Source organism: Microbacterium esteraromaticum (assembly GCF_017303215.1).
GTDB lineage: Bacteria > Actinomycetota > Actinomycetes > Actinomycetales > Microbacteriaceae > Microbacterium > Microbacterium esteraromaticum_C.
On sequence record NZ_JAEMWU010000001.1, the window covers coordinates 457085 to 514002 of the forward strand.

Genomic DNA, 56918 nt, shown 5'->3' on the forward strand with positions numbered 1-56918 from the left:
CGATTGCCGGTTCGGGCATCGAGTTCTCGTCGTCCGTCACCCAGAAGTACAGCGGTTCAGGTACCGGAACCGGCGTCACTCGCGGATCGGTGGCGCTTGACAAGAAGCTCGCCGACACCCCGGGCGCCGCGCTCGTTCCGGCCGACACCACCTTCACCGTGCAGGTGAAGGAGATCGACCCGAAGGGTGTGACCCAGAACGCGTACGACCTCGAGGTTCCGCTCCACGGCGACCCGGTCGGCGGGCTCAACGCCCGCGGTACCGGCTGGACCGTCGAGCTGTCTGAGCCGAGGTTCCCGACCGTTTCCGGTATCACCTGGGGTGCTCCGAAGTTCTTGGCCACCGAGGGGCTCATCCCGAGCGATGACGGCACCACCGCCGTCGCCACGCTCGCCCCGGGCACGAACATCTCGGTGACGCTGCAGAACACCGCACTGCTCGGTAGCGCCACGGTCACCAAGGCCCTCGCCGGACCGGACGCCGCCCGCGAGCTCGTCGACCCGAAGCAGAGCTACCGGGTCACCGCGACGATCGACACGAGCGCGCTCGGCGACAACGTGCCCGCACAGCCGGACCGTGTTCTCGACATCACCGCCGGTGAGACCGTCACGATGGAGAACCTGCCGGTCGGCGCTGTGGTGACGTTCTCTGAGGCGAAGCCCGGCGACGACGATGTGTTGACATGGTCGACGCCGGTGATCTCGCCGAACCCGATCACCATCGAGGCCGGCCACGTCGTCGAACCGGCGGCTGTAACCGTGACGAACACGGTCAACCGCACGGTCGGGACGTTCTCGATCGCCAAGACCGTCACGGGAGAACAGGCCGACAACCCGGCCGTTCCCGACGAGGTGACGGTCACCGCGTCGTGGACCCAGGACGGCGTTGACGCAGAGAAGACGCTGACCCTCCCGACCGACGGCACCCCCGTCGAGCTCGGTGAGAACCTGCTGATCGGCACCGAGGTGACGCTCACCGAGACGCCGCTCGTCGACGGATCCAGCATCGCCTGGGGCGCGCCGGTGTGGAGCGGTACCGGAGTGACTGTTGACGGCGAATCGGCCGTCGTCTCGATCACCCGCGATGCTGAGGCACAGGTGCAGCTGCAGAATCACGCGGCCACCTCGGTCGCCGGCATCAGCCTGATCAAGGGCCTCGCCGGTGACGCGATCGGTGAGGTCGCCCCCGACACCGAGTTCCCCGTCACGGCGACGTGGACCGACGCCGAGGGCGCCGAGCAGTCGACGCAGCTCACCATCAACACCGTCGAGCCGACCCCGCTGGGGGTCGACCTGCCCGCCGGAACCGTTGTGACGATCACCGAGGGTGAGCGCCCCGCGTTCGACACCGTCGTCTGGGAATCGGTCACGATCAGCGGCACGGATGTGACAGACAACGGCGACGGGTCGGCCGAGATCGTCGTCTCGGATCAGCAGAGCGACAGCACCCTGGTGACGGTGGTCAACGAGGCCACCTGGGCGCCGGGAACCTTCACCCTGTCCAAGCAGGTCGACGGCATTCTGCTCGATAACCCGGACGTTCCCGAGGTCGTCACCGTGACCGCCTCGTGGCTCGACGGCGACGAGCCGCGCCAGGCCGAGGTGGCACTGCCCACCGACGGCACCGTCGTTCCGTTCGGCCAGGACCTGCCCCACGGCACCCTCGTCACGCTCGCGGAGTTGCCCAACGACGAAGGCCTCGCCTTCGCCTGGAGCACCCCGCAGTGGGCCGGCGATGACATCGTCGGAAACGAGGACGGCACCGCCGCGCTCACGATCGGAGCGGCGCAGGACGCCCAGGTCGTCGTCACCAATGCCGTGACGTCGAAGCTCGGCAGCCTGATCGTCACGAAGGAGCTCACCGGCAGCGGCGCGAGCCTCGTCGAAGACACCGCCTTCCCGGTGACGGCGACCTGGACCGACCTGCTCGGCGAGCCGCAGCAGCTCGACCTCGAGGTGCGTTCCGGCGAGACGACGGTGATCGCGGATCTGCCGCTGGGCACCGAGGTGACGCTCACCGAGCACTCCACCGAGCTGCCGGTCAACGCGCGCTGGCACGGCGCGACGTGGTCGAGTGGCGACGTGAACGTCGCATTCGACGACGCCGAAGGTGACGAGGTCACGATCATCGTGGTCGGCGACGGCACGGCACCCGCGACGATCACGGTTTCGAACGACATCGAGAAGCTGCCCGACCTCGCCGTGACCGGCGGGCCGGCGATCACGGCATCCGTCGTGGTGCTGGCCGTGCTGCTGATGGGCGTCGGAATCCTGATGCTCGTGCTGCACCGCCGCCGCAGCGCATAGGCGACGCGCTCACGCGCTGACCTCGGGGGTCGGCACGCCGAACGGCGTGTCGACCCCCGCAGCGTTTCGGAACGGGAGCAGCGGGCTCCGCACCAGGCAGGTAGAGCGCGCACCGGGTGCGCAGAGCACGCACCGGCCACGCCGTGATCAGCCGCGGGTGACGTCCGCGAAGCGCTCGCGCAGCGGGTGATCCTGCCCCAACCCGGCGAGGGCCACGCATCCGTCCAGCCCAGATCCCCGAGGCGGCACGAACCGGGCATCCGGTCGCTCGGCGCGCACCGCATCGATGAAGGCGTCGCGGATAGCATCCGATCCGAACACCCCGCCGACCGCGCCCACGGCGGCGTCGGCGGGAGCGTCGACGACACGCAGCGCGGCGGTGGCGGCCAGCGCCAGCTCAGCGGCCGCGTCGCGGCAGATGCGCTGCGCGACGGCATCGCCGGCCGCGGCGGCCTCGGCCACCTGCGCCGCGAACGATGCCACGGTGCGTACGCGATCGTGCGCCGCCTGCAGGTGCACGTAAGCGGTCTCGAGGTCGGGCCAACGCTCCTGCATCGGCGCGGTCAGAGAGGTCGCGGGGCCGCGTCCGTCGTGGGCGCGCATGACGGCATCCAGCGCCTCGCGTCCGATCCAGAAGCCGCTGCCCGCGTCGCCCATGATGTGGCCCCAGCCGTCGACGCGCGCGGAGTGCTGCGGGCCGACGCCGAGCGTGACCACGCCGGTGCCGGCTGCGACGACGGTTCCGTACTGGTCGCCGAGCACGCCCAAGTACGAGGTGACCGAGTCGTGCGTGGCGACCACGCGGCGCACGTCGGTGAGATCCGGATGCTGCAGCAGCGCTTCTGCTTCGGCATCGGCATCCGTCAGCCCTGACACCCCCAGCGACACGGTGTGCGGTGCCGAACCGGTCACCCGGATCACTTCGGCGACCACCGCCGCGAGCTGCGGAAGCAGCGGCTGGTTGGTGAACACTCCGGGGAACAGCCACTCCTGCACGGCGCCATCGGCGCTCAGCAACCGGGTCTTGATACCGGTCTGGCCCGCGTCGACGGCGAGCAGCGGGTACTGCGGGTGGTGCTCAGACACGTCGTGCCCTCTCGCTTGGTGTGGCGGCGACGGGTTCGCGGCCAGATGCAAGCGTAAGACACGTCTCGCGCCCGCCCGCCGGTCAGAAGTCCGGGTACTCGCGCAGGCGCTCTTCGAACTCGGCGCGGTCTTGTTCGGGCAGCAGGTTTCGGGCGATGATCATCAGCTGCACCCCCTCGACAGGTTCTCCGGTCTGCTGGGCGATCGCCTCTCGCTGCGTGCGGAACTCGCCCGTGGCGTCCTTCGAGAGGTCGTAGGTCGTGACATAGAACCGCAACGGGTCGGGATAGGTATCGGCGTAGTACTCCCACGTGTGCTGGCGCTCGACATCCGCCGACCCGTAGAGCTTCGCGACCATGTCGTCAGAGAGGCCGCTGGCGGGCACGTTCAGCGGGTAGAGCCCCCACATGTCATGCTCCATCAGCACCTGATCGATGATGATCATGATCTCGCGCTTGCGCTGGTTATCGTGCACGGGCTCTGCGGTCGTCCAGGTCGGCGAGACGTATCTCTTGAGCATCGACTCACCGCCGTAGCCGTTGCGTTCCGGACTGACGTCGACCGCACCGGCCTGCACCCAGGTGTAGCCGAGGCGTTCCGTGAGCCGTTCGCGCACCGCCGCCATCAGCTCGTCGCCCTGGCGCTGCACCTGTTCGAGCGAGGGGCCGTTGAGCACGTCGTAGTTCGAGTGCTCGTGGACGCCCGGATACGCCTCTTCGTGCCGCTGCTGCTCGGACTTGGTGCCGTCGTAGGCCTGCGTCGCCGCCGAGCGCAGCGCACTCATTGCGCCCACCGTTGCCACGTTGAACACGAGCGCTCCGACGAGGGCGATGGCTCCCAGCATCCGCCCGCGCCGCGTGAGCAGCGCCGCGACGATCACTCCGATGACGAGCAGCTGCACGACCAGCAGAGATATGCCGTAGATGGCATCTGTTCCGCCCGTCATCAGAAGCACCAGCAGGGTGACCGCGAACAGCGCCGCCGCGACGACGGCGGCGACACCGAGTGCGCTGGTGCGTTTAGGTGCGTCGGGCGCGGTGTAGACGAGGTCGGCGGATGCCGGAGGCAGGCCGGCCGCGGCATCGAGCCCGGCCGAGGCGCGCCCCGGGCGCTGATAGCCGCCGGGCGGGGGAAGAGGCGGCGCACCCTCGGCGCCGCCGACGTATCTGCTGCGACGCTGGTCTACCACGGCCGCTCCGTTCCGCCGCTGCCGCCGTCCTCGCCCAGCTGGTCCTCGCGTTCCTGCGCACCCTGATCGAGCCGATTCTCGATGTCATCGAGATCACTCTGCGAGGGTTGATCCTGTTCGCCCTGTTCGGACGGCTGCCCGCCCTGCTCGGGGTTCTGCTGTTGCTTCTGCTGCTGACGCTGCTGGTTCTCGTCGAGGGTGTCGCTCATGTCGCGGCTCGGATCGGGCGACTGGTTCTGGGCCTCGTCGCTGCGGCACTCCTCGGGCGTCTCGACGGTCATCTGCAGCGCCTGCCCGTAGAACTCGGCGGCCGACACGGCATCGCCGTCGGCCTGGGCCGCGTCACCCTGCCGTTCGATCACCAGCGACAGGTTGATGCGTACGTAGCAGACGTCCAGACCGGTTGCCAGAGGGAGGGCCGTCTCGAGGTGGTCGCGTGCCGCGGCGAGCTGTTCGGCGCCGGCCTGAGCCGTGCCGATGTTGTACGGCGCCTTGAACTGCTCGAAGCCGTTGAGCCAGGTCTGCCCGCGCGCTGCCGACTCGGATTCGGCGTACGACCCGGTGACGAACGAGCTGATCGACTGATGCGCGAACGCGTACATGCTCAACACCTTGCCGACCAGCAGCAGGCCGGCGAGCGTGAGGGGCAGGGTCGCGACCGCGACCCACCATCGGATGCGCCGACGGCGACGGTTGGCGGCGAGCAACAGCGCCGCCGCGTCGGCCTGCGTGGCGGGAGGCGTCGGATGCTGCGACGGCGTCGTCATCGTGCACTCCTGTCCTCAGGCGCTGAGACGGCACGGTCGGTCGGGTGGTCGGCCGGGGCGGGCCGGGCACGGTCATCCGCCTGATCGCGCGGCGTGCGCGGGGCGAGAGCGCCGCGCAGGCGCGTGACCTGCATCGTCGCGCGCGCCAGCTCGACACCCAGCAGCAGCACGAGCACCAGGGCGAAGATCCAGTACAGCTCGATCACGTTGCCCACCTCGCCCGACGACGCGTAGTCGACGGTGCTCGTGGGCGCTGGGGGCAGCACCAGGGGCGCATCCGCCGCGCGGGGCTGGTACTCGATGCCGAGTTGCTCGGCGACCTGCTGCAGATTGTCGTCGTCGCGCTTCGACAACGCCGGCTCGCCCCGGTACTGGATGTACTCGCCCTGGGCGGCGGTGCCGGTGGTGATGCGCATCGGGCCGCCCTCGGCGGTGCCGTAGCCGAGCACCGCCCCGCCGTCGACGTACTTCGCGCCCGAGGCGAACGACTCGGGCGGGCCCGACGCGGTCTGCTCGCCGTCGCCCAGGTAGAACACCATGCGGCTGCGATCGGGGGCAGCCTCGGCTGCCGATGAGAGGGTGTCTGCCAGCATCCGACTCGCGATGCCGATCGATGACCCCCGCGACTGGTCGGTGACCTCGGGACTCATCACTTCCAGCGATGACATCAGCGCCGTGGCATCCGTCGTCAGCGGCAGGCGCAGCTGCGCCGCCGCGTCGAAGCTGATCAGCGCGAACCGCGCGCCCGGGTACTCGTCGACGATCGTCTGCACGTCGTCGCCGACGCCCTCGAGGCGGGGTGCGCCGTCGGCCCAGTCCTCGGCGACGATGCTCGCCGTCGTATCGACGACGAGCACGATGTCGGTGTCGGTCGCGAGGGTCTGCGACGAACCACCCGGGATGCCGGGACGCAACAGCATCACGAACACGACGACGATCATGCCGAGCCTCAGCAGCCATATGCTGCGACCGGCATGATCGCCCTTCCATCCCTTGGCGAGGGCGAACACGGCGAGGGCCGCCAAGGGCGTGCACAGCAGAATCAGCAGCAACGGAGGCAGCACGGGCGTGAAGATCACAGCCTCACCACCCACAGCAGAACGACGAAGCCGAGGATCGCGACCAGCATTAGCGCCATCCACAGGTTCGGTGTGTCGACCCAGACCACCTGCGCCTGCCCCTGCAAGGCGCGGGCCTCCTGCTTCTGGATCTGAGCGACGATGTCGGCGACCGTGGTGGTGTCTCTCAGCGCGTAGGACTGCCCGCCGGTGATGGCGGCGGCCTGCGACAGCTGCGCGCTCACCTCGGCGTCCTTGCCCTGCACGGGATTGAGCGCGAACACCCGCACCTGTTGCGCCCTGGCATACTGCGCGGCCTCCTCGACGGTCAGGATCGACGCGCCGGCGAGCTCATTGTCGGTCGCGAGGATCACCGAACGGCTGCGCTCGTCGTCCAGGTGGTCGAACCGCATCGTGCAGGCCGCGAGGCCATCGCCGATCAGCGAAGCGCCGGGGCCGTTGAGGGTGCCGACCCAGTGCTCGGGCGTCTCGTCGAGGTAGTCGAAGCTCTCGCGCATGCGCTGCAACTGCTCGCGGACGAACGCGTAGTCGTCGGTGAGGGGGAAGATCTGCACCGGCGAGCTGTTGAAGATCGTCAGACCGATGCGCTCGCCCTCGAAGCTGTCGAGCAGTTCATCGAACACGGTGAGCACCTCGACGTCGACCTCGGTCATCGATCCCGAGACATCCAGGCACAGCATGATGTCGCGGCTGGTGTTGACCGGCTGCACGGTCTGCGCCGACATCGGCCGCGCGGCGACCACCCCGGCGAGCAGCGTCGCGATCACGCCGAGGGCGAGGATGCCCGATAGCGCCGCCATGCGGCGACCCACCGATGCGCGGAAGGCCGGAAGAGTGCGCAGTCGCTCGGCGCGTGAGACCAGGGCCGCGGGCGCCGCATTGCGCGCGGCGCGAGAACGCAGACCGAGGGCGACGCCGACCACGATCGCGACCAGCACTACTGCCGCGGCGATCAGGACGACCCAGCTCGTGTTCAGTGCCATGTCGTCACCACCGTGCGGGCGGCCTCGGCGCCGGCAACCGGATCGATCGCGGGTCCGCGCTGGAAGATGCTGGGGTAGTAGTGGCGGCGCAGCGCGTCGAGCAGTGCCGGCTGCACGCCGCGCGCGACCAGGTCGTCCAGGGCGAGCACCGGCGCTTCGAGCCCCGAGTACTCGTTGACGAATGAGCGGACGCATCTGCTGAGCTCGAGGTTCGCCCTGCGGGCATCCGCGTTTCCGGATCGGTACGCGGTCTCGATGCGGTCCACCTCGGCGAGGTAGTCGGTGCGCAGGCGGGCGAGTACCGCAGAGGTCGGCGGCCGGTAGAGAGCAGTGCCCGGAACCGTGATGCTGCGTCGCGGCCGGGTCAGGAACAGCAGCAGCCAGGCGCCCAGCGCGAGCACGGCGAGGACGCCGAGGGCCAGCAGCAGCCAGCCCCAGCCGTACTGCACCGGAGGATAGAGCTCGTCAGAGGCGGGCATGCGACCTCCGATCCAGCATCGCCAATAGGGCGGGCACGGCCGTGTCGCGCGATCCGAACTCGGCGTGTGTGATCTCCAGCCGACGCAGCATCTCGTGGCGGCGGGCGGTGTCGGCGGCCTCCTGCGCGGCGAGCTCGCTCAGCACCGCGGCATCCCCGTGCACGAAGTCGGGCACCGCCCAACCGGTGTCGACGTCGCGGCGGTGCGCGCGGACTGCCGCCACCGGATCGGCATCACGCACGGTCAGCCACAGCACGTCGTGCTGCACCGAGAGCCGACGCAGCTGCCGCTCGGTCTCATCGGTCACGGGCGCCTCATCCGTCACGATCACGACGATCATCCGCTTGGATATGTTGCGGGCGGCATATGACAGCAGGGCGCGACGGTCGTTCGGTGCCGTGCTCTCGGTGGCGGCGCGATCGATCGTGCGCAGTGCCCGTTCGAGTGCGGCCTCACTGCCGCCCGGGGCGAGTCGGCGCACCCGATCGGCATCGCCGTACACGACCGAGAAGTTGTCGCCGTGACGCACGGTCAAGAACCCGAGCGCACCGGTCAGCAGCACCAGCAGCTCGCGCTTCGACCCCTCATCCTCGGCCAGCGCATTCATGCCCCGACCGGAATCCACCAGAAAGAGCACGGTGTGCTTGCGAGTGGCCTTGGTGCGCTTGATCAGGGGCTCCCCATGCCGGGCTGTGGCCCGCCAGTCGATATCGCGCACGTGGTCGCCGTACTCGTAGGGTCGCAGATCCTCGAAGTCCAGGCTGCGCCCCCGCAGCAGCGACGCGTAGGCACCGTCGAGCGCGTGCATCGACTTCTGCGACGAGTGGATGAAGAGTCGGCTCTTCACCTGGGTGACGAGGCTGGGCATCGGGCGGGTCAGGGGGTGGGTACGGCCGCGAAGATCTGATCGATGATCTCTTCGCTGCGGATGCCCTCGGCGTGGGCTTCGAAGGTGAGCAGCACCCGGTGGCGCAGCACGAGGTGACGCAGGGCACGCACGTCCTCGGGCAGCACATGTGTGCGGCCGTTCAGCAGTGCCAGGGCGCGCGAGGCCTGCAGGAACGCGATGCTCGCGCGGGGGCTGGCGCCGTACTTGATGAAGCGCTCCCGCTCGTCGCCGATGTAGGGCGCGGGATTGCGGGTGACATAGGCCAGCTGCACGATGTAATTGCGGATCGCCGGGTCCACGTACACACGCGAGGCGATCTGCTGCAGCTCGTGCACATCGTCGAGGCTGACGGCGCCGGGAACATGCCGATCCGGGTCAAGCACGCCCGAGTCGATGCGGCCGAGGATCTCGAACTCCTCGGCGGGACTCGGGTACTCCACGATCTCCTTGAGCAAGAACCGGTCCATCTGCGCCTCGGGCAGTTCGTACGTGCCCTCCTGCTCGATGGGGTTCTGCGTGGCGATCACGAGGAATGGCTTGGGCAGGTGATGCACCTCGCCACCGATGGTGGTCTGGCGCTCCTGCATCGCCTCAAGCATCGCCGACTGGGTCTTGGCGCTCGAACGGTTGATCTCGTCGAGCAACACGAAGTTCGCGTGCACCGGTCCGAGCACCGTACGGAACGTTCCGGTGGCCGCGTCGTAGATCTGGCTGCCGGTGATGTCGCTGGGCAGCAGGTCGGGAGTGCACTGGATGCGCTTGAAGCGCGCCTTCACGGTGTCGGCGAGAGTGCTCGCCGCGGTGGTCTTGGCGAGCCCCGGCACCGACTCGAGCAGGATGTGCCCGCCCGCCACCAGCGCCACCAGCAGGCTGGTGCGCAGCCGCTCCTGCCCCACCATCTTCGTCGCGTACGAATCGCTGATGATCCGCAGCGTGCGCTGCGCCCGGCCGAGGTCATCGGCGGTCAGTGCCGCGGCGGTGCCGTCGGCCGGCGCGGATGCCGGGGGAGCGGCCCCCATCGCCGGAGGCGGCGGGGGCGGCGGCGTGAGCGGAGAGGACCCTGGCATGTCTGTCACCCGTACAGGGTAATCCGCCCGCAGCTGAGCGGGCCGAGTGATGGCATGACCTGCGAAGCGGGCTAGGCTCCGGCTATGAGCCGAACAGTGCCGTTCCTCGATCTCGCCGACCCCTCCTTCGACGTGACCTCCGAGGTCGTCCACGACGCCCGAGACACCGGGTGGTACACCGAGACCCCGTACGGCTGGGCGGTGCTGCGGTACGACGAGGGCACAGCGCTGCTCAAGGACAAGCGGTTCCAGCAGGGCAACGCCCGATGGCCCGCGCAGAACGGCATCCATGAGGGGCCGTGGCAGCAGTGGTGGGCCGAGACCCTGCTCAGCATCGAGGGTGCCGACCATCTGCGCATGCGCCGCCTGCTGGGACCGGCGTTCCGCAACAAGACGATCGAGGCGATGCGCCCACGATTCCAGGCGCTCGCGGGCGAACTCATCGACGCGTTCGCCTCGCGCGGTCGCGTCGAGTTCGTCTCGGAGTTCGCCGAACCGTACGCGTCTCGCATCCTCTGCTACCTACTCGGCCTGCCCGACGACCAGTGGCCGCAGGTGGCCCGCTGGGCCGACGACCTCGGAAAATCCTTCGGCATCAACGTCCGCCACGACCTGCCGCGCATCGAGGCGGCACTCGAAGGCCTCACCGGATACATCGAGGAGGTGATCGAGGACCGCATGCGCACGCCCCGCGAAGATCTGGTGACCACACTGGTGCAGGCGCACGAGGATGGCGACGCACTCGATCGCCGCGAGCTCAGTGTCGCGCTGGTGTTCCTGGCGTTCGCAGGGATGGAGACCACCCGCAATCAGCTCGGCCTCGCCCTGCAGACCCTCCTGGCCCACCCCGAGCAGTGGAAGCTGCTCGCGGAGCGCCCCGAGCTGGGCGCCGCGGCCGTCGAAGAGGTCATGCGCGTCAACCCCACGGTCACCTGGGTCACCCGCGAAGCGATCGAGGACGTCGATCTGAATGGACTGCACGTGCCCAAGGGCGGCATCGTGCAGGTGCTCTCCCATGCGATCGGCACCGATCCCGCACGGATGGGCGACGCGCCCGGCTTCGACATCAGCGTCACGGATCGCCCGCTGCATTCGGGCTTCGGCGGCGGCATCCACCACTGTCTCGGGCACTTCGTCGCCCGCACCGACATGTCGGTCGCCCTGCCGTTGCTCGCCCAACGCATGCCCGACGCCGTGCCCGACGGCCCCGGCGATTGGCTTCCGGTATCGGGCAACACCGGTCCCGTGCGGTTCCCGATCCGGTTCACCGCCTCGTGATGAGCGAACGAGAACTCACCACCGACGTCTCGCTCACGCTGCCGAACGGAAGACTGAATCCGGATGCCGTCGGCTGGGCGCGCTCGCCGCTGGTCGACACGACGGGGATCGGGCGTGGGCGCGGCCGCAACAAGCGCTGGGAGTATTGGGGCATCACCACCCCCACCCATGTTGTCGGCATGACCGTGTCATCGATCGATTACGCCGCCGTGCTCGAGCTGTGGGTGCTGGATCGCGCGACCGAACGCACCTGGCACGGCACACCGACACTCATCCCCGCCCGCGGGGTCGTGCTGCCCGCGCGGGCCGAAGCCGGTCCCAGCCGCGCCAGGGCGAAGGACTTCGAGATCGACATCGACGAACTGCCCGAAGGCACCCGCCTGCGCGCACGGATGCCCGGCGTCACCGTCGATGTGATCGCGGAGCTACCGGCCGGCCATGAGCGCCTGGCTGTCGTCGTGCCGTGGAGCAGCACGCGGTTCCAGTACACGGTCAAAGACGTCGCGCGGCCGGCATCCGGCATCCTCACGCTCGACGGCGTCGCCCACGCGCTCCCCGCGGGGGAGTCGTGGGCGGTTCTCGATCACGGTCGCGGACGCTGGCCGTACGATATCCGCTGGAACTGGGGCGCCGGGTCGGGCCGATCCGGCGGCCACACGATCGGCGTGCAGGTCGGCGGCAGATGGACGGCGGGCACCGGATCGACCGAGAACGCGTTCGTCGTCGATGGGCATCTGCACAAGATCAGCGCCGAACTGGACTGGCAGTACGACCTGGCGCAGTGGCGCACACCATGGCGGGTCACCGGCGGGGGATTGGATGCCACCTTCACCCCCGTCTATGACAAAGTGACGCGCACCAACCTCGGCGTCGTCGCCGGGTCGACCGACCAGTGCTTCGGGGATTGGTCGGGCGTATTCTCGACCGCGGACGGCGAGCAGATCGCCTTCGACGGCATCTTCGGCTGGGCCGAAGAGGTGCACAACCGCTGGTGAGAGGGAAGAAACGGATGCCCCGGGTGCGCCCGCACAGAGGGCCCGTCACCGACCCTGCTAACGTCGAAAGGGCAGCCGCATCCCTGGATGGTTGAGCCACACCGCTCCCGTCGGGAAGCCCTGTCCCTGTGACGGATGCGGGTGCGACCCATACATAACCGAATCAGAGGATGCATACGTGACCAGCAGAGAACGAGTAGCAATCATCGGCGCCGGGCCTTCGGGCATGGCGCAGTTGCGGGCCTTCGAGTCCGCAGCACGTGCGGGGGCTGAAGTCCCCGAAGTGGTGTGCTTCGAGAAGCAGGCCGACTGGGGTGGGCAGTGGAACTTCACCTGGCGCACCGGACTGGACGAGTTCGGCGAGCCCGTGCACTCCAGCATGTACCGAAACCTGTGGTCGAACGGCCCCAAGGAAGCACTGGAGTTCGCCGATTACTCCTTCGACGAGCACTTCGGTCGTCCCATCTCGTCGTACCCGCCGCGTCCCGTGCTGTGGGACTACATCGCCGGACGCCTCGAGAAGACCGACGTGCGCGATCAGATCCGTTTCCAGACCGTCGTGCGCTGGGTCGACTACGACGCCGAGCGCGAGATCTTCACGCTCACCAGCGAGGACCTGCCCAGCGGCACGTCCACGACCGAGGAGTTCGACCGGGTGATCGTGGCCAGCGGCCACTTCTCCTTCCCGAACGTGCCCGAGTTCCCGGGTATCGAGACGTTCCCCGGGTACATCAGCCACGCGCACGACTTCCGCGGCGCGGAGGGCTTCGCCGACCAGGACGTGCTGGTCATCGGCGGCAGCTACTCGGCTGAAGACATCGGAAGCCAGGCGTTCAAGATGGGCGCCCGGTCGGTGACCGCGAGCTTCCGCTCGGCACCGATGGGCTACGACTGGCCGGATGGCTTCGAGGAGCGCCCGGTCGTCGAGCGCTTCGAGGGCAACATCGTGCACTTCGCTGATGGATCGTCCAAGCGCATCGACGCGGTGATCCTGTGCACCGGATACCTGCACAAGTACCCGTTCCTGCCCGACGACCTCGCACTGGCGTCGCCGAACAACGTCTACCCCGATGGTCTGTACCGCGGCGTGATCTGGCAGGGCAACCCGCGGCTCGCGTACCTCGGAGCGCAGGACCAGTGGTTCACGTTCAACATGTTCGACGCGCAGGCCTGGTACGTGCGCGACGTCATCCTGGGGCGCCAGGAGCTGCCCGCGGCCGACGAGCGCGCCGCATCGATCGCCGAATGGCGTGCCCGGTTCGAGGCGATCGGCTCGGCGGCCGATGAGATCCGCTTCCAGGCCGACTACATCCGCGATCTGCTGCAGCAGACCGACTATCCCGAGTTCGACATCGACCGGGTCGTCGAGATCTTCCTGGAGTGGAAGCGCGACAAGAAGAACGACATCATGGGCTACCGCGATCGGGTGTACCAGTCGGTGATGACCGGCACGATCGCCGTCGTGCACCACACGCCGTGGCTGCAGGAGCTCGACGACTCGCTCGAGCGCTACCTCGACGAGACGCCGGCGGAGTCGCTGGTCGCGTGAACCTCGGATCGGGCGGTGCCGCGGCGCCGCCCGATCCACACCACGACCGTCGCGATGAGGATGATCGCGACGGCGATGCCGATGACGTAGACCAGCACGCCGCCGTATCCGCCCTGCAGGTGCGGGTCGAGGAACGGGTACGGGTACCACCAGGGTGCGCCCGTCGCGGGAGCGATGACCAGGTTCGCGCGGATCAGCGTGTAGGCGACCCACACGACAGGGAACACGGCGACCACCAGGACGGTCGACCACGGCAGCGCCCGCCGGCGCGGCGCGACGAGCACGTCGAGCAGCAGGAACAACGGGAACACGACGTGCAGCACCTCGTTCGACCACGGCACCGTCACACCCTGCGGCAGTTCGATGCCGCGCAGCAGCAGGTTGTAGACCACGCCGGTCACGATCATGTATGTGCTGACGCACACCAGCAGTAACGACAGCCAGCGCGGCTCCGGACGCGCCGGATCCCTCTGCCCCAGTGCCCACGCCGCCGCGATGATCAGGGCGATCGCAGCCGAGACATTCGAGAGAATCGTGAAGAAGCTGAAGAAGTTCACCGCGACCGTGGGCAGGTGACCGCCCCACGGTGTCGTGGCCTCCAGCGCGATCTGCAACGTCAGCGAGAGCTGCGCCACGATCGCCGCGATACCGAGCAGTGCTGCCGCTAGTCGGGCGAAGGGCCACCAGGTCGTCATGGGTGAACTCTAGCGATCCCGTGGGCTTCGCTAGGATGGTCTCGCCCGTTCGGGCCAGCTCATCTGCCGGTGCAAACCCGGCGAACAGCGTGCAGTACCAGGGGGTACACCCATGCCAGGAATCGTGATCGTCGGCGTCCAGTGGGGCGATGAGGGCAAGGGCAAGGCGACAGACCTGCTCGGAGAGCGCACCGACTGGGTCGTCAAGTTCAACGGCGGTAACAACGCCGGACACACCGTCGTCATCGGCGACGAGAAGTACGCCCTGCACCTTCTGCCCTCCGGCATCCTCAGCCCCGGGGTCAACCCGGTCATCGGCAACGGCGTCGTCGTCGACCTTGAGGTGCTCTTCGAAGAGCTCGACGCGCTCAACGCGCGCGGAGTCGACACCTCGCGCCTGCGGGTCAGCGCCAACGCGCACATCATCACGGCGTACCACCGCACGCTCGACAAGGTCACCGAGCGCTTCCTCGGCCAGCGCCGCATCGGCACCACGGGCCGCGGTATCGGGCCGGCCTATGCCGACAAGATCAACCGCGTCGGCATCCGCGTGCAGGACCTGTTCGACGAGAACATCCTGCGTCAGAAGGTCGAGGGCGCCCTCGACCAGAAGAACCACCTGCTGGTGAAGGTCTTCAACCGTCGTTCGATCACGGTCGACGAGATCGTCGACGACCTGCTGTCGTACACCGAGCGGCTGCGCCCGATGGTCGCCGACACCGGCCACCTGCTCGACGAGGCGCTGGAGCGAGGCGAGGTCGTCGTGTTCGAGGCCGGCCAGGCCACCATGCTCGACGTCGACCACGGCACCTACCCGTTCGTCACGTCGTCGTCGGCCACGGCCGGTGGCGCGGCGACGGGCTCGGGCGTCGGCCCCGGCCGTCTCGACCGCATCGTCGGCATCGTCAAGGCGTACACGACGCGCGTCGGCTCGGGCCCGTTCCCGACCGAGCTCGACGATGAGATGGGCGAGTGGCTGCGCCAGACCGGCGGCGAGTTCGGCACGACCACGGGTCGTGAGCGCCGTACCGGCTGGTACGACGCGCCGATCACCCGCTACGCCACGCGCGTGAACGGCATCACCGACATCGTGCTCACCAAGCTCGACGTGCTCACCGGCCTGGATGAGATCCCGGTGTGCGTGGCCTACGACGTCGACGGCGTGCGCTTCGATGACGTGCCGGTGAACCAGACCGACTTCCACCACGCGAAGCCGGTCTACCAGAGCTTCCCCGGGTGGAAGGAAGACATCTCGACGGCTCGCACGTTCGAGGATCTGCCGCAGAACGCGCAGGACTACGTGCTCGCGCTGGAGGCCATGAGCAACACGCGCATCTCGGTCATCGGCGTCGGCCCGGCACGCGACCAGGTCATCGTCCGTCACGACCTCGTCGACTGACCGCATCCTCCGTCTATTCGGCACAAACCCGCGCTATCGCACCCGGATTCCGCGGGTTTGTGGCGAACAGACGGGTGCAGGGTGCAGGGCGCAGTGCCGGGGAGACAGGGGAGAGCATGACGCGGTTCTGGACGGGGGGCTACGGGCCCGACATGGACGGCGACGGCGACGGGATCGGGATCCTGTCGGTCGACGAAGGACGCGGGCCATCGACGTTGCGGCACCGCGGCACGGCGGCCCCGGCCGCCTCACCCTCGTGGCTCGTCGCGCACCCGACTCTCGACGTCGTCTACGCCGCGCTGGAGGGCGCCGGTCAGGTACAGGCGTTCGCCCGCGACGGCGAGACGACCCTGCGTCCGCTCGCCCCGCCCGTCGCGGCAGGGGAGGGCGTGTGCCACCTCGCGGTGTCACCCGGAGGGCGGATGCTGATCGCCAGCTGCTACGGCGACGGGCGCGTCATCAGCTTCGGCCTCGCCGACGATGGCCGACTCGTCGAACCGGTGACCGATAAGGCCGCCGCGCTGCGCGCCGCCCTCTTCGGCGGCGACGAGCCCACGGCGGAGCGCCGACATGCGGCATCCGACCCCCATCCCCTTCCGGCGGGGGAAGACCCCCGCAGATCGCACGCGCACGCGGCGGTCTTCTTGCCCGACGGGCGCATCGCCACCACCGACCTCGGGTTCGACCTGGTGCGGATCTGGCGGGCCACCTCGGGTGCGCTCGACCTCGACCACGAGGTCGTGCTGCCTCGCGGCACCGGCCCCCGGCACATGGTGATGCATCCCAGTGGGCACCTGCACGTGGTGACCGAGTACTCGTGTGAGGTGTTCACGCTGGCATCCGATCGGGCCGGGACGTGGGGGCTGGTCTCGGCCACCACGGCGTCACCGATCGCGCAGCCGGGTTTCGACTTTCCCGCCGAACTCGCCGCCTCGCGCGACGGACACACGCTCTACACGGCCCTGCGCGGCAGCAACACGCTCGCCGCGCTGCGCGTGCGCGGCGGCGGCGAGTCACTCGAACCGCTCGCGCTCGCCGAATCGGGGGTGGACTGGCCGCGTCACCACCTCGTGTACGACGGCACGCTGCTCGTATCGGGGCAGCGGTCGAACACGATCAGCGTCGTCGATCTCGACGAGCGCACCGGCGCACCGCGCGACGTGCGTCACGTCACGGCCGCACCCACTCCGTCGCACGTGCTGCCCGCGCGCTGAGCGCGGGGTCGATGCTCAGACGGTGAGCCAGTTCCGTGCCGCAGCGGTGAGTGCGCGCACGCCCACCGCGAGCGTCGGCATGATCACAGGCGCGTAGAGCGGGGAGTGGTTCGAGGGCAGTTCGATGACCCGTGCGGCCAGTTCGGCGACCGTGGTTCGGCCGGCGAACTCGGCCGGGTCGGCCCCGCCGAGCAACCAGTACACGCAGGGGGCCCCGGCCTCAGCGGCCAGGATGCCGACGTCCTCGCTGCCGGTGACCACGCCGGGGTCGACGACCATGACGCCGGCGAGATCCGAGGCCAGCGCGCCGCGCACCCGTTCGACGGCGGTGGGGTCGTTCACCACGGCGGGGAACGAGTGCATCGCCTCGATCAGTGGCGCACGGTCGGCGCCGGCAGTGATCGCCTCGCCGCGCACGATGCGCTCCACCGCGTCGAGCACGCGGCGACGCACGGCGGTGTCGAAAGTGCGGATGCTGACCTGCAGCTCTGCGGAGTCGGGGATGATGTTGGCGGCGTCGCCCGCGTGGATCGAGCCGATCGTCAGCACGGCGGTCTCGGTGCCGGGGACCTCGCGCGAGACGATGGTCTGCAGGCGCAGCACGACCGATGCGGCGAGGACGACCGGATCGATCGTGGCCTCGGGCCGGGAACCGTGGCCGCCCCGCCCGTAGAGGGTGATGCGCAGGGCGTCGGATGCCGCGAACGAGGCTCCGGGGCGCAGCCCGATCGCCCCGGCGGGCAGAGGTGCGACGTGCTGACCGAGCACCACGTCGGGGGTGCCGAACCGGTCGTACAGGCCGTCGTCGACCATCGCCCTGGCGCCGGCGCCCTGTTCTTCGGCGGGCTGGAAGACGGCGATGATCCGGCCCGACCAGTCGTCCTGCGTGGCCAGGGTTGTCAGGGCGCCCAGCAGCGCGGTGACGTGCATGTCGTGCCCGCAGGCGTGCATGACCGGCACGTCCTTGCCGTCGCGCAGGGCGGTGACGGTACTGGCGTAGGGCAGGCCGGTCTGCTCGGCCACGGGCAGGGCATCCATGTCGGCGCGCAGCAGCACCGTCGCTCCGGTGCCGCGCTGCAGCACTCCGACGACGCCCGTGCGCCCGACCTGCTCGGTCACCGCGAAGCCCAGCGCGCGCAGGCGCTCGGCGACGATGCCGGCCGTGCGGGTCTCGGCGAAGCTCAGCTCGGGATGCGCGTGCAGGTCGCGGTACACGGCGGCGAGGTCTTCGAGCAGGGCGTTCTCCACAGTGTCCTCCCGGGGGCGGCTAGGGTGATCCTCAAACCTATCGGAGCGTGCCCCACACCATGGATCGGACGACGACCACGACAGGCGCGCGTTTGTCGCTCGTGCCGCCGTTGCGCGTGTTGCCGCAGGCTGCGGTGCTGGTCGCGCTCGCCGCCGCGGCGCTGTGGGCGATCTCGGCGGTGTTCGATGCCCGGGTGGCCTCGGCGGCGTATCTGACGATGATGCTGCTGCTCTCGCCCGCACGGTCGGGCAGCCGCGGTGTCCGCGTTCTCGCTGCCGCGTGGGCGGTGCTGATCGCGGTTGTCGGGCATCTGATCGGATCACTGGGGCTGTGGGCGACCCTTGTCGCGCTGGTCGTCGTGTGCCTCGCACAGGCGCTGTACCGCATCGGGGATGTCGCCGTGGTGACGCGCTCGCCGGTGAACCTGGTCGTCTTCGCGGGACTGGCGGGCACCGGGACGACCCTGGGCGAGGTGGCCATCGGCGCGTCGATCGGTGCCGCGCTCATGCTGCTGGCCGCGCTGCTGGTGCCGACGCGTCCTGCTTCGGCGCAACCCGTGCCGGCCGCGGAGCGCCTGGTCGACGGTGTCGTGCTCGCCGTGGGCGCGGTCACGACCGTGCTGGTCTCGACCTGGTTGGACTTCGCGTACGTCAACTGGGCGCTGCTGTCGTTCTGCATGATCGTCGCGGTTGGCGGCCCGCACCGCGGTGGTCGGGCACGGGACCGCGTGATCGGCACGCTGATCGGTACCGTCGCGGGCACGCTCGCGTCGCTGCTGCCGTCACCGTTGCCGCTGATCATCGCGGTTGTTGCGGTGCTGCTGTGCGTGACGTACCAGCTCGTCGGCGATTACACGATGTTCGTCGTCTTTCTCACCCCAGCCGTGCTGCTGCTGAGCAGCACGGACCAGTCGGCCCTCGCACTCGGTCTGGGCCGGATCGAGGCTGTTCTCGGTTCGGCGATCGTGGCAGTGTGGTGCACCTGGCTGGCGCACCGGCTCTCGAGGGCGGTGGGCGGTGCGTCGGCACGCGACACCGATAACCCCTAGAGCGGAGGCCACCATGACCGACGAATACGACCTGATCGTGCTGGGCGGGGGACCCGTCGGGGAGAACATCGCCGATCGCGCCGTGCAGGGCGGGCTCACCGCCGTGATCGTCGAGAACGAGTTGGTGGGCGGCGAATGCTCGTACTGGGCGTGCATGCCCTCGAAGGCGCTGCTGCGCCCGATCCACGCGGCGCACGCCGCCGAGCGGGTGCGCGGTGTCTCCGGCGCCTCGCTCGACCCCCGTGAGGTGCTGGCCCGCCGAGACGCGTTCGCGGCGCACTGGTCGGATGCCGGACAGGTCGACTGGTTGCACGACTCCGGCATCGACCTCGTCCGCGGTCGGGGTCGGCTCAGCGCTGAGCGCGAGGTGACCGTCGTCACCGACGACGGAGAGCGGATGCTGCGCGCTCGCCACGCGGTGGCGATCGCCACCGGCTCCGAGGCTGTGATCCCCGGCATCCCGGGTCTCGCCGAGGCGGAGCCCTGGACGAGCCGTGAGGCCACGAGCGCGCAGGAGGTGCCCGAGTCGCTGGCGATCATCGGCGGTGGAGTGGTGGCCGTCGAGATGGCGACGGCATTCGCCGGACTCGGATCGCGGGTGACGCTGCTGGCACGCACCGGGCTGCTCGGCGGCATGGAGCCGTTCGCCGGTGAGCGGGTGGCCACGGGTCTGCGCGAGGTGGGCGTCGAGGTGCGTCTGAACACCGAGACCACCGAGGTGCGTCGCAAGGGAGCACAGGTGCGCGTCACGGCCGGCGGCGAGCAGATCACCGCCGCCGAAGTGCTCGTCGCCACCGGGCGACGGCCCCGCAGCACCGACATCGGCGTCGAGATCGTGGGGCTCGAAGCCGGTGCGGCGGTGCCCGTCGACGACACGATGCTGGTGCCCGGAACCGACTGGCTGTACGCCGTCGGCGACATCAATGCCCGCGCGATGCTCACCCACCAGGGCAAGTACCAGGCCCGCGCCGCGGGCGACGTGATCGTCGCCCGCTCGCGCGGCGAGGTCGTGGCCGATCAGCCGTGGGGTCGGCACGTGGCATCGGCCGATCACTCCGCCGTGCCGCACGTGGTCTTCTCGCGCCCTGAGGTCGCATCGGTCGGGATGACCGCGGATGCCGCCCGCGCGGCCGGCTATCGCATCGACGTCGTCGATCAGGACCTCGGCGCCGTGGCCGGCGCCGCACTGCACGCCGACGGCTATGCGGGTCTGGCCCGCATGATCGTCGACACCGAGCGGGACGTCGTGCTGGGCGTCACGTTCGTGGGCGACGACGTGGCTGAGATGCTGCCGGCGGCGACGATCGCCGTGACCGGTGACGTGCCGATCAGCAGGCTGTGGCACGCCGTACCCGCGTACCCGACGATGGGGGAGATCTGGCTGCGCCTGCTGGAGGCCTACGGGCGATCATCGGCCTGAAAGCGGCGCGTGAATACGGCGAATCGCCTGAGATCCGCCCCTGACGTCGGCGGTGTCCCCTACGCTCGAGAGGCGATCGAGGAGGCACGACCCCATGAAGGCACGACCCGAAGGATCCCGCCGGTAGGCGGCACCGCACGATGATCGAGTTCCGCTCCGTCACCAAGACCTTTCCCGACGGCACCCGTGCCGTCGATGACTTCAGCCTGCTGCTGCCCTCGCGAAAGACGACCGTGTTCGTCGGTTCGTCGGGGTGCGGCAAGACCACCCTGCTGCGCATGATCAACCGCATGGTCGAGCCCACGACGGGCGATGTGCAGATCGACGGCGAAAGCGTGCTCGGCGCCGATCCGGTCGCGCTGCGCCGCAGCATCGGCTACGTCATGCAGAACTCCGGCCTGATGCCGCACTTCACCGTGCTCGACAACGTCGCCACGGTGCTGCGCCTGACCGGTGCCGGGCGTCGGCAGGCGCACGAGCGCGCCCGCGTCATGCTCGACACCGTCGGTCTCGATCAGGCTCTCGCCGATCGCTACCCCAGCCAGCTCTCGGGCGGGCAGCAGCAACGCGTCGGCGTGGCCCGCGGCCTTGCCGCCGACCCGAACATCCTGCTCATGGACGAACCCTTCGGGGCCGTCGATCCGATTGTGCGCGCGGATCTGCAGCAAGAGCTCATCCGTCTGCAGAGCGAGCTCGACAAGACCGTCGTGTTCGTCACGCACGACATCGACGAGGCGTTCCTGCTCGGTGACCAGGTCGTCATTCTCGACAAGGGCGCGCGCGTGGTGCAGGTCGGCAGTCCCAGCGAGATCATCGAGAACCCCGCCGACGACTTCGTCGCGGCGTTCATCGGGGCAGAGCGCGGCCGCCGCGCGCTGCGGGTGAAGCAGACCGCGCACGGCGCTGTCGTCGTCGACTCCGAGGGGCGCACCCAGGGACGCCTGCTCGCGGATGCTGCGGATGCGAGCTCTGCGTCGCCATGAGCTGGGTCGTCGACAACCTCGAGCTGATCTTCGAGCTGACTCTGGTGCATCTGCGCCAGAGCATGATCGCGATCGTGCTCGGCCTGGTGCTCTCGATTCCGCTCGGCTGGGTGGCCTGGCGATTCCGGCTGGTGCGCGGCCCGGTCATCGTGCTCACCGGGCTGCTCTACACGATCCCGTCGCTGGCCCTGCTGATCCTGATGCCCGCCGCGCTCGGCTACTCGGTCATCAGTGAAGCCAACCTCGTCGCGGCGCTGACGATCTACGCCGTCGCGATCCTTGTGCGCGCCGTGGCCGACGGGCTCGACTCGGTCGACCCGGGCGTGCGTCAGTCGGCGACCGCGATGGGATACGCGGCGCCGCGCCGATTCTGGGGTGTGGAACTGCCGTTGGCGGGTCCCGTCATCCTCGCCGGGCTGCGGGTGACGGCAGTGTCGACTATCTCGTTGGCCACCGTGGGGATTCTGATCGGCGTGACCAACCTGGGCTACCTGTTCACCAACGGGCAGCAGCGCCGCCTGGTGGCTGAGGTGCTCGCGGGTGTGGTCGCCGTGGTGATCATCGCGCTGCTCGTCGACCTGCTGCTGCGTCTGCTCGGACGCGTGCTCATGCCATGGTCCAGAACCGTTCAGGCCGTCGGAGGTGCGTCATGAACCTCTTCGCCGATGCCTTCGCGTGGCTGTTCTCACCCGAGCGACTGCAGGGCCCGTACGCGCTGCAGACCCTGCTCGGACAGCACCTGTTCTACACCGTCGTCTCGGTCGCTGTCGCCGCCGCGATCGCCCTGCCGATCGGCTGGCTGATCGGCCACACCGGCAAGGGACGCGAGGTCGCCGTGGCCATCTCGGGCGCCGCCCGTGCCGTGCCCTCATTCGGTCTGCTGGTGCTGCTGGTGCTCGTGTTGGGCGTCGTGCGCACTCCGCTCGCCGCCGTCATCACCTTCGTGCTGCTGGCCATCCCGTCGCTGCTGGCCGGCGCCTACACCGGCCTTGAGGCCATCGACCGACGGGAGATCGACGCGGCCCGCGCCATGGGCATGACCGAGTGGCAGATCTTCACGAAGGTCGAGCTGCCGCTCGGTCTGCCGCTCCTGGTCGGCGGTCTGCGCGCGGCCGTGCTGCAGGTCATCGCCACCGTCACCATCGCCGCGTACGTCAACCTCGGCGGTCTCGGCTGGCCCATCATCCAGGGCATCCCGCTGCGCCGTTTCGACCAGGTGCTGGGCGGCGCGATCCTCGTCGCCGCGCTCGCGCTGATCGCCGATCTGCTGCTCGCCGTCGCCCAGCGCGCCGCCGTGCCCCACGGCGTCCGCGTGCAGCAGTCCGGAGCGCCTGCTTCCCGGCGCGCCGGACGCGTAGTATCCGCCCCGGCCTGACAACGCCGACCCCGCCGACCATTCCTCCGCCTGACCCCAACCGAAAGGCATCCGAAATGTTCACCTCTCGCAAGACCCGCACCGCACTCGCCGCGGGGGTCGTCCTGATCGCTGGAATCGCGCTGACCGGATGTGGAACGGGCGGCAACCCGCTCGACGAGCCCACCGACGACACCAGCGCCGACGGCGACACGATCGTCGTCGGATCGCAGGCCTACTACTCGAACGAGATCGTCGCCGAGATCTACGCGCAGGCGCTCGAGAATGCCGGCTTCGCCGTCGACCGCCAGTTCAACATCGGTCAGCGCGACGCCTACATGCCCGAGATCGAGTCGGGCCGGATCATGCTGTTCCCCGAGTACACCGGCAACCTGCTGGAGTACCTCGACGACAGCGCGACGGCCACCAGCGCCGAAGACGTGTACGCCGCGCTGCAGCAGGCGCTGCCCGAGGGGTTGACGGCACTCGACTACGCCGAGGCCAGCGACCAGGACACGTACACGGTGCTGACCTCGTTCGCCGAGGAGAACGACCTCACCACGATCGCCGACCTGGCGAACCTCAGCGAGCCGGCCACGATCGGTGCGGCCCCCGAGTTCGAGCAGCGACCCTACGGCCCCACCGGGGCGAAGGACGTCTACGGTGTCGACGTGACGTTCTCGGCGACCGGCCCCGGCACGCTCGATGCGCTGCTGGCGGGCGAGATCCAGGTTGCCGATATCTACACCGCCGACCCTGCGTTCCAGACCGAGGACATCGTGGCGCTCGAGGACCCCGAGAGCATGATCCTGGCCTCCAACGTCGTGCCGATCGCCTCGGCCGACGTCGCCGACGCCATCAGCGAGGTCATCAACGCCGTCAGCGCCGAGCTCGGGGCCGATGACCTCGTCGCGCTGAATGTGCAGAGCACCGTCGACCAGATGTCGTCGCCCGAGATCGCGACGCAGTGGCTGCAAGAGGCCGGGCTGATCTGAGCCCGAAACGCAGAACGCCGGCTGAGGAACGATTCCTCAGCCGGCGTTCTGCGTGTGCGAGAGATCAGACGCGCGAGTCCTGACGCGGGATCCAGACCTGCTTGATGATGATCAGGATCGACGCGGTCACGGGCACCGCGACCAGTGCACCCAGCAGGCCCAGCAGCGTGCCACCTGCGAGAGCGCCGATGACCACCAGCGATCCCGGCACCGACACGGCCTTGTTCATGATGCGAGGGGTGAGCACGTACGCCTCGATCTGCATGTAGATCAGGTACGCGATGGCGAAGATGAGCGCCTGCCACGGGTCTGAGAACAGGGCGATCGACGATCCGATCACCCAGAACAGCACCGAACCCACCAGCGGGATCAGGGTGATCAGGAAGGCGATGGTGGCCATCAACGGCGGGAACGGCAGCCCGAGCACCAGGTACATGATCAGCACGAAAGTGGCGTTCATGAAGGCCAGCACGACCATGCCCTGCACGTAACCGCCGACCGAGTCGGTGATCTGGTCGGTGAGGTCGCTGGCGCGAGCACGGTCGCGGGCCGGGGCCAGGCGCAGCAGCGACGTCTTGATCGAGGGCAGACCCGCGACGAAGTAGAGGGTCAGCACGAGTACGACGATGATGCCCGAGATGCCGGTGGCGATCGAGGTGCCGATCTGCAGCGCGCCGCCGCCGATCGCCTGCCACGTCTGGCCGCTGGTGAGGAACTTCTGGAGGTCTTGCACGAGCGTCGCGAACTGATCGCCGAACTGCCCCTGCAGCCAGGCGTACACGTCACTGTGCATGAAATCCGAGATCAGGCCCGGCACCGACCGCACGAACTGCGCGATCTGCTCGACCACGACCGGGATGATCATCAGCAGCACGAGGGCGAGCACGCCGAGCAGACCCAGCAGCACGATGAGCACGCTGATACCGCGCGAGAGCCCACGGCGTTCCAGGAACCGCACCGCCGGATCGAGGCCCAGTGCCGCGAACAGCGCGAAGGCGACGTAGATCAGCACCGTTGACAGATTGGCCAGGGTGAGTGAGAGCAGGAACGCGGTCAGCCCGCCCAGCGTGACGAGAAAGCCGAAGACGAACGGCTTGTCGATGCGGGTCCAGAACGAACGGCTCGGTGCCGGAGCGTCGACCCCTGGGCGCGCAGCATCCGTCTTCCGGTCCGTCTGCGCGGTCGCGACATCGCTCGGCGGCGTCGCCGCCGGCTCGGACTCCGTGTTCTCTGCTGAGCTCATGACGAACACTCTAGGGCGCGACCCGGTATGCGCACCGTCGATACCCGCCCGCTGCGCGCAGAATTCTCGACATCGTGCGCGAATCGCGCTCGGCGGCTGGCTATCGTGGGAGAGCGAACACCGGGAGGATCATGTCTGACGCCGCTGACCAGGTCGCCGAACAGGCTGCTGCCGAGCTGCTGCGCCTGCGCGCCAGCATCGACAACATCGACGCCGCACTGGTGTTCATGCTCGCTGAGCGCTTTCGCTGCACGCAGCAGGTCGGCACGCTCAAGGCGACGCACAGCATGCCGCCGTCTGACCCCGCGCGCGAGGAGCAGCAGACCGCCCGTCTGCGTGCGCTGGCAGAAGAGGCGCACCTCGACCCCGAGTTCGCCGAGAAGTGGTTCAACTTCGTCGTCGCCGAGGTCATCCGCCATCACACCGAGGCGGCCGAGGGGCGCTGACCGTCTGCAGGCCTTGACCGTTCGGCGTGGTCAGGCCAGTTCGTAGGCCAGCACTTGCGCGGCGACGCCGTGCAGCACCGCATCGCGCACCTCGCTGCCGCGCACCTCGACGTGCGCGCCCGGCAGGCGCGCCGACATCAGCGCGGTCTCGGCTGCGTGACACAGTCGTTCGCCCAGCAATGCGGTGTCTCCGCTCAGCACCACCTGGGGCAGATCCAGGGCCGAGACGATCGCGGCCAGCGGGGCTCCGAGCCGGGCGCCAGCTTCGTCTCGCACCGCATCTCGGGCTGTCTCGTCAGGAGCGTTCTCACAACGCTCGGCGAGCACGGCGAGCCACACGTGCACGCACGTGCGGCTGCCGCAGACGCACTCCCGACCCGCGTCGCCCCCGACATCCAGGTGGGCGAGCTCGCGGGCGGTGGAGGCGTCGGCGGTGTACGCGGTGATGATCGCGGTGCTGGTGACCGCACCGAGACGCACGAGCAGGAACTCGTCGGTGCCGTGCCCCGCTTCGGCGCGAGCGACGACGTCGGCTTCGAGGCCGGTGTGCACGGTCAACGACGCGGTGGCCGGCTGAGCGGCCAGGGCTGCGTTGCATGCCGTGATCTCATGCCGCTGGTCGAGTCCGATGCCCAGTCCGATGCCGAGCACCGCGGCGTCGGACTGCTTGACGAGTCGCGCCGCGATCGCGGCGACGGACGCGGCGACGTCGGCATCGGGATCGCGGGCGACCTCGCTGCGCAGCAGGACGCTGCCGTCGGGCGCGCAGACCGCTCCGACGATCCAGTTCCGTCCGGTGAGGTCGATGGCGATCGACTGCACGGCCCGCCGGTCGATCTCGAGCATCACCGATGGTTTGCCGACGCGCACCTCTTGGCTCTGCCCGGTCTCGATCACGATCCCCGTGGCGAGCAGTTCGCGGATCACCTCGGTGATGGTCGGGCGCGCCAGGCCGGTCATGCGCGCCAGGTCGGCGCGGCTCGCGGTCTCTTCGCGGAGCAGGGTCTGCAGCACGACGGCGCGGTTGTGCCGCCGGGTGCCGTGCACCGGAAGCTGCTGCGCGGTGGCCCGCGCCGAGAGCGATACGGTCTCGGCCATCGTGCTCCTTCGGGTCGGGTGTCGCCGGGATTACTTAGTTCAATGACTAAACTTACTGTTCGAGCGTATGCTCGGCGCCGACGGATGTCAAAGATCCTCTCGACGCCCTATCGCAGAAAGGACCGCGGATGCTCGACGTGGACCTCGACGGTCAGGCCCTTGTGCGGCGCCTCAATGTGCGCCGCGCGCTGCAGCTGGTCTTCGATGGCTCGGGTCGCGAGACCCGCGCGGGGATCGCCAGGGCGACCGGGCTCACGGCCGCGACGGCGTCTTCGCTGGTCGCCGAGCTGATCACGCGCCGGCTCGTCGTCGAAGTCGGCCCCGCGGCGAGCACCGGTGGAAAGCGGGCGACGACGCTGGCCGTTGATGGATCGCATCACCTGCTTCTGGTGACGGTCATCCGGTTCAGTGATGTGCAGGTCACTCTGGTCGCGCTCGACGGCGCAGTGGTGCACGACGAGCGTGAGTCGTTCACTCCGGTGGATCGCGATGAGCGGATTCGCGGGTTGATCTCACGCGTCGGGCGACGCTACTCCTCGCGTCTGCTCGCCGCCGCGGTGCAGCTGCCCGGCGCCACCGACGGTCAGCGCGTGCTGCAGAGTGTGCAGCTCGGGTGGGTGGATGTGCCCCTGGCAGCCCAGATCGCGGATGAGCTCGGCGTGCCGACCCTGCTGGTCAACGACGTCGACGCCGAGGCCGTCGCCGAGATGACGGTCGCCGCCGACACATCCGGACGCCGTCTGTTCGTGCATCTCGGTATCGGCATCGGGGCCGCGATCACGCTGGACGGTGAACTGGCGCCGGGGCCGTCCGCCCGGGTCGGTGAGATCGGGCATGTGCCGGTGGTGTTCGGTGACGACGCCCACGATTGCGAGTGCGGGCGCCGCGGATGCCTGGAATCGGCCGCCTCGATGACGGCGATGTTGGGTGACGGATTCGTCGAGGGGATGGATGCCGCCGCCTTCGACGCGCTGGTCGCGGCCGCTGATCCTGAGCGGCTCACCGCGGGCGCGGTCGCACTGGGACGGGTGATCACGATGCTCGCGGCGATGCTGGATCCGGCCGAGGTTGTGATCGGCGGCGCCATCGCGGGGCTCGGAGAGGGCTTCTTCGCGCAGGTCCGGGCGCAGGCCGGCGTCGCACCGACGGGTGCTGTCACGGTGCCGGTACGCGTGGCGACCTCGGGCGTCGGCGGGCACGTGGGGGCGGCGCAGTTGGCGCTCGGCTCGGTGTTGGGGGTGCGGTGGTGCGCGGGGCAATTGAGGGCATCCGAACCTCGGTGAACCCTCCCGCTCGTCGGTTCATTGAGGTATTGTGAGCGTTAAGCCGCTCAAACAATCAAAAACTTACACCCACGAGCGTCGGGTGGCCCGAGCCGAGGAGTCAGATATGACAGACACGACCGCCGGCGCGCACATGCGCGCAGAACTCGCATCGCAGCCCGAGACCTGGGCGCGTGCAGCAGGCATGCGCACCGCGCAGGCGCTGCTGCCGGCATCTGGTGCTCGCATCGCCGTCGTCGGCTGCGGCACCTCGTGGTTCATGGCGCAGTCGTACGCCGCCCTGCGCGAGAACGCCGGGCTCGGCGAATCCGACGCCTTCACGGCATCCGAGGTCCCCGCCGATCGCGGCTACGACGCGATCGTCGCGCTGACCCGCTCGGGCACCACCACCGAGGTGCTCGAACTGACCGAGCGCGTCAAGGGCAAGACCCCCGTCATCGCCGTCGTCGGTGACGACACCTCGCCCCTGGTCGACCTCGCCGACACCGTCATCGCGATGCCGTTCGCCGACGAGCAGTCGGTCGTGCAGACCCGCTTCGCGACCACCGCGCTGGCACTGTTCCGCGCATCGCTCGGTGAAGACCTCGACCCGGTGATCGCCGACGCGCAGGCCGTGCTCGACAGCACCGACGACGCCGAGCTCGGCGCCGCAGAGCAGTACAGCTTCCTCGGCCTGGGGTGGACGATCGGCCTCGCCCACGAAGCCGCACTGAAGATGCGCGAGTCGTCGCAGTCATGGACCGAGTCGTACTCGGCCATGGAGTACCGCCACGGCCCCATCGCCATCGCCGCCCCCGGCCGCATCACCTGGCAGTTCGGCACGGCCCCCGACGGCCTGCAGGCACAGGTCGAAGCCACCGGAGCCCGCTTCGTGCAGCACGCCGTCGACCCGATGGCCGACCTGGTGCGCCTGCACCGCGTCGCACTCGACCGCGCCGTGGGCAAGGGCCTCGACCCCGACCAGCCCCGCAACCTGACCCGCTCGGTCATCCTCGACGACTGAGCCCCGACCACCCGACGAGAGAGCACGTGAGCACCTCAGCCACTGACCCCACCGGCATCCCGGACGTTCCCATCGACGCCTCGGGAGAGAAGCTCGCGCGCGCCGCGTCCATCGGACACGGCGCCCCCGTCCTCGCATTCGACGTCGGCGGCACCGACATCAAGTCGGCGCTGTTCGACGGCGACGGGACCGCTCTCGGCCTGCGCCGCACGCCCACCCCGGCGGGCGGCGCAGGCGCCCCTCAGCGCCTCATCGACCGGCTCGCCGAGCTGGCCGATGAACTGCGGGCACAGCACCCCGACGTCGTGCCCCAGGCCGTAGGCCTCGTCGTCCCCGGAATCGTCGACGAGCAGGCCGGCGTCGGGGTGTTCAGCAGCAACCTCGGATGGCGCGACGCGCCGATCCGCGACCTCGCCGCCGAGCGCTTCGGGCTGCCCGTCGCGTTCGACCACGACGTGCGCGCGGCCAGCTGGGCCGAGCACGTGCTCGGTGGCGCCCGCTCGTACCGCAACTCGGTCGTGCTGATCATCGGCACCGGCATCGCCGGCGCCATCCTCATCGACGGCCGCCCGCACACCGCAGGCGGCTACGCCGGTGAGATCGGGCACTCGCCGATCGGCGAATGGCCCTGCCCGTGCGGAGCGCGCGGATGCCTCGAAGCCATCGCCTCGGCCGGAGCCATCTCGCGCCGCTACGCCGAGGCCTCGGGCACCGACCTCGGCGGGGCCAAGGAAGTCATCGCGCTGGCCGCAGCCGGCGATGCGACCGCCGACCGGATCTGGAACGAGGCGCTCGACGCCCTGGCGTTCTCGATCGCGCAGCTCACCGCCGTGATCGCCCCCGAGGCCGTCGTCATCGGCGGCGGACTCTCGCGCGCCGGCGGCGCCCTGTTCGACCAGCTGAACCTGCGCCTGCGCGACCGGCTCAGCTTCCACCGCATCCCGAAGCTCGTGCCCGCCGAACTGTCTGGCAATGCCGGCATCCTCGGGTCGGCCCTGCACGCCCGCGAGCTCGTCGGGAGCACCGCATGATCGTCACCGTCACCGCGAACCCCGCCCTCGACCTCACCTGGCACGTCGAGAAGATCGTCGCCGGCGGCACCCACCGTGCGGATGCCGGTGCCGCGCGCGCCGGCGGCAAGGGCCTCAACGTCGCCCGCGTCGCCCACGCGCAGGGCGCCGCGGCGCTCGCGATCACCACCACCGGAGGCGCAACCGGGGCCGAGTTCACGGCGGAGCTTGAGGCGGCCGGCGTGCCGCACGTGCTCGTGCCGGTGACAGCCGCCACCCGGCGCAGCATCGCCCTCGTCGATGAGGCGCTCGGTGACACGACCATCGTGAACGAGCGCGGCATCGCGCCGACCGCCGCCGAATGGGACGCCCTGCGAGACAAGGTCGCGATGGCGCTCGCCGCCGGTCCCGCCGTACTCGTCATCTCGGGCAGCTTCCCGCCCGCGACGCCCGACGACGTGCTGCCCACGCTGATCGGCCTCGGCCGAGCAGCCGGCGCGACCGTGATCGTCGACACGTCCGGTCCGTCGCTGCTCGCCGCGGCGGATGCCGGTGCATCGGTGCTCAAGCCGAACGAGCACGAGCTGGCTGAGGCGACCGGCCTCGACGACCCGGTCGACGGCGCCCGAGAGCTGCTGCGCCGCGGCGCCGAGCTGGTGCTTTTGTCGCGCGGCGCCGACGGGATGCTCGCGGTCACCGCGGCGGAGGCCGGCGCATACGAACGGGGGGCCGACACGCCACATGTCGGACGATCCCCGGCATCCGGTCCGACATCTGGCGTCTCGGCCCCCGGAACGTATCGTGCGCACCCGCCGGTCGACATTCTGCACGCCCGCCTCGGCACGGCTCTCGCCGGCAATCCGACGGGTGCCGGCGACGCGGCCGTCGCCGCGTGCGCCGTACTGATGGATGCCGGCATCCACGACCCCGCGCAGATCCTGCGTCGCGCGACCGCGTGGTCGGCGGCCGCCGTGCTCATGCCCCTCGCCGGAGAGATCCACCCCACGTGGACCGAGCTGGAGAGCGCCCTGATCCTCACCCCGAAGGAGACCCGATGACCCTCGTCTCAGCCCGCGACCTCATGCGCGCATCCGCCGCCGTCGGCACCGGACTCGGCGCCTTCAACGTCATCCACCTCGAGACTGCCGAAGCCCTGGTGGCGGCCTCCGAGCGCGCCTCGCTGCCAGTGATCCTGCAGATCTCGCAGAACTGTGCCGACTACCACGGCGGTCTTGAGCCGATCGGGTGGGCCACGCTCGCCATCGCCCGCCGCGCCGAGACGCCCGTCGCCGTGCACCTCGACCATGCCGAGCGCCCCGAACTCGTCGACGAAGCCATCGAACTCGGCTTCGGATCGGTCATGTTCGACGGCGGCAAGCTCGACTACGACGAGAATGTCGCCGTCACCGCCGACGTCGCCGCCCGTGCCCGCGCCGCCGGCGTCTACATCGAGGCCGAACTCGGTGAGGTCGGCGGCAAGGACGGCGCCCACGCCCCCGGTGTGCGCACCGACCCCGACGAGGCACGTGCCTTCGTCGGGGCGACCGGTGTCGACTCGCTGGCTGTCGCGGTCGGCTCGTCGCACGCCATGCTCGACCGCTCAGCCGCGCTCGACATCGACCTGATCGGGCGGCTGCGCGCCGCCCTGCGTGGCGCGGGCCGCGACGGTGCGGACGTGCCGCTGGTGCTGCACGGCTCATCGGGCGTCTCGGACGACGTGATCGTGCAGGCCGTGCACGCCGGTATGACCAAGATCAACGTGTCGACCCACCTCAACGGGTTCTTCACGCGCGCGGTGCGCGAGACGCTCGCCGCTGACGAGAACCTCGTAGACTCGCGCAAGTACCTGCGGCCCGCACGCGAGGCCGTTGCCGAAGAAGCGGCGCGGATGCTGCGGCTGTTCGCCCTGGTCTCCGACTGAGCCGCGCACACCACCCCAGGACCACCATGAACCGCGCCGCACGCCTGAACGCCATCCTCGACCTGCTCGCGGCGCAGGGCGAGGTGAGCGTCGATCAGCTGGTGGATCGGTTCGGGGCATCCGCGGCGACAACCCGACGCGACCTTGACAGCCTTGCCGACCGGCGGCTGCTCACGCGCACCCACGGCGGGGCCGTGGCGCAGTCCGTGGCGTACGAGCTGCCGATCCGGTACCGCGGGCACCAGGGTGGCGCGAAGGAGCAGATCGCGGCGACCGCAGCGGCGCTGGTGGTGCCCGGGCAGGTCGTCGGGCTCTCGGGTGGTACCACCACCAACGCCATCGCGACGGCACTCGCCGCCCGCGACGATCTCGCAGAGCTGGGACTCACGGTCGTCACGAACGCGGTCAACATCGCCGCTCAGCTCGCGATGCGCCCCGAGTTCAAGGTCGTCGTCACCGGAGGAGCAATCCACCCGCGCAGCTTCGAGCTGGTCGGCCCGTTCGTCGAACAGCTGCTCTCGGGCATCCGCCTCGATGTCGCCTTCATCGGCGTCAACGGGCTCTCGGCGGCGTCGGGCGCCAGCACGCACGATGAGGCCGAGGCCGCCGTGAACCGCCTGATGGCGCAGCGGGCCGGTGCGGCCTATGCCGTGGCCGACGCGTCGAAGCTCGGAACCGAGGCCTTCGCGCACGTGGGCGGGCCGGAGCTGTTCCCGGTTGTGCTGACGGATGCCGCTGTCACCACCGAGCAGCGCGCAGCGCTGACGGATGCCGGGTATGAGGTGCGCGCCGGCTGACTTCGCGCGTACCGTTTCGGGTGGCTCAGGCCCCGATCAGAGCCCGCGAGAGCCCGCTGCCTGCGCGAAGATCAGGCTGGTGCTGGTCGAGGCGACCTCGGGGCGCAGGCTGAGGGTGTCTGAGACCAGCTCGCGCAACGCGGCAGCATCCGACACCGCCACGTGTACGAGGAAGTCCCGGTCTCCGGCCAGGAAGTACACCCGCTGGGTCGCGGGCAGATCCTCGAGATAGCTCTGGAATCGGCGCAGGTCGCCGCGGGCATGAGCGTGCAGTCGGATGGTGATCAGCGCCTCGAGGTGCAGCCCAATCGCGGCCGGGGCGATCTCGGCGTGGAAGCCGACGATCACGCCACCTGCCTGCAGGGCGCGCACCCTCTTCAGGCACGTCGACTCGGCGATTCCGGCGATGCGGGCCAGCTCGGTGTTCGAGATGCGGCCGTTGCGGCTCAGTTCGGACAGCAGGGTGCGGTCGACGGCATCCAGACCGGGTTGAGCTGTGGTCGAAGATTCGGATGCCATGAGACTCACTTCTTCCCCGCTGGGGCAATAATCCGACTGTTCCTGCACCACTGTACGCAGAATCTTCGAACTTTCCCCCAGCGCATCGTCGAGATCTGCATAATCGCAGGTAGCGGGCATCTCGTCGCGCCCGCGCGAAGCACACCGCAGCAGTCTCAGGAGGACGCAATGACGCGCACGATCGTCGTCGGAGCCGGAATGGTCGGTCTCGCCACGGCATGGCACCTGCAGGAACGCGGCGTCGAGGTCACGGTCATCGACCGCGTCGGCGTCGCCGCCGGGTCGTCCTGGGGCAACGCCGGCTGGCTGACGCCCGGCAAGACCATTCCGCTCGCCGACACCGGCCTGTGGACGTACGGGCCCAAGGCCCTGCTCGACCCCGACGCGGCCCTGCACGTGCCGTTCCGGGTCGACCCGGGCCTGTGGGCGTTCCTCGCGCAGTTCGCAGCGCACGGCACCCACCGCGCCTGGGACCGCACCATGGCCGACCTCACACCGATCGACCGGATCGCTTTGGAGTGCTTCGACGAGCTGATCGACGGCGGCGTGCAGTCGTGGACCCGCGAGGGGCCGTTCGTGATCGGCTTCAAGGAAGAAGCCCACTCCAAGGGCTTCCTGCATGAGATTGACGGCGTCATCCGCCACGGGCAGGACGTGCCGTTCGAGAAGCTCGAGAACCCGCGTGTGCTCGCGCCGGTGCTGTCGGATGCCGTCCGTCACGCATACCGGCTCGACGGCCAGCGGTTCTTCGAGCCCGGACCCTTCATGGAGGCACTCGGCCAGGCGTTCATCGACCGCGGTGGCGAACTGCTCACCGGCTACGACGTCGTCGACGTCTCGTCGACGCGTCGCCCCGTGGTGACGATGTCGAACGGCGAGCGTCGCGAGGCCGATTCCGTCGTCATCGCGACGGGAGCGTGGATGCCCGCGCTGGCCCGTAAGCTCGGTGTGCGCACCCGCGTGCAGGCCGGTCGCGGATACTCGTTCAGCGTCGCGACCGAGGTTCCGCAGGAGCACCCGGTGTACCTGCCGTTCCAGCGCATCGCGTGCACGCCCTACGAGGGACGGTTCCGCATCGCCGGCACCATGGAGTTCCGCCGACCTGACGAGCCCTTCCAGCCGAGCCGAGTGCAGGCGATCATCGCCCAGGCTCGTGAGATGTTCACCGGCATCGACCTCGACGACCGTCAAGACGAGTGGGTCGGCTCGCGACCGGTCACCCCGGACGGGCTGCCGCTGGTCGGCGAGACCCAGGCGCCCAACGTGTACGTCGCCGGCGGGCACGGCATGTGGGGCATCGTGCTGGGGCCGGCGACCGGCAAGCTGCTCGCCGAGCAGATCGTCACGGGCCGCGTCGACCCCATCATCAAGCCCTTCGACCCGCTGCGCTGAGCGGCGACGTCTGCCGGGCAAGCAGAGACGCACCGGATTGTTCAGTCCGGTGCGTCTCTGATCTGGTCCCGACCGAAACGACTATCCCAGCACGATGCGTCCCGCGTGGCCATGGCCGTCGAGCGCGAACTCGACGGTGAGCGGCGACGTCGATACGACCCGCACTCCGGCATCCGCCTCGACGACGGTCGTCCCGGTGCCCTTCGGCAGGGTCACGCGCGCCACGTCCTGGGTGCGGCTGGGGTCCGCCAGGGCGATCGTCGTGCGCCCGTCGTGCTCGCGCACGGCGAGCGAGCAGGGTCCGGTGGTCTCGTATCCGCCCGCCGATCCCCCGGCGAAGAAGTTCGCGAGGGTGAGTCCATCGCGCGCCGCACGCACCATCTGCGCCACGGCGTTGTTCGCGACGACGGCGACGCTCGGCCGGCCCGACTCGGCGAAGGTCGCGCTGTGCGCGACGTTCGGCATCATCAGGTAGGCGTATCCGCCGCCCGACGGGTCGGTGCCGTGGTGGTGGGTGATGGTGACGTAGTCGCGGGTCTTGACCTCGTCGGAGCCGCCCGTGTCGGAGCCCGAGTTGATCGTGCGCCAGTCGCCCGTGCGCCGCACGACCTGCACGTCGATGTCGCCGCTGACGTTCTCGCCATCGAGCAGCACGTATCCGCCGTGCCCGGCGATGTGCACGTTGCGCGAGACGGTCACGGCCGCGTCACCGGCGGTCATCGCGCGGTTGCGGTTGTCGGTGCGGATGCGCGGCACGTCGCCTGCGGGGAATGATCGGTTCTCGATCGTGGTGAACACGTCGAAGCCGGATGCCGACGTGACCCCCGCACCCAGGCAGACCACCTTGTCATCGAGGAAGAACCACGACTTGCGGGCGCTGAGGCTCTTGTTGTGGTTCAGGTGGTCCATGCCCTGGACGCCCCAGCGGTCATCGAGAGCAAGACCGCCCGCGAACGGCTGGTACGCCCGGGGGATGCCCGTGCCGTCGGTCGCGCCGTTCTGGCGCGGTTCTGCGGTGACCGTCGTGCCGGGCAGGCGGTACGGGTCGATGGTCGGCCAGAAGTCGTCGGCGAACTGCCCGGGGTCGGTGGGGGAGTAGATGAAGGTGAGCCCGTCGCCCTGGTACCAGCCGACGTTGTTCTCGCGGTTGCCCCACTCGTAGCGGCCGATGCGGTTCGATGACACGTTGACGACGGCACTGAAGTCGGGGCGGTGGTGCACGAGCCGGTCCTGGTCGCCGAAGGCCTTGGTGTACACCGGCGCCGGCGCCGGAACCACTGAGTCGTCGCCGAGGACCGAGGTGACCAGCAGCGACTTCGCGACGGTCTGCGAGGGCAGGCCGTACTGCTGCTCGGTGCTGCGCTGCAGCCAGCCCTTCACCAGCGACAGGTAGCGGCTGCGGTACGGCTCGCCGGCGCCGGGGGCGAGCAGCAGGATGGCGGTCATGGCGCCGGCACCGTCGACGTAGTCGGGCGCCTTCTGGCGCGAGACGGCACGCCCGCGCACGGTGTCCATCATGCGACCGTTCCAGATGAACGGTGCGTAGGCGGCTTCGACAGCATCCAGGATCACCGACTTGTTCGGATCGACGACGTCCCACGTGCTGCCGCCCAATAGCCCGAGGATCTCGGCCAGGCCGCTGAGCGTGACCACACCGTACGTGCCGATGTAGGGCAGGTAGCCGTGCTGCACGAACGAGCCGTCGGTGTAGAAGCCATCACCCTGCGTGACGTAGCCGAAGACGCTGTTGCGGCCGTCGCCCACGGTGTCGCTGAGGGCGTCGCGGGCCATCGCGATCTCATCGGGGCGGTTGTCGAGCATGCCGCGAAGCGCGCAGGAGAGTGCCTTGTCGGTGCGGTTGGCACCGGTCTCGGCGAAGGTGGTGCCCCGGCCTCGCCAGTTGGGGTTGGGTGCGAAGTGGCGCACGGCGCCGAGTAGTGCGGTGCGCACGTCGGCGGGGACGACGTCGTACATCAGCACGAGCGTGTCGGCGGCCTTGCGGGGTACGCCGATCTCCCAGAACCACCAGTTGCCGACGCGCGGGTGGCCGGCGACGTAGACGTCGGTGCTGAGGTAAGCGAGCGCGTCCGCGATGTCGGATGCCAGTGTCGGGTCCTGGTACTGGGCGCAGCCCGCGGTCGAGTAGGCCAGGGCCAGACTGAACAGACGGTTGAAGGTGACGCCCATGTTGCCTGAGAGCGTCGAGCCGCTGACGCCGGCGAGGGGCAGGTCAGCCCACACGCCGGGCGCGCCGATCGGGCGCACCATCGCGCTCCACGAGTCGGCGGTGGCGTCGCTCATCTGTCGCAGCACGTCTGCCAGTTCGGGCACCGAGGCGGCGCTGCCGTCGCCGACGAGCATCACTCGCCGTCGTTCGATGAGTGCGGCGAGGGGATCGGCGGATGCTGAGGTTGCGGTGCGTGCGAATGCGGCATTCGCGGGCTGGGCGGTCATAGTGACCAGTGCGCCCGCGCCGAGCAGGGCGAGGAACGCGCGGCGGTTCACGGTGGGGATGGACATCTTCGGCCTCCTGGGGAATCGGCGGAGACACCTACGGTAAACGCTTTCTGTGCTGCTGTACAGGGGTTGTGAACGCTTGATCCGTTCGGGCGAACGTTCGTTCGCGTGCCTACTCGAACTGCCGGGCGTGCGCGGTCCAGCCGGATTCGGTCGGAAGCGACCGCAACGGCCGGTTGACCAGCGCCAGCAGCACGGCGATCGCGCAGAGCGCCGCGCAGAAGATGATCGTCGGGGTGCGGCCCGCCCACGCGAGTCCGAAGCCCGCGATCAGTGGGGCCAGCGGCATCGCGCCCATGCCCAGCACGCCGGCGGCGCTGTTCGCGCGCCCGAGCAGACGTGAGGGTGTGGCGACCATGAAGTAGCCCATCAGAGCCGCGTTCAGTGCCGGCAGCAGGAACACGGCGCCGGCGAACACGATCGAGATGCCCACCGGGGTGTCGACGACGCTCACGATGCTCGCGCCCGCCGTGGTGGTGATCAGGCCCAGCAGTACCAGGGTGCCGGTCTTCACGCGCGGCACGAGCAGTGGTGCGACGAGTGCGCCGGCGAGCATGACCGCCCCGATCACGGCCGACAGCATGCCGATCGTGACCTCGGAGTGGCCGTCCTGCTGCAGCGAGTAGATCACGGTGGTGACCGTCGAGGTCAGGCCCAGGTTGATGATCGTGATCAGGACGAGCACGCTGCTCAGGTCGGGCCGCGAGAACAGCCAGCGGAAGCCCTCGCGGATCTCGCGCAGCATCCCCCGGGTGGGGCGCTCGCCTGCGGCATCCGCATCTGTGCCGGCGTCCGCTGCATTCTCGTCAGGGATCGGATGCTCGGGATCGCGCCGCTCGGCGCGGCCCAGCACCCACGCGGTCGCGGCGGCGAACGCGTACGCGGCCGTCATGACCGCGCCGACCACCCAGGCGCCGGCGGCGAGCAGCGCACCGCCGAGCGGGCCGCCCGCGAGCTGCAGTGCGGCGTCGCGCCCCTGGTTGGCGGCCTGCGCCCGGCCCATCGCCTCGTCGGGCACGACCTGCTTCAGCGCGCTTTCGCTCGCCGGCTCGAATAGTCCGGCGCGCACGCACAGGGCGACCTCGAGCAGGAGCAGGGTGAGAAAGGTCAGCGATTCGAAGAACGCCAGCGCCGTGAAGGCCGCGCCGACGAACGTCGCGATCAGTGCGCCGACGAGCATCATCGCGATGCGGTTGTGGCGGTCGGCGAGTGCGCCGCCGATGAGTGTCGTGACCAGTCGCGTCGCCATGCCGACGCCGCCGATGATGCCGGCCTGAGCCGGGTCATTGGTGACGAAGAGGGCGACGAGCGGGATCGCGAAGCTGAACAGTGTGGTGCCCAGGCCCTTGCCGGTGTCACTGGTGAGCCAGAGCAGGTAGCGGCGGTTGCTCCAGAGCCGAACAGGGGGCGCTTCGATCGTCATGTCGCCAGAGTAACCGCGCAAGAAAACTTGCGCAACTAGAATTGCGCAAGTTCTGATGACTAGACTGCGGGGATGGGAAGCGGCTCGGCGGAAGGCAGAAGCGGCGCCGCCGTGATGACCTCGGCGATGCTCAAGGCGCTCGCCAATCCGTTGCGCCGCCGCATCATCAACGAGCTCGTCCGGCGCGAGTACGCTCGTGCGGCCGACCTGTCGGCCGCACTGGAGGTGCCCGCGAACTCGCTCAGCTTTCACCTGCGGGTGCTCGCCGAGGCGGGCCTCGTCGAAGAGGACCCCGACCGAGCCCGCGACCGGCGCGACCGGGTCTGGAAGCCCGTCGAGTTGCACGCGCTCGAACTGGGTACTCCCGAGCAGCCCGTCGCCGACGCAGCTGCGGCGGCCGCTTTCGTGGCGCTCATCGCCGACGAGCATCACGAACTCGTGCGTCGCGTGGTCACCTGGGCGCCCGAATACACCCAGGGGCGCGATCCCGTCATTCGCGGCACGTTCGAGCAGCGCAACGTCCGGCTCACACGCGCCGAGCTCATGCAGGTGTTCGAGAAGGTCAGCCAGGTCTTCCGCGAGGCCGAGCAGGCACACGACCGCGACGACCCCGACTCCCTGTTCTGGAACATCGACATCGTCGCGGCCGACGAGACGATCTGAGCAGACGTCGGGGCGGATGCTCGTGCATCCGCCCCGTTCTGTCTGCGTCGCGCCTAGGGCGTCGCTCGGCGCAGCGTCAGGTACGAGATGATCATGAGCGCGCCGACTCCAACCAGGCCCCAGAGGGCGACACCCAACGCGCCGAGTTGTCCGAGTGTGCTGCCGACCTGGCCCCACAGCTCGAGACGGGTGATGAGGAACAGTGCGGCCACGAGCAGCAGGCCGATCCCCACGCCCACCACCGTGATCATGAGCGCTCCCCAGCGCTTGTAGATCGTTGCGCCGGTGAAGCCGACGACGAAGAAGAACAATGCGAGCGTGAAGTAGATCACGAAGGCTCCGCCGGCTCCCGCCGCCCACAGGTCGGGCAGGTAGAACACGTACCCGTTCACGCCCCAGCCGTTCGTCAACAGCTCAATGCCGCCACCGATCAGGAACAGCACTCCCATGAAGGCGCTGCCCAGAATCGCGGCGAGCATCGTGCCGACGAAGAACTCGCGCCGGGTGATACTGATCGCCTGCGAGAACGGGAAGGTCATTGTCATGGCCGTCATGCCGACCGCGAAGAACACCCACAGCGGGGCCTGTCCGCCGCCGCCATACTTCGGTGTGTCGACGGGAATCATCGCGTAGATCAGCACCGAGACCAGGACGGCACCGGCGAGCACGATCAGCGGCACCCAGATGAAGGTGTTCTTGTTGATGAGTTGCAGGCGGACGACGTTGAGCGTGCGAGACATCAGAGCACTCCTTCGGTGACGGCGGCATCGCGCCGTGCCGCGTTCTGCGTGAGGCGGACGATGAGTTGCTGCAGCGAGACCGGCGCGAGATCGAGGTCGGCTGCGGCGATGGCGGCGCGGTCGCCGTCGGTGAGGTGGCCGAGGACGGTGACGGATGCCACGCGGCCGAGCGATTCGCGATGGATGACCTCGCGATCGGCGACCCAGGCCTCGACCTTGGCGGCGTCGCCGACGACCGTCGAGGCGCGTCCGCGCACAGCATCCGTGTCTTCGTTCAGCAGGATGCGCCCTGCGTCGATCACGATCACCTTCTCGATGAGGCTCGAGACCTCGTCGATGAGGTGCGACGACAGGATGATCGTGCGGGGGTGCTCGGCGTAATCCTCAAGCAGGCGGTCATAGAAGAGCTGCCGGGCGACGGCATCCAGACCCAGGTACGGTTCGTCGAAGAACGTGATCTCGGCACGGGACGCGAGTCCGATGATCACCCCGACCGCCGAGAGCTGGCCGCGCGACAACTTCTTGATGGCCGTCTTCATCGGCAGTTGGAAGTCGGCGATCAGGCGCTCGGCGAACTGCTGATCCCAGTGGCGGAAGAACAACCGGGCGGCTGTGAAGGCGTGCGCGGCTGTGGCGTCGTCGGGGTACTTCTGGCTTTCGCGCACGAAGCAGATGCGACTGAGAACATCGACGTTCTCGTAAGGGCGCTCGCCGAACACGCGCACGTCGCCCGAGGTGGCGAAGTTCTGCGCGGTGAGGATTGACATCAACGTGGTCTTGCCGGCGCCGTTGCGGCCGAGCAGGCCATAGATGGTGTTCTTCTCAATCGAGAGCGAGATGGCGTCGAGCGCGAGCTTATCCTTGTAGCGCTTGGTGAGGTTGTGTACCTCGACGACGGAGGTCATGCGGGGTTCCCTTCGGTGGATGTTGTGCGTGCGATGCGCTCGCGCAACAGGACGGTCAGGTCGTCGGCGTCGAGGCCCAGGGTGCGGGCCTCGGCGATGAGGGGGTCGATGAAGTGCTCGGCGAAGGCCGTGCGCCGCTCGGCGAGCAGGATGCTGCGGGCGCCGACGGCGACGAACATGCCGATGCCGCGGCGTTTGATCAGGATGCCCTTGTCGGTCAGCATGGCCACCCCCTTCGCGGCCGTGGCGGGGTTGATCCGGTAGAAGGCGGCGAGTTCGTTCGTGGATGGCGCCTTGCCGTCTTCGGCCAGGGTGCCGTCGAGGATGGACTCCTCGATCGCCTCGGCGATCTGGAGGAACAGTGGCCTGCCTTCGTCGATCACGACACCTCCGGTTGTGTGGTTAGTTACTCAACTAAGTAACCACACAACCGGGCGCGCGTCAAGACCCGTCGCTGACTCACGCACGGATGGCGGGAGATCGTACGGATGGCAGTGAATCCGCTGGTGTGTCTCCCGCCGAACGTACAGACTCCCGCCATTCGTACGGGCGGCGGTGCCCCCGCGCCTCAGCTCATCGAGAAGTCGTACCACTCCGGCACGGGTCGGTCGGGGAACGCCTCCCGCCACAGCGCCGACATGCTCAGCTCACCCTCACGGATGTCGGGCACCTCGAACCGCTCCTCGAGCAGAGCGCCCGCGGCGGCGCGGTCGCCCGTGGCGAGTGCGGCGCGCACATCCAGCATCCGCACCCGGCCCAGAGCTCGCACCTCGTCAGGAAGGGATGCCACCAACCCGCGCACCTCGTCGGCGCGGCCCGCGCGAAGCAACTCCGCGCCGAGTTCCAGAGCCAGGGGCACGACATCCGCAGCGAGCGAGAGCGCGTCGGTCAGCAGGGTGATTCCGGCATCCGCGTCGCCCTGCGCGATCCGCGCCTGTGCGAGTCCACGCAACGCCCAGGGCGAGCGGCGCTGCCGCAACGACGCCTCGTACAGCGACGCCGCACGCGGCAGCTCGCCGGCCGCATGCGCGATGACCGCTCGGTGGTAGTGGGTCAGCCAGGTCGCCGCGGCGCCGGCCAACAGCTGATCCCAGCGCTCGCCGTCGACGTACGACGCTGGGGCGTCCAGCGGTGCGGCGTCCGCATCGCCCTCGCCGTCGAGCAACGCCGCCCAGTAGGCGCCCTCCTCACCGGCATCCCGGTCGAAGCGCACACCCGGCAGGCTCGCGAACGACTCGCCGATGCGCGCGGCCAGCTCTGCTTCGAGCGCGCCCCACGGGGCGCCGATGTTCAGCATCCGTTCCGGGGCGACGTCGGCGACCGCCTCGAGACGCGACGCATCCGTCGCCTCGGATGCCCGCAGCACCGCCTCTTCGACCACCGGGACGGCGCTCCCCCAATCGCCGTGCCGCGCCTCATCGTCGACCTGCAGCGGCACGAAGGTCTCGTGCCACTCCCACGTCGCACCACCGGGCATCGGCAGGTGCTCGTACTGCGTGGTGGCCAGGCCCGCCTGGATCTCGAAGTACGCCCCAGTCTCGCCGCCGAGCCAGTCGCACCAGTGCCGACCCCCGGTGGTGTCTCCCCACGCGAACAGCTTGCGGGCACGCAGTCGAGGCGACGACACGTGCGCGAGCCCCGAACCGTCGGGCTCGAGAGCGGCGATCCACGGCGTGCGGTCGCGGTTCAGGTCGTAGAACCAGTCGGCGGCGGCCGGAGCGCTCGCCGGCCGACTCACGTCGGGGTCTGCGATGTCGACGTACCCGAGCGAACCGTCGTACTGCGTCTGGTACGCGTGCGTCGCCGGGGCGAACACCCGCGATCCCGGCGTCTGGGCGACCGCGATGTTCGTCCACCAGTACATGCCCGTCTCGCGGGGATGCGGATTGCGCACCCGCACGCGCACGTGCAGCGCCGGGGCGTTGTCGTCGAGGGTGGCATCGAGCTGAACGATCAGTCCGCGCTTGCGCTCGTACTCCCACATGCGCAGCACCGGCGCGCCGTCCGGTGCCGTGATCTCGGCCGCGTAGAGCGGTGAGGCGGTCAGGGGCCAGTGCCCCCGCATGCCGATGTTCCACTCGGCGCCGCCCGAGAACCAGGCGTTGCGCAGCCCCAGGTTCGCAGGCTGGAACATCGCGTTGCGGTAGACCAGATCGCGTCCGGTGGCCTTGTCGAGCAGCCGCACGAGGCGGCCTCCGAGATCGAGCGCGAACTCCGCGCGCAGGTGCGCGTTCTCCAGCACCGCCAGCCGCATCGGTGCGGGGGATCGCTCACGCGAATACGCGTCCTGAAGCAGATACGGATGGATGCTGGTGACCCGACCGTACGCGATGTTCGCCGCGATCTCGTCGGGCAGGTTCGCGGTCGAGGCCTCATAGGGCGCTTCGGGCATGGCGCCCACGGGCGGCAGCGGGTTGGTCGGTCCGACAGAGGCGGAGGGCAGGGCGACCGTGGTGAGATGCAGCGTTGCAGTCATGGTGATGCTCACGCTATCGCGAACGGTGGGTATCGTGAGCAGGTGTACGACTACAGCAGGCTGCGGCGGTTTCCCGATGTCGAGGCGCCGAACCTGCAGGCGTGGGATGCCACCGACGAACTGCTCGTCGACTGGGCGCGTACGGCCGGGATTGCGGGCGACTGCATCGCCGTGCTCGGCGACGAGTACGGTGCGATCACGCTCGCTCTGACGGATGCCGGATTGCATGGCATCCGCGTGCATCAGGATCTCGTGACGGGCCGCCGGGCGCTGGCGAACAACGCCCGCGCGCTGGGGTCGGATCCGGACGCATTCACGACGCACGAGCTCGACGAGACACTGCTGCGCGGTGCGCAGCTGGTGCTGGTGCAGTTGCCGAAGTCGCTCGCGGCGCTGGATGAGATCGCGGATGCTGTCGCGCGCTGGGCTACCCCCGAGGTCGTGCTGGTCGCCGGTGGCCGCGTCAAGCACATGACGCTCACGCAGAACGATGTGCTTGCCCGTCACTTCACGTCCGTGCTTCCCCAGCGCGCCACCCGCAAGTCCCGCCTTCTGGTGGCATCCTCCCCCTCCTCCCCTCCGTCCCCTCCATCCCCTCCGTCCCCTCCGTCCCCTCCCGCTGAGAAACCACTTCCCGTTCTAGAAACCACCACGCACGTGGTTTCTCATACGGCAGATGGTTTCTCACCGGTGGAGTTCACGCTCTGCGCGTACGGCGGGGCCTTCGCGGGGAGCAAGCTCGACATCGGGACGCGGGCGCTGCTCGACGCGATGCCGGCACTCAGCGCTGGCTATCGCGCGCAGGGCAGCACGGTCGGCCGTTCGCAACTCCGGAAGAACGGGGCCGCAGCGGGGCAGAACGCCTCAAACGGGGGGCCTGGCGAGCAGATCTCCGGAGTTGCGAACGAGGGGATGCGGGTGATCGACCTCGGCTGTGGCACCGGGGCTCTGGCCGTGGCGTTCGCGCTTCAGCACCCGACCGCGGCAATCGTCGCGACGGACCGCTCCGCTGCTGCCGTGCGCTCGGCGCGGGCGACGGTCTCGGCGAACGGCCTGGATGACCGCATCACCGTCACGCTCGACGATGCCGGGTCGGATCTGCCCGATGGCAGCGCCGATCTGATCCTGCTCAATCCGCCGTTCCACCTCGGCGCGAGCGTGCACGAAGGGGCGGGTCGGCGGCTCATCGAGGCCGCTGCGCGGCTCGTCCGGCCGGGCGGTGAAGTGTGGACGGTGTTCAACTCGCATCTCGATCACCGCCGCGCTCTGACGCGCGCGGTTGGCCCCACCGAACAGGTCTCTCGCACGCCGAAGTTCACCGTGACGCGCTCGACGCGACGTGCGCGAATCCCCGGTGAGGGCACGAAACGATAACGGGATTTGCCACCCGATCAGCCATTCGTTACGGTGGAATGTGGCCATGATGGCCAAGACCAGTCCGCGGTCGCGTCCTCACGCTGTGCATGTCACCGAGGGCGCGGGCGTATGGTCGGTGATCTCTGCGTGGAGCCCGAAGCTCCGCGTCCGCGCCGCGCACGGCAAAGAACGAGCGGCCCTGTGATCATGACCCGGACGTAACCAGACGGACTCACCGCCGACCCTGGAGCCGGTGAGTCACGGGGGAAACGTGTCCGAAACCGCTCTTGAAGCGCGCAATCTGTACAAGGTGTTCGGCCGAAATCCACAGCAGGCAGTCAAGCGGCTGAAGGCGGGCGAGTCCCGTACCGACGTACTCGACGTCGGCACAGCCGCAGTGATCGACGCGAGTTTCACCGTCAAACGCGGTGAGATCTTCGTGATCATGGGGCTGTCGGGTTCCGGTAAGTCCACACTGATCCGCATGCTGAACGGCCTGCATGATGTGACCGACGGCACCATCACCATCGAAGGCAGCGAGATCACCGGCATTTCGGGATCCCGCCTGCGTGAGGTGCGTCGCGACCACGTGTCGATGGTGTTTCAGCACTTCGCGCTGCTTCCGCACCGCACGGTCGCTGCGAACGTCGCCTACCCATTGGAGCTGAAGGGCGTCGACAAGGCCACCCGGCTGAAGAAGGCCGGCGAGATCCTGGCCATGGTGGGCCTGGACGGCTGGGGCGACAAGCTGCCCAGCGAGCTCTCCGGGGGCATGCAGCAGCGCGTGGGCATCGCCCGTGCGCTCGCCGCAGATGGCGACATCCTGCTCATGGATGAGGCGTTCAGCGCGCTCGACCCGCTGATCCGTCGCGAGATGCAGGAGCAGCTGGTCGAACTGCAGCAGAAGCTGCAGAAGACCATCATCTTCATCACTCACGATCTGAACGAGGCGATGTTCCTCGGTGACCGCATCGCGGTGATGCGCGATGGTCGCATCGTGCAGATCGGTACGCCCGAGGACATCCTCACCGACCCGGCCAACGACTACGTCGAGCAGTTCGTGCAGGACGTGGACCGTGCGCGCGTGCTCACCGCCGCCAATGTCATGGAGACGCCGCGTCCGGTAGTCACCGAGACGTCCGGCCCGCGCACGGCGCTGAAGCAGATGCGCGACGCCTATATGTCGGCGGCATACGTCGTCGGCCGCGACCGCCATCTCGTTGGAATCGTCACCGATCGCGATGCCGTGAAGCTCGTGCGCAAGGGTGAGACTTCGTTGGCATCGGTGCTCAAGCCGGTGCCGCAGAGCATCGACGAGAACGAGATTCTGATGAATCTGTTCATCCCATCGGTCGAGTCGCCACTGCCGCTCGCCGTGACGGACACTGAGGGACGCCTGACCGGTGTGATTCCCCGCGTGACGCTGCTGGCGGCGCTGGGCCCCGGGAGCGGTGCCACAGGCGAGCTGACGATCCCACTTCAGCCGATGTCCGCGACCATGATCGATGAGGTGCTCGAGGAGGCGACCGCGGCCGCCGCAGGCACTCCGGGCAGTACAGGCAACAAGAACGAGCAGGCAGAGGAGGTGCGCTGATGGACGGCTTCAACATTCCGATCGGTGAATGGGGAAAGAGCGTCGTGGACTGGGTCCGCGATGATCTGGACTGGCTGACCGACGCCATCGCCGCCTTTGTCGGCTTCCTCGCCGAGGGCCTCGCCGCCATGCTGATGGCACCGGCCGCCCCGGTGATGATCGTGCTGTTCGCGCTGATCGCCTGGCTGGTGCGCTCGTGGAAGCTCGCGATCGGCACCGTGGTGATGTTCGTCGTCATCCTCGGCGTCGACCAGTGGGACAACGCGATGCAGACGCTGGCGCTGGTGCTGATCGCCACGCTCGTCACCGTCGCGATCGCCGTGCCGCTGGGCATCTGGGCGGCCCGCAACGACACCGTCAGTGCCGTCATCAAGCCGGTGCTCGACCTGATGCAGACCATGCCATCGCTGGTGTACCTGATCCCCGTGATCATCTTCTTCAGCCTCGGCTTCGTGCCCGGCGTCATCGCCACGGTGATCTTCTCGCTGCCGCCCGGTGTGCGTCTGACCGAGCTGGGCATCCGCGGCGTCGACTCCGAGACGGTCGAAGCCGGTCACGCCTTCGGCGCGACGCCCGGGCAGATCCTGCGCGGCATTCAGCTGCCGCTCGCGATGCCGACCATCATGGCCGGCGTCAACCAGGTGATCATGCTCGCCCTGTCAATGGCCGTCATCGCCGGTATGGCCGGCGCACCCGGCCTGGGCAAGGAGGTGGTCGCCGCGCTCGCGACGATCAACGTCGCCCAGGGCATCGAGGCCGGCCTCGGCGTGGTGTTCATCGCCGTCTACCTCGATCGCGTCACGGCGGCCCTCGGCAACCCGGGCGGCAACCGCTCGTCGCTGATGGGCATGATGCAGCGGCGCCGCGACGAGATGCGCCGCGCGTCGGCAGCATCCGCGGCTCAGACGGTCGACTCGGCTGCCGCAGCCTGACCCTCAGAACGTCCCTTCCACACAGCACTACATACGGAACGCGTGAGACATACGTGAAGAAAGAAGGAAGCACCATGAACAAGAGGCACCTGACCAGCATCGTCGCGCTCGGCGCGGCGGCATCCCTCGTCCTCACCGGTTGCGCCGGTGGCGACTCCGGCGACTCGGGCGACGCAGGCGCACCCGCCGGCGACGAGATGGGCACCATCTCGATGGGGTTCCTGCCCGCATGGACCGACGGTCTGAGCACGGCGTACCTGCTCGCCGACCAGCTCGAGAAGCTCGGCTACGAGATCGAGATGGAAGACGTCGTCGACGCCGGCCCGCTCTACACCGCCCTGTCGCAGGGCGACATCGACATGTACCCGTCGGCGTGGTCCGAGGTGACGCACGCCTCGTACATGGAGGAGTACGGCGACAAGATCGAGGACCTCGGCACCTACTACGAGGGCGCGGCGCTCACGATGGCCGTTCCGGACTACCTGGACGACATCAATTCGATCGCCGACCTCAAGGGCAACGCCGACATGTTCGACGGCAAGATCATCGGCATCGAGCCCGGCGCCGGCCTCACCAAGGCCGTGCAGGAGAGCGCGATGCCCGAGTACGGTCTGGACGGCGAGTACGAGCTGCTGACGTCGTCGACCGGTGGCATGCTCGCCACGCTCGACACGGCTGTGGCCGCCGAAGACCCGATCGTCGTCACGCTGTGGCGTCCGTTCTGGGCCAACAGCGCCTACCCGATGAAGGACCTCGAAGACCCCAACGGCGCCATGGGTGCCACCGAGGGTCTGCACTTCCTGGGCAAGCTCGGCTTCGCCGAGGAGTTCCCCGAGGCCGCTGACTTCATCGGCGACGTCACCCTGACCGACGAGCAGTACGGTGCGCTCGAGAGCCTCGTCACCTCGGACGAGTACAAGGACAAGTCGGCTGAGGCCGTTGACGCGTGGATCGCTGAGTTCGGCGACCAGGTCGACTGGCTCATCACCGAGTAAGGCCAACGCATTCCATCGAGGCCCTCTCCTGTCACACAGGAGGGGGCCTCGGTGCATTGCGGGCGGCGTAGCCTGTGCACATGGACGGGTTCGCCGCCGTCGACTTCGGCTTCGCGCGTGAGGTGCTGCAGCGCGGCATCGCTGCGCTCTACCTGGTGGCGTTCGTCTCGTCGCTGAATCAGTTCCGGCCGCTGCTCGGAGAGCGCGGCCTGCTGCCAGCCCCAGACCTGCTCGCGTGGGTGGCCGAGTCGCCGAGAAGGCGGCGGATGCTACGGCCGACGCTCTTCTCGCGCCTGCGCTACACGGATCGGCGGCTTGCCGCGCTGTGCTGGGCCGGCATCGGCCTGGCGGCCCTGCTGGTGGTGGGCGTTCCGCAGTGGGGCCCGCCCTGGGTGCCGATGGTCTGCTTCTTGCTGCTGTGGGGCGGGTACATGTCGATCGTCAGCATCGGCCAGACGTTCTACGGGTTCGGGTGGGAGATGCTGCTGCTCGAGGCGGGGTTTCTCGCGGCTTTTCTCGGGTCGGCCGAACACCCGCCGCCGACGGTGACGATCGTGTTGTTGTGGTGGCTGCTGTTCCGCCTCGAGTTCGGCGCCGGCATGATCAAGATCCGCGGCGGTCGGGAGTGGCGTGATCTGACGGCGCTGATGTACCACCATGAGACCCAGCCGATGCCGGGCCCGCTCAGCCGTCAGGCGCATCTGCTGCCCCGCTGGTTCCACCGTGGTGAGGTGCTCGGCAACCATTTCGCTCAACTCGTCGTGCCGTTTCTGCTGTTCGCGCCGTTGCTGGGACTGTGGATCGCCGGGCCCGTGCCGACGCTCATCGGTGCCGCCGCCGCGACCGTCATCATCCTGACCCAGCTGTGGCTCGTGGTGACCGGCAACTTCGCGTGGCTCAACTGGGCGACGATCGTGCTCGCCTTCTCGGGGCTCGGTGTTGCTGCGGGCATGCTCGCGGGCATCCGCAACCCGGCGCCGCAGGCGACGATCCCGCTCTACTGGATCGTCGTGACCTCCGCCGTCGGTGCGCTCTACGTCGCGCTCAGCTGGCCGGCGTTGCGCAACCTTTTCGCCCATCGCCAGCTGATGAACGCGAGCTTCAACCGTTGGCAGCTTGCCAACGCCTACGGCGCGTTCGGCACGGTGACGAAGGAGCGCATCGAGTGGATCGTCGAGGGCACCGCGGATGCCGACCCCGAGACGGCTCGCTGGTCGGAGTACGAGTTCCGCGGAAAGCCGGGTGACGTGAACCGGACGCCGCGTCTGTTCGCCCCGTACCATCTGCGTCTGGACTGGCTGATGTGGTTCCTGCCGCTCGGGCACGCCATCGACGACTGGTTCACCGCGCTGCTGGTGCGGCTGCTGCAGGCCGACGCCTCAACGCTGCGGCTGCTGCGTCATGACCCGTTCGGCGGCACGCCGCCGCGCTGGGTGCGGGTGGTCTCGTACCGCTACCGGTTCACGAGCCGTGCCGAGCATCGCGAGACCAGGGCCGTGTGGGTGCGTGATCGGCGGCACGTGCTCGTGCGGCCGCTGGGCCTGGAGAGGTGAGGTCGCCAGCGGGTCAGTGCGGCAGCCGCACCGTGCGCCCGGTGCGCAGCGACTCGTAGGCGGCATCCACCAGGCGTACCGCGGCGATGCCGTCGGCGGAAGTGACGCGCGCCTCCCGCCCGGTGCGGATCGCGTCGACGAAATCGGCGAGCTGCTCCCGATAGGGATCGGATGCCGGTGCCGCGGCTTCTGCGGCGTCGATCTCTCCTGCGGAGAAGGCAGTGGCATCCGCGGTGTCGACGCGCAGGGTGCCGTCGGTGCCGATGACCTCGGCTACCGACCGGAAGGTGGAGTCGGGGCCGACCCAGTCGCCGCGTACGTGGCTGATCGCGCCGTTGGCGTGCGTGAGGGTGACGTGCGCCGACACCGGAGGCTGGATGCGTCCGTCGACGGCCGGGGGATCCTGCGTGGCCGTCACCTCGATGACGGGGCCGGCGAGCCACAGGGCCTGGTCGAGATCGTGGATCATCAGGTCGCGGATGAGCCCGCCGCCGGCGTCCTCCGAGAAGAACCAGGCGGCGTCCGGCGCCACCCCGGTGCGCCGCAGGGTCAGCTCGACCAGGGGGCCGATCGCCTCGATCCGCTGCTTCAGCGCGTGGTAGCCCGAGAAGTAGCGCACGACATGGGCCGGGAAGAGGCGCATGCCGGCATCCGATGCCGCCGCTGCCAACGCGACGGCATCCGCCTCGGTGACCGCCAACGGCTTCTCGCAGACAACGTGCCGCCCGGCGGCGAACGCGCGGCGCGCGATGTCGAGATGGGTACTGGTGGGGCTGATGATGTCGACGATCCCCACCGCGGCGATCAGGTCGTCGAGGTCATCGATCACGCGGATGCCGTACCGCTCGCCGAGCTGGCGTGCGCCCGTGCGATGCAGGATGCTGACCTCGGCGCCCAACGCCTGCCACGCCTCGATGTGCGACGGGGCGATGGCCCCGGCGCCGACGATCCCGACCCGCACGGTGTCTTTGTCAGCCATTTTCCGAGCCTACGCGCGTGGGCGCGCGTTGCGCCCGGCATTTCTGCAGGACGAGGTCAGGGCGCGAGGGCGACGACCTCTCCACCGCGGTCGGCGGAGGACTGCGCGGCCTTCACGATCTCGACCGTGCGGATGCCGACCCCGGCATCCGGCTGCGGCTGACGTCCCTCGCGCACAGCCGCGACGAACTCGTCGAGAAGCAGCGCGTCGAGGTCGGCACCGATCGGATCCCAGGTCTCACCGGCGCCGTCGTGTCCGGCGACGCCCTTCGCGAAGGGGCTGACGGTCACTGAGCCTCGCTCGGCGATCACCTGCAGTGTGAGGCCGCCCCAGGTGGGAGAGTTCATCGGCCAGCTCCACGAACAGTCGATGGTCGCGATCACGCCGCTCGGGTACTGCACCGTCACCAACCCGCCGGTCTCGACCTGCAGGTCGCGGTCACCGTGCAGCACCGAATTCGACACGGCGCGCACCGCGGACGCGCGCTCGCTGAGAAGGTCATCGAGCAGGTCGGCGCAGTGTACGACGTGGTCGACCAGTGCGCCTCCGCCGGCCAGGTCGGGGTCGGTGAACCAGGCGCGGTCCTGCGGCAGCTTGCCGTTGTTGACCCCCGTGACTCCGAGCACTCGGCCCAGGCGTCCGCTGCGCAGCTGGGCGATCGCGTCGCGCACCGTAGGGGAGAAACGCACGGGGTAGGCGACCATCAGGATGACTCCGGCCCGTTCGCATGCCTCGCGCATGGCGACCGCATCGTCGACCGTCGTCGCCAACGGCTTCTCGCACAGCACATGCGCGCCGCTGGCGGCAGCGCGCTCGACGAGTTCGCGGTGGCGCGAGTTCTCGGCGGCGATCACGACGGCATCCGGAGACCAGGCGAAGGCCTCGTCGTAGGTGTCGACGTAGGCGACCCCCAGCTGCGCGGCCAACTCGGCGCCACGGGGCGCAGCGTCCGGCGCAGCGGCGCCGTCGGGGTCGGTCGAGATCAGCTCGACGCCGGGCATGCTCCGGAGCGCGTGGACGTAGCTGAGCGCATGCGTGTGCGCGAACGAGAGAACGGCGATGCGCAGAGGGCGGGTGGCGGTCATGCGGCGGCCTCCTCGGTGGTGTCGAGCGCGATCGGCGCGCCGGCGGCGATCGAGGCGTAGGCCGCTTCGGCGACGGCGACCGCCGCGATGCCGTCTTCGGGGGTGACCCGTGCGTCTCGGCCCTCGCGGATCGCCGCGACGAAGTCGGCGATCTCGGCGGTGTAAGGGCTCTCCTGTGCCGACATCGGCGGGAGGTAGTCGTCCGCGCCCGGGGCGGCGACCGCGTCGATCCGCAGCGCGTGGTCGTCGGCGCTGTCGTAGCGCAGTCGACCTGCCGATCCCGCGACCTCGACACTGGTGCGGAACGGCATGCCCGCGGCCAGCCAGCTGCCGTGTACGTGGCTGATGACACCATTGCGGTGGGTGAGCACCACATGCGCCGTCACCGGCACCGGTACGCGGTCATCGACCGTCGGCGGGTTCTGCACGGCGAACACGGAAGCCACCGGTCCGGCAAGCCACATCGCCTGGTCGATGTCGTGGATCATCAGATCGCGGATGATGCCGCCGCCCGCGCTCTCAGCGAAGAACCAGGGCGATGCCGGTGCTGCTCCGGCCCTGCTGAACCGTTGCACGGCCGTCTTGCCGATCCGACCAGAAACGACGGTGGTCTTGATCTGCTCGTACTCGCCCATGTACCGGACCACATGGGCGGGGAACAGCCGCACGCCTGCCGCAGCCGCGGCCTCGGCGACGGTGCGCGCGTTCTCGGCGGTGTCAGCGAGTGGCTTCTCACACACCACGTCGCGACCGCGCGCGATGGCCCGCAGTGCGAAGTCGGCGTGAGTCGTGCTCGGGGTGACGATGTCTACCAGGTCGACGAGCTCGATCAGGGTATCGACGTCGGGGACGACCTCGAAGCCGTACTCGGCCGCGATCTCGTCAGCGCCGGCGAGTGACGTGACATACCCGGTGGCGCCCAGCGCCCGCCAGGCCTCGGCGTGTACTCGCGAGATTCCTCCCGCTCCGATGAGGCCGACCTTCAGTGTGCTCACGAACTCTCCTTCTGGTGGGCCGCGGTGCCCGCTGTGTCTGCGGGCAGCGGTGTGATCGGGGGCACGGGCATGCTCTCGAGCCCATAGATGTCTGCGGCGTGGCGTCGGAAAGCGAAGACGAGGGCGCCGTGGGAAGCGGCTTCGGCGCCGAGTCGTGCCCCCACCAGTGGTACCGAGAACGGTAGCCCGATGTGCGAGGTCAGCGCCCTCCGCAGAGGATCGAGAAGTTGCTCGTGGGCCGCGGACAGCCCGCCGCCGATGACGACCATCGCCGGGTCGACGGTGAGGACGAGTGTTGCGATGCCGTGGGCCAGCTGATCGATGAAGGAATCCAGCTCGTCGACGGCAGGCGCGTCGCCTTCGCGTGCCAGGGTGAACACGCTCTCGGCGTCGGACCCCGTGCGCCACGTGAGCTGGCCGGTCTGAGTCACAAGTCCGGGGAAGGCCAGGCGCCCGATATCACCCGCTGCGTTGTGGATGCCTCGACGAGGGCGACCGCCGAGGATGAGACCCATCGCGATACGGTTTCCGACCGACAGGTACAGCAGGTCATCTACGAGCTGCGCGACTCCGAGGTGATGCTCTGCGACCGCGGCGAGACGCACACCGTTGTCGACCGAGACCCGGCATCCGAAAGCCGATGCCAACTGGGAGCCGATGTCGACCCCCGACCATTCGGGGATGACCACCGAGGTCGTCACCCGCCCCGAGTCGTCGACGATGCCGGGGAGGGAGACGCCGATCGCGCGGACGCGCGAGGGGGGGATCGCCGACGCGGTCAGTGTCGAGCGGATGTCGTCAATCACCACGGCGAGCTTCTCGGCGCCGTCGCGGGAGTGCGCGACGCCGCCGAAGCTCTCGTGGCGCACGACCTGGCCCGCGAGGTCGGCGACCACGACGCGCACCGAGGCCACGCCGACATCAACGCCGACCACGAAGCCGGAACGCTTCTCGAACGAGAACCGCCGGGCCGGGCGCCCGGCACCCCGGCCGCTGGTGACCGTGGCGTCGGCGACCAGGCCGGCCTCGGTGAGCGTGCTCATCGCATTCTCGACCGAGGTGCGCGACAGTTCCAGCGTCTGCGCGATCTCGGTGACGGTGGCCGAACCGTGATCGCGAACATGCAGCGCGGCGCGGACTGCGATGGGAAGGGCGCTGCTGTGCGACATGCGCTGTCTCCTCTCGAGGTCGAAGCGTGCGACAAAATTAGCACACACTACTCACGGAATAACAGTGATTGGCGGCGTCGGTTGGGCCCGCATTTCTCTTGTTGAAAAGTAGTGGATGAGAGGTGCTGCGCTTTGGGGCTTGACTAATTATCCCATGTGAGTGTCATAATGACGATACCTGCACGTTCAGCAAAGGAGCATCATGCGCGTCAAGAGATTCACCGGCATTGTCGCCGGGCTCGCTGCGATCGGCCTCGTCGCCGGTTGCTCGGCCGGGGGCGCCGAGGCCGGCGGTGACCAGAGCGTCACCGTCTGGCTGTATCCGGTCATTGCCGACGAGGCCAAGCACAAGGCGTTCTGGGACCAGACCATCGCCGACTTCGAGGCTGCCAACGAGGGCATCACGGTCGAGTACGAGATCTTCCCCTGGGCCAACCGCGATGAGAGTCTTCAGACCGCGATCGCCGCCAACAAGGGGCCCGATCTCGTCTACCTGATCCCCGATCAGCTGGTCGCCTACGAGAAATCGATCGAGCCGATGGACGACTACCTCAGTGATGACCACAAGGCCGCGCTGCTACCGAACGTCGTCGACTCGGTCACGCTGGAACCGGGGCTGATGGGCTCACCCGTGCTCACCCAGGCGCTTCCGCTGATCTGCAACGCTGCCGCCTTCGAGGCAGCCGGCATCACCGAGTACCCCGAGACGTGGGACGACGCCGTCGAGATCGCCCCGGCGTTCGCAGACAAGGGAATGTACCTGTTCAACTACACCGCATCACCCGAGGCCACGCTCAACATGACCTTCTACCCGCTGCTCTGGCAGGCCGGCGGCAAGGTTTACGACACGTCGGGCGACACTGCGTTCGACAGCCCCGAGGGCGTCGAGGCGCTGACCTTCCTCACCGACCTCGCCGAGGTAGATGCGCTCGATCCAGATGTTCTCACTTCGATGCCGGCCTTCGAACAGACCGGCATCGCGCAGGGCAAGACCGCGTGCACATGGGTGAATTCGGTCAACGAGGTAGCGCCGATCTGGGGCGAGGAGAACGTCGTCATCCTGCCGCCGCTTTCGAACGAGCAGTCGATCTCGTACGGCACCGTGGGCTCGTTGTCGATGCTCAAGGGATCCAAGGCCAAGGACGCCGCGGGTGCATTCGCCGAGTTCGCCACCAGTGCTGATGTGATTCGTCCCTACCTGCAGGAGGCAGGCTACTTCTCGGCCATCGAGGGGGATCCCGTGTTCGAGCCCGACAGCCTCAACGGTCAGGTCGAGCAGTACGTCGCCACAGCCACGGTGGGCGAGCTCGCTGAGAGCTCGCGCGCACTGATGGGCGTGCTGTCGCCTGAGCTGCAGGCGGCACTGCTGGGGCAGAAGTCGCCCGAGCAGGCGCTCGAAGACGCGGCCAAGGCCGCTCAGCCCCTTCTGAAGTAATCGGCGAGAGAGGCGTGCGGCTCGACTCGCACGCCTCTCTCCGCGACACGAGGTGTCACTATGACCATGGCTCCACCCGCGCCGGAGGCTCCGGCTCCACCCGCACCACGACCCACACCCCAGCGTCTGTCGAGCCGAGTGCTTGCCCGCCGCGAGGCCCGCGTCGCACTGCTGTTCGTGCTACCGGCCTTCGTGCTCTTCCTCGCCTTCCGGTTCGGGCCGGCTATCGCGGGCGTCGCCCTGAGCTTCTTCGACTACGACATCTCGGGCGAGATCGAGTGGCGAGGGCTGGATCACTTCGAGCGGCTCATGCAAGACCCGCTGTTCTGGCGGGCGCTGAGCACCACGCTGCTATACACGCTCTTCGCCGTTCCGCTCTCGCTGGTGCTCTCCACCGCGATGGCCCTCGGGGTGCGCCGCGCATTCCGCGGTTCGCGCTTCTTCCGGTCGATCTTCTTCCTGCCGGTGATCACATCGCTCGTTCTGGCGGGCGCGATCTTTGTGTGGATCTTCTCCAGCAGCGGTCCCTGGTCGACGCTGATGACACCGCTCGGGTTGGGCGGGTCGTGGCTGGCCAGCACTGTGCTGGTCGTCCCGGCGATCGTCATCGTCGGCGTCTGGTCGCGCTTCGGCTACGGCATGATGATCATGATCGCGGCGATGCAGGACATCCCTCGTGAACTCGAGGAAGCAGCGCTCATGGATGGCGCCGGCGCATGGCAGCGCTTCCGGTGGGTGGTGCTGCCACACCTGCGGCCCACTGTGTTCTTCCTCGCTGTGATCGAGACGACCGCCGCGTTCCAGGTCTTCGACGTCATCTACGTGATGACCCAGGGCGGCCCGGCCAATGCCAGCTACTCGCTCGTCTACCTCATCTACGACCAGGGCTTCAAGTACTTCGAGTACGGCTATGCGGCTGCCGCCGGGGTCGCACTGTTCGTCATGACCCTTGTCGTCGCGCTCATCCAGCGCCTGGTGATCGGAAAGCAGAAATGACCGCCGTCGAGTCGCCGAAGCCGAGCGGGCCCACTCGGCACCGCTCCTACAAGGCGCTCGAGCCCACTCGCGGGGGGCTCGTGCTGCGCTGGTTCTGGCTGAGCGCCGCGGCGGTGTTCGCGTTCTTCCCGTTCTACGCCATGGTCGTGCTGAGCCTGAAGCCCGGCGCCGCCGTGAGCTTCCCCGAGTCTTTGCTGCCCTGGGGCGGGATCGCCTTCGATTCGTACGCACAGGTACTCAGCGGGCAGAACATCGTGCTGTGGTTGTTCAACACGCTGGTGTATTCGCTGGTGTCGGTCGTCGCGGTGCTGCTGTTCTCGGCGATGGCGGGATACGCCTTCGCGAAGAAGCGTTTCGCCGGCAAAGAGC

Annotated in this window: 52 protein-coding genes (2 of these 52 running past the window's edge); 29 read left to right on the plus strand and 23 right to left on the minus strand. The window is 68.9% G+C overall.

All coding sequences use genetic code 11. The features are described from left to right. Positions 1–2306 carry the 3' portion of a DUF5979 domain-containing protein gene (locus tag JF543_RS02135; protein WP_206822594.1) on the plus strand. The gene continues 1891 nt to the left of window position 1, outside the view, so 2306 of the gene's 4197 nt are visible here — the last part of the coding sequence; its start codon lies off the left edge, out of view; it ends in the stop codon at positions 2304–2306. 147 nt (positions 2307–2453) lie between these two features. Here the strand turns inward: JF543_RS02135 and JF543_RS02140 are convergent, their stop codons facing one another. The 8 genes from JF543_RS02140 to JF543_RS02175 form a co-directional block, all read right to left on the minus strand. Then, positions 2454–3392: an N-acetylglucosamine kinase gene (locus JF543_RS02140; protein ID WP_206822595.1), complete on the minus strand. Its 939-nt coding sequence runs from the start codon at positions 3390–3392 to the stop codon at positions 2454–2456. An 82-nt stretch (positions 3393–3474) separates the two neighbouring features. Further along, complete coding sequence (locus tag JF543_RS02145) at positions 3475–4581, minus strand: hypothetical protein (protein ID WP_206822596.1); 1107 nt, start codon at positions 4579–4581, stop codon at positions 3475–3477. Beyond that, a complete protein-coding gene (locus JF543_RS02150; RefSeq protein WP_206822597.1) occupies positions 4575–5348 on the minus strand; it encodes a hypothetical protein in 774 nt (257 codons plus the stop codon). Before JF543_RS02150 ends, JF543_RS02145 begins: the two co-directional genes overlap by 7 nt. After that, on the minus strand, positions 5345–6427 hold the full coding sequence (locus JF543_RS02155; RefSeq protein WP_206822598.1) for a VWA domain-containing protein: 1083 nt from the start codon (positions 6425–6427) through the stop codon (positions 5345–5347). The genes JF543_RS02150 and JF543_RS02155 overlap by 4 nt, the downstream gene beginning before the upstream one ends. Next, positions 6424–7410, minus strand: coding sequence for a VWA domain-containing protein (locus tag JF543_RS02160; RefSeq protein ID WP_206822599.1), 987 nt, complete (start codon positions 7408–7410; stop codon positions 6424–6426). Before JF543_RS02160 ends, JF543_RS02155 begins: the two co-directional genes overlap by 4 nt. Next, positions 7401–7889: a hypothetical protein gene (locus tag JF543_RS02165; RefSeq protein WP_206822600.1), complete on the minus strand. Its 489-nt coding sequence runs from the start codon at positions 7887–7889 to the stop codon at positions 7401–7403. Before JF543_RS02165 ends, JF543_RS02160 begins: the two co-directional genes overlap by 10 nt. Continuing rightward, positions 7876–8736, minus strand: a complete 861-nt coding sequence (locus tag JF543_RS02170; protein ID WP_347401068.1) for a DUF58 domain-containing protein — start codon at positions 8734–8736, stop codon at positions 7876–7878. Before JF543_RS02170 ends, JF543_RS02165 begins: the two co-directional genes overlap by 14 nt. Before the next feature lie 29 nt (positions 8737–8765). Continuing rightward, the gene (locus JF543_RS02175; protein ID WP_242519373.1) at positions 8766–9797 is read right to left on the minus strand and encodes an AAA family ATPase; all 1032 of its coding nucleotides are present in this window, start codon (positions 9795–9797) and stop codon (positions 8766–8768) included. A gap of 132 nt (positions 9798–9929) precedes the next feature. On the opposite strand from JF543_RS02175, the gene JF543_RS02180 reads away from it, so the two are divergent. The 3 genes from JF543_RS02180 to JF543_RS02190 all read left to right on the plus strand — a co-directional run bounded on the left by JF543_RS02180 (position 9930) and on the right by JF543_RS02190 (position 13667). Next, a complete protein-coding gene (locus tag JF543_RS02180) occupies positions 9930–11123 on the plus strand; it encodes a cytochrome P450 (RefSeq protein WP_206821354.1) in 1194 nt (397 codons plus the stop codon). Then, positions 11123–12118: a DUF2804 domain-containing protein gene (locus JF543_RS02185; RefSeq protein WP_179409498.1), complete on the plus strand. Its 996-nt coding sequence runs from the start codon at positions 11123–11125 to the stop codon at positions 12116–12118. Before JF543_RS02180 ends, JF543_RS02185 begins: the two co-directional genes overlap by 1 nt. Positions 12119–12296: 178 nt before the next feature. Then, positions 12297–13667, plus strand: a complete 1371-nt coding sequence (locus JF543_RS02190) for an NAD(P)-binding domain-containing protein (RefSeq protein WP_179409497.1) — start codon at positions 12297–12299, stop codon at positions 13665–13667. On the opposite strand, the gene JF543_RS02195 is transcribed toward JF543_RS02190, so the two are convergent. Beyond that, positions 13628–14362 (minus strand): Pr6Pr family membrane protein, encoded by a 735-nt coding sequence (locus tag JF543_RS02195; RefSeq protein WP_206822602.1) that lies wholly within the window; start codon positions 14360–14362, stop codon positions 13628–13630. The genes JF543_RS02190 and JF543_RS02195 overlap by 40 nt on opposite strands. Positions 14363–14474: 112 nt before the next feature. Here JF543_RS02195 and JF543_RS02200 point away from each other — a divergent pair, with 112 nt between their 5' ends. Next, entirely contained in the window at positions 14475–15761 is a 1287-nt protein-coding gene (locus tag JF543_RS02200; protein ID WP_206822603.1) for an adenylosuccinate synthase, read from the plus strand. 116 nt (positions 15762–15877) lie between these two features. Continuing rightward, the gene (locus JF543_RS02205) at positions 15878–16975 is read left to right on the plus strand and encodes a lactonase family protein (protein WP_179409494.1); all 1098 of its coding nucleotides are present in this window, start codon (positions 15878–15880) and stop codon (positions 16973–16975) included. 15 nt (positions 16976–16990) lie between these two features. Here JF543_RS02205 and JF543_RS02210 read toward each other — a convergent pair whose 3' ends face one another. Next, the gene (locus tag JF543_RS02210; RefSeq protein WP_431522677.1) at positions 16991–18223 is read right to left on the minus strand and encodes an amidohydrolase; all 1233 of its coding nucleotides are present in this window, start codon (positions 18221–18223) and stop codon (positions 16991–16993) included. A gap of 59 nt (positions 18224–18282) precedes the next feature. Here JF543_RS02210 and JF543_RS02215 point away from each other — a divergent pair, with 59 nt between their 5' ends. From JF543_RS02215 to JF543_RS02240, 6 genes are all read left to right on the plus strand, one after another. Continuing rightward, positions 18283–19272, plus strand: coding sequence for an FUSC family protein (locus JF543_RS02215; RefSeq protein ID WP_206822604.1), 990 nt, complete (start codon positions 18283–18285; stop codon positions 19270–19272). Between the two features lie 13 nt (positions 19273–19285). Continuing rightward, on the plus strand, positions 19286–20692 hold the full coding sequence (locus JF543_RS02220; RefSeq protein ID WP_206822605.1) for a dihydrolipoyl dehydrogenase family protein: 1407 nt from the start codon (positions 19286–19288) through the stop codon (positions 20690–20692). Positions 20693–20832: 140 nt separating this feature from the next. Further along, the gene (locus JF543_RS02225; RefSeq protein ID WP_179409490.1) at positions 20833–21675 is read left to right on the plus strand and encodes an ABC transporter ATP-binding protein; all 843 of its coding nucleotides are present in this window, start codon (positions 20833–20835) and stop codon (positions 21673–21675) included. Beyond that, positions 21672–22328, plus strand: a complete 657-nt coding sequence (locus tag JF543_RS02230; RefSeq protein WP_179409489.1) for an ABC transporter permease — start codon at positions 21672–21674, stop codon at positions 22326–22328. The genes JF543_RS02225 and JF543_RS02230 overlap by 4 nt, the downstream gene beginning before the upstream one ends. Next, on the plus strand, positions 22325–23050 hold the full coding sequence (locus JF543_RS02235) for an ABC transporter permease (protein WP_206822606.1): 726 nt from the start codon (positions 22325–22327) through the stop codon (positions 23048–23050). Before JF543_RS02230 ends, JF543_RS02235 begins: the two co-directional genes overlap by 4 nt. Before the next feature lie 56 nt (positions 23051–23106). Beyond that, positions 23107–24024, plus strand: coding sequence for an ABC transporter substrate-binding protein (locus JF543_RS02240; RefSeq protein ID WP_206822607.1), 918 nt, complete (start codon positions 23107–23109; stop codon positions 24022–24024). 64 nt (positions 24025–24088) lie between these two features. Here JF543_RS02240 and JF543_RS02245 read toward each other — a convergent pair whose 3' ends face one another. Beyond that, the gene (locus tag JF543_RS02245) at positions 24089–25267 is read right to left on the minus strand and encodes an AI-2E family transporter (protein ID WP_206821346.1); all 1179 of its coding nucleotides are present in this window, start codon (positions 25265–25267) and stop codon (positions 24089–24091) included. A 131-nt stretch (positions 25268–25398) separates the two neighbouring features. On the opposite strand from JF543_RS02245, the gene JF543_RS02250 reads away from it, so the two are divergent. After that, entirely contained in the window at positions 25399–25713 is a 315-nt protein-coding gene (locus JF543_RS02250; protein ID WP_179409485.1) for a chorismate mutase, read from the plus strand. A 30-nt stretch (positions 25714–25743) separates the two neighbouring features. On the opposite strand, the gene JF543_RS02255 is transcribed toward JF543_RS02250, so the two are convergent. Continuing rightward, positions 25744–26811, minus strand: coding sequence for a winged helix-turn-helix transcriptional regulator (locus JF543_RS02255; protein WP_206822608.1), 1068 nt, complete (start codon positions 26809–26811; stop codon positions 25744–25746). Between the two features lie 128 nt (positions 26812–26939). On the opposite strand from JF543_RS02255, the gene JF543_RS02260 reads away from it, so the two are divergent. The 6 genes from JF543_RS02260 (at position 26940) to JF543_RS02285 (ending at position 32825) form a co-directional block, all read left to right on the plus strand. Further along, a complete protein-coding gene (locus JF543_RS02260; protein WP_206822609.1) occupies positions 26940–28094 on the plus strand; it encodes an ROK family protein in 1155 nt (384 codons plus the stop codon). Between the two features lie 106 nt (positions 28095–28200). Continuing rightward, complete coding sequence (locus tag JF543_RS02265) at positions 28201–29097, plus strand: SIS domain-containing protein (protein ID WP_206822610.1); 897 nt, start codon at positions 28201–28203, stop codon at positions 29095–29097. 26 nt (positions 29098–29123) lie between these two features. Beyond that, entirely contained in the window at positions 29124–30128 is a 1005-nt protein-coding gene (locus JF543_RS02270; RefSeq protein ID WP_347401069.1) for an ROK family protein, read from the plus strand. Continuing rightward, a complete protein-coding gene (locus JF543_RS02275; RefSeq protein ID WP_179409481.1) occupies positions 30125–31165 on the plus strand; it encodes a 1-phosphofructokinase family hexose kinase in 1041 nt (346 codons plus the stop codon). Before JF543_RS02270 ends, JF543_RS02275 begins: the two co-directional genes overlap by 4 nt. Beyond that, entirely contained in the window at positions 31162–32028 is an 867-nt protein-coding gene (locus JF543_RS02280) for a class II fructose-bisphosphate aldolase (protein ID WP_206822611.1), read from the plus strand. The genes JF543_RS02275 and JF543_RS02280 overlap by 4 nt, the downstream gene beginning before the upstream one ends. Before the next feature lie 26 nt (positions 32029–32054). Next, on the plus strand, positions 32055–32825 hold the full coding sequence (locus JF543_RS02285; protein WP_179409479.1) for a DeoR/GlpR family DNA-binding transcription regulator: 771 nt from the start codon (positions 32055–32057) through the stop codon (positions 32823–32825). A 36-nt stretch (positions 32826–32861) separates the two neighbouring features. Here the strand turns inward: JF543_RS02285 and JF543_RS02290 are convergent, their stop codons facing one another. After that, the gene (locus JF543_RS02290; protein ID WP_179409478.1) at positions 32862–33344 is read right to left on the minus strand and encodes an Lrp/AsnC family transcriptional regulator; all 483 of its coding nucleotides are present in this window, start codon (positions 33342–33344) and stop codon (positions 32862–32864) included. A 168-nt stretch (positions 33345–33512) separates the two neighbouring features. On the opposite strand from JF543_RS02290, the gene JF543_RS02295 reads away from it, so the two are divergent. Then, positions 33513–34736: an NAD(P)/FAD-dependent oxidoreductase gene (locus tag JF543_RS02295; protein WP_206822612.1), complete on the plus strand. Its 1224-nt coding sequence runs from the start codon at positions 33513–33515 to the stop codon at positions 34734–34736. A gap of 81 nt (positions 34737–34817) precedes the next feature. On the opposite strand, the gene JF543_RS02300 is transcribed toward JF543_RS02295, so the two are convergent. Together JF543_RS02300 and JF543_RS02305 are read right to left on the minus strand one after the other, a co-directional pair. Further along, entirely contained in the window at positions 34818–37256 is a 2439-nt protein-coding gene (locus JF543_RS02300) for a polysaccharide lyase 8 family protein (protein WP_242519374.1), read from the minus strand. 109 nt (positions 37257–37365) lie between these two features. After that, positions 37366–38676 carry an MFS transporter gene (locus JF543_RS02305; RefSeq protein WP_206822613.1) on the minus strand — a complete coding sequence of 437 codons (1311 nt, stop codon included), beginning with the start codon at positions 38674–38676 and terminating at the stop codon, positions 37366–37368. Positions 38677–38748: 72 nt separating this feature from the next. On the opposite strand from JF543_RS02305, the gene JF543_RS02310 reads away from it, so the two are divergent. Then, on the plus strand, positions 38749–39339 hold the full coding sequence (locus tag JF543_RS02310) for an ArsR/SmtB family transcription factor (protein WP_206822614.1): 591 nt from the start codon (positions 38749–38751) through the stop codon (positions 39337–39339). A gap of 53 nt (positions 39340–39392) precedes the next feature. Here JF543_RS02310 and JF543_RS02315 read toward each other — a convergent pair whose 3' ends face one another. The 4 genes from JF543_RS02315 to JF543_RS02330 form a co-directional block, all read right to left on the minus strand. Then, positions 39393–40079, minus strand: a complete 687-nt coding sequence (locus JF543_RS02315; RefSeq protein ID WP_206821337.1) for a hypothetical protein — start codon at positions 40077–40079, stop codon at positions 39393–39395. Continuing rightward, positions 40079–40984, minus strand: a complete 906-nt coding sequence (locus JF543_RS02320) for an ABC transporter ATP-binding protein (protein ID WP_179409473.1) — start codon at positions 40982–40984, stop codon at positions 40079–40081. Before JF543_RS02320 ends, JF543_RS02315 begins: the two co-directional genes overlap by 1 nt. After that, positions 40981–41367, minus strand: a complete 387-nt coding sequence (locus JF543_RS02325) for a GntR family transcriptional regulator (protein WP_179409472.1) — start codon at positions 41365–41367, stop codon at positions 40981–40983. Before JF543_RS02325 ends, JF543_RS02320 begins: the two co-directional genes overlap by 4 nt. A 185-nt stretch (positions 41368–41552) precedes the next feature. Next, positions 41553–43460: a DUF5107 domain-containing protein gene (locus JF543_RS02330; protein ID WP_206822615.1), complete on the minus strand. Its 1908-nt coding sequence runs from the start codon at positions 43458–43460 to the stop codon at positions 41553–41555. Between the two features lie 42 nt (positions 43461–43502). Here JF543_RS02330 and JF543_RS02335 point away from each other — a divergent pair, with 42 nt between their 5' ends. The 5 genes from JF543_RS02335 (at position 43503) to JF543_RS02355 (ending at position 49890) form a co-directional block, all read left to right on the plus strand. Continuing rightward, positions 43503–44834, plus strand: coding sequence for a class I SAM-dependent methyltransferase (locus JF543_RS02335; RefSeq protein ID WP_347401070.1), 1332 nt, complete (start codon positions 43503–43505; stop codon positions 44832–44834). A 253-nt stretch (positions 44835–45087) separates the two neighbouring features. Beyond that, the gene (locus tag JF543_RS02340) at positions 45088–46410 is read left to right on the plus strand and encodes a betaine/proline/choline family ABC transporter ATP-binding protein (protein ID WP_206822617.1); all 1323 of its coding nucleotides are present in this window, start codon (positions 45088–45090) and stop codon (positions 46408–46410) included. Further along, positions 46410–47342 carry an ABC transporter permease gene (locus tag JF543_RS02345; RefSeq protein WP_179409468.1) on the plus strand — a complete coding sequence of 311 codons (933 nt, stop codon included), beginning with the start codon at positions 46410–46412 and terminating at the stop codon, positions 47340–47342. Before JF543_RS02340 ends, JF543_RS02345 begins: the two co-directional genes overlap by 1 nt. A gap of 74 nt (positions 47343–47416) precedes the next feature. Further along, positions 47417–48337 carry a glycine betaine ABC transporter substrate-binding protein gene (locus tag JF543_RS02350; protein WP_206821332.1) on the plus strand — a complete coding sequence of 307 codons (921 nt, stop codon included), beginning with the start codon at positions 47417–47419 and terminating at the stop codon, positions 48335–48337. An 80-nt stretch (positions 48338–48417) separates the two neighbouring features. Continuing rightward, positions 48418–49890, plus strand: a complete 1473-nt coding sequence (locus JF543_RS02355; RefSeq protein WP_206822618.1) for a lipase maturation factor family protein — start codon at positions 48418–48420, stop codon at positions 49888–49890. A 13-nt stretch (positions 49891–49903) separates the two neighbouring features. Here JF543_RS02355 and JF543_RS02360 read toward each other — a convergent pair whose 3' ends face one another. From JF543_RS02360 to JF543_RS02375, 4 genes are read right to left on the minus strand one after another with little or no spacing between them, the layout of a single operon-like run. Then, the gene (locus JF543_RS02360) at positions 49904–50869 is read right to left on the minus strand and encodes a Gfo/Idh/MocA family protein (RefSeq protein WP_206822619.1); all 966 of its coding nucleotides are present in this window, start codon (positions 50867–50869) and stop codon (positions 49904–49906) included. A 56-nt stretch (positions 50870–50925) separates the two neighbouring features. Continuing rightward, positions 50926–51954, minus strand: a complete 1029-nt coding sequence (locus tag JF543_RS02365) for a Gfo/Idh/MocA family protein (protein WP_179409464.1) — start codon at positions 51952–51954, stop codon at positions 50926–50928. Next, positions 51951–52949, minus strand: a complete 999-nt coding sequence (locus JF543_RS02370; RefSeq protein ID WP_179409463.1) for a Gfo/Idh/MocA family protein — start codon at positions 52947–52949, stop codon at positions 51951–51953. Before JF543_RS02370 ends, JF543_RS02365 begins: the two co-directional genes overlap by 4 nt. Continuing rightward, the gene (locus JF543_RS02375) at positions 52946–54118 is read right to left on the minus strand and encodes an ROK family transcriptional regulator (RefSeq protein ID WP_179409462.1); all 1173 of its coding nucleotides are present in this window, start codon (positions 54116–54118) and stop codon (positions 52946–52948) included. Before JF543_RS02375 ends, JF543_RS02370 begins: the two co-directional genes overlap by 4 nt. 202 nt (positions 54119–54320) lie before the next feature. Between JF543_RS02375 and JF543_RS02380 the strand changes: the two genes are divergently transcribed. The 3 genes in view from JF543_RS02380 to JF543_RS02390 are tightly spaced (at most 60 nt apart) and all read left to right on the plus strand, a layout consistent with a single transcriptional unit that may run on beyond the window. Continuing rightward, positions 54321–55553, plus strand: a complete 1233-nt coding sequence (locus tag JF543_RS02380) for an ABC transporter substrate-binding protein (protein ID WP_206822620.1) — start codon at positions 54321–54323, stop codon at positions 55551–55553. Between the two features lie 60 nt (positions 55554–55613). Next, entirely contained in the window at positions 55614–56549 is a 936-nt protein-coding gene (locus tag JF543_RS02385) for a carbohydrate ABC transporter permease (protein ID WP_242519375.1), read from the plus strand. Continuing rightward, positions 56546–56918 carry the 5' portion of a carbohydrate ABC transporter permease gene (locus JF543_RS02390; protein ID WP_179409460.1) on the plus strand. It continues 509 nt past the right edge of the window, so only the first 373 of its 882 coding nucleotides appear in the window; the start codon lies at positions 56546–56548; the stop codon falls past the right edge of the window. Before JF543_RS02385 ends, JF543_RS02390 begins: the two co-directional genes overlap by 4 nt.

What these genes read in the sequence shown, in the direction of transcription:
- JF543_RS02150 (WP_206822597.1), bottom strand. Translation starts at nt 5,348, where the DNA reads ATGACGACGCCGTCGCAGCATCCGACGCCTCCCGCCACGCAGGCCGAC.
- JF543_RS02160 (WP_206822599.1), bottom strand. Translation starts at nt 7,410, where the DNA reads ATGGCACTGAACACGAGCTGGGTCGTCCTGATCGCCGCGGCAGTAGTG.
- JF543_RS02165 (WP_206822600.1), bottom strand. Translation starts at nt 7,889, where the DNA reads ATGCCCGCCTCTGACGAGCTCTATCCTCCGGTGCAGTACGGCTGGGGC.
- JF543_RS02175 (WP_242519373.1), bottom strand. Translation starts at nt 9,797, where the DNA reads ATGGGGGCCGCTCCCCCGGCATCCGCGCCGGCCGACGGCACCGCCGCG.
- JF543_RS02180 (WP_206821354.1), top strand. Translation starts at nt 9,930, where the DNA reads ATGAGCCGAACAGTGCCGTTCCTCGATCTCGCCGACCCCTCCTTCGAC.
- JF543_RS02185 (WP_179409498.1), top strand. Translation starts at nt 11,123, where the DNA reads ATGAGCGAACGAGAACTCACCACCGACGTCTCGCTCACGCTGCCGAAC.
- JF543_RS02195 (WP_206822602.1), bottom strand. Translation starts at nt 14,362, where the DNA reads ATGACGACCTGGTGGCCCTTCGCCCGACTAGCGGCAGCACTGCTCGGT.
- JF543_RS02200 (WP_206822603.1), top strand. Translation starts at nt 14,475, where the DNA reads ATGCCAGGAATCGTGATCGTCGGCGTCCAGTGGGGCGATGAGGGCAAG.
- JF543_RS02205 (WP_179409494.1), top strand. Translation starts at nt 15,878, where the DNA reads ATGACGCGGTTCTGGACGGGGGGCTACGGGCCCGACATGGACGGCGAC.
- JF543_RS02215 (WP_206822604.1), top strand. Translation starts at nt 18,283, where the DNA reads ATGGATCGGACGACGACCACGACAGGCGCGCGTTTGTCGCTCGTGCCG.
- JF543_RS02220 (WP_206822605.1), top strand. Translation starts at nt 19,286, where the DNA reads ATGACCGACGAATACGACCTGATCGTGCTGGGCGGGGGACCCGTCGGG.
- JF543_RS02225 (WP_179409490.1), top strand. Translation starts at nt 20,833, where the DNA reads ATGATCGAGTTCCGCTCCGTCACCAAGACCTTTCCCGACGGCACCCGT.
- JF543_RS02230 (WP_179409489.1), top strand. Translation starts at nt 21,672, where the DNA reads ATGAGCTGGGTCGTCGACAACCTCGAGCTGATCTTCGAGCTGACTCTG.
- JF543_RS02235 (WP_206822606.1), top strand. Translation starts at nt 22,325, where the DNA reads ATGAACCTCTTCGCCGATGCCTTCGCGTGGCTGTTCTCACCCGAGCGA.
- JF543_RS02240 (WP_206822607.1), top strand. Translation starts at nt 23,107, where the DNA reads ATGTTCACCTCTCGCAAGACCCGCACCGCACTCGCCGCGGGGGTCGTC.
- JF543_RS02245 (WP_206821346.1), bottom strand. Translation starts at nt 25,267, where the DNA reads ATGAGCTCAGCAGAGAACACGGAGTCCGAGCCGGCGGCGACGCCGCCG.
- JF543_RS02250 (WP_179409485.1), top strand. Translation starts at nt 25,399, where the DNA reads ATGTCTGACGCCGCTGACCAGGTCGCCGAACAGGCTGCTGCCGAGCTG.
- JF543_RS02255 (WP_206822608.1), bottom strand. Translation starts at nt 26,811, where the DNA reads ATGGCCGAGACCGTATCGCTCTCGGCGCGGGCCACCGCGCAGCAGCTT.
- JF543_RS02260 (WP_206822609.1), top strand. Translation starts at nt 26,940, where the DNA reads ATGCTCGACGTGGACCTCGACGGTCAGGCCCTTGTGCGGCGCCTCAAT.
- JF543_RS02265 (WP_206822610.1), top strand. Translation starts at nt 28,201, where the DNA reads ATGACAGACACGACCGCCGGCGCGCACATGCGCGCAGAACTCGCATCG.
- JF543_RS02275 (WP_179409481.1), top strand. Translation starts at nt 30,125, where the DNA reads ATGATCGTCACCGTCACCGCGAACCCCGCCCTCGACCTCACCTGGCAC.
- JF543_RS02280 (WP_206822611.1), top strand. Translation starts at nt 31,162, where the DNA reads ATGACCCTCGTCTCAGCCCGCGACCTCATGCGCGCATCCGCCGCCGTC.
- JF543_RS02285 (WP_179409479.1), top strand. Translation starts at nt 32,055, where the DNA reads ATGAACCGCGCCGCACGCCTGAACGCCATCCTCGACCTGCTCGCGGCG.
- JF543_RS02290 (WP_179409478.1), bottom strand. Translation starts at nt 33,344, where the DNA reads ATGGCATCCGAATCTTCGACCACAGCTCAACCCGGTCTGGATGCCGTC.
- JF543_RS02295 (WP_206822612.1), top strand. Translation starts at nt 33,513, where the DNA reads ATGACGCGCACGATCGTCGTCGGAGCCGGAATGGTCGGTCTCGCCACG.
- JF543_RS02300 (WP_242519374.1), bottom strand. Translation starts at nt 37,256, where the DNA reads ATGTCCATCCCCACCGTGAACCGCCGCGCGTTCCTCGCCCTGCTCGGC.
- JF543_RS02305 (WP_206822613.1), bottom strand. Translation starts at nt 38,676, where the DNA reads ATGACGATCGAAGCGCCCCCTGTTCGGCTCTGGAGCAACCGCCGCTAC.
- JF543_RS02310 (WP_206822614.1), top strand. Translation starts at nt 38,749, where the DNA reads ATGGGAAGCGGCTCGGCGGAAGGCAGAAGCGGCGCCGCCGTGATGACC.
- JF543_RS02315 (WP_206821337.1), bottom strand. Translation starts at nt 40,079, where the DNA reads ATGTCTCGCACGCTCAACGTCGTCCGCCTGCAACTCATCAACAAGAAC.
- JF543_RS02320 (WP_179409473.1), bottom strand. Translation starts at nt 40,984, where the DNA reads ATGACCTCCGTCGTCGAGGTACACAACCTCACCAAGCGCTACAAGGAT.
- JF543_RS02330 (WP_206822615.1), bottom strand. Translation starts at nt 43,460, where the DNA reads ATGACTGCAACGCTGCATCTCACCACGGTCGCCCTGCCCTCCGCCTCT.
- JF543_RS02345 (WP_179409468.1), top strand. Translation starts at nt 46,410, where the DNA reads ATGGACGGCTTCAACATTCCGATCGGTGAATGGGGAAAGAGCGTCGTG.
- JF543_RS02350 (WP_206821332.1), top strand. Translation starts at nt 47,417, where the DNA reads ATGAACAAGAGGCACCTGACCAGCATCGTCGCGCTCGGCGCGGCGGCA.
- JF543_RS02355 (WP_206822618.1), top strand. Translation starts at nt 48,418, where the DNA reads ATGGACGGGTTCGCCGCCGTCGACTTCGGCTTCGCGCGTGAGGTGCTG.
- JF543_RS02360 (WP_206822619.1), bottom strand. Translation starts at nt 50,869, where the DNA reads ATGGCTGACAAAGACACCGTGCGGGTCGGGATCGTCGGCGCCGGGGCC.
- JF543_RS02365 (WP_179409464.1), bottom strand. Translation starts at nt 51,954, where the DNA reads ATGACCGCCACCCGCCCTCTGCGCATCGCCGTTCTCTCGTTCGCGCAC.
- JF543_RS02375 (WP_179409462.1), bottom strand. Translation starts at nt 54,118, where the DNA reads ATGTCGCACAGCAGCGCCCTTCCCATCGCAGTCCGCGCCGCGCTGCAT.
- JF543_RS02380 (WP_206822620.1), top strand. Translation starts at nt 54,321, where the DNA reads ATGCGCGTCAAGAGATTCACCGGCATTGTCGCCGGGCTCGCTGCGATC.
- JF543_RS02385 (WP_242519375.1), top strand. Translation starts at nt 55,614, where the DNA reads ATGACCATGGCTCCACCCGCGCCGGAGGCTCCGGCTCCACCCGCACCA.